This window comes from Microcoleus sp. D2_18a_B4 (assembly GCF_036702475.1).
GTDB lineage: Bacteria > Cyanobacteriota > Cyanobacteriia > Cyanobacteriales > Microcoleaceae > Microcoleus.
Genome location: NZ_JAUBTL010000001.1, coordinates 121,374 through 179,044, shown reverse-complemented (window position 1 = coordinate 179,044; position 57,671 = coordinate 121,374). Strand labels below are relative to the sequence as shown.

The window sequence follows — 57,671 nt, the reverse complement described above, 5'->3', positions numbered from 1 at the left end:
AGAAAATCAACCAGCTCTAAATTCGGGTCTTTCTGCTCTTGCTGCTTGCCGAAAGTTTGCTTCCAAACGCCTTCGAGTTGGTCAGCAACTTGAGTTATTTCTTCTTGAGAAAAGTCTGTGCGACTCTTCACTAAATCCACAAAAGTCTGGCGGTTAACATTCTTCAGAACGTCGCTTCCCGCAAGAGATTTGATATCTGCATCGCCCAGCAACTTTTCAAATTGACCGCGAATTTCCTTAACATCTAATTTCGGTAACTGCAAAGAACCCACATAATCTTGCAGTGTTTCGCGAATGCTATCGGGGTCTACCGCCGAACTCAATTCACGGCGGACAGCGGCCACCGATGCCTCTACAGTATTGACCATTTGGTCGCTGGCCATCTTGCCGCCGATCGCAGCACCAGCAGTACCCATGACGCCTTGAATGCCAGAAAAAGCAGTTTTTATCAAGGAACCGATCATAGAACCGACGGCGCTAGAACCGAGCCACACCAGCGTTAAAAAGTACGCAGCCCAGATGACCACACCAATAATTGCCGCTCCGTCTACGCTGGCAATTGAAGTTAGTTTGACTGCCAAAAAACAAGCCAAAAATAAAGCCAGGTTAACCGTGACTAAAATCCAACCCCCGACTAAACCTTCGATTTTCCGAACTTTCTTGCCTAAACTTTCGGACTCATCATCATCATCGTCATCGTCGGGTAAAGCCTCGTCCCAATTTGATATCTTGGCGGCGATCGAGAAATTTGTTAACAGGAATTGGAAGCCGAAAGCCATAATGACTCCGGCGATTAATGCCACGAAAAACTGAGGGCTTAAAAACATCAGCCCTCCGATATCGGGGTGGTCAAATGGCACATCTATTTCTACTGGCATTTGTACTGGCGTTTGTACTGGCATTTGTACTGGCATTTGGCCCCTATCGAGTTTTGGAGTGTACAGCGACATTAATAACTCGCTTTGAAACATAATTTACCTCCTTAATTTTTATGCCTAACTCGGCATAGCGAAAATTGCCCCCAACTTTTTTCTAGGGGTGTTTGTAATCTTTAGATGAGGTTTTGTTTGGGTTCGGCTTTATCTTACGGAAGCCCTTATTAGTGACATTGGGATGAGTGGTAAATCAGTTCTATAGTGATCTCATCCTTACTGCTTATTATGGCTCTGGAAGCTAAAAAATAAATCCGTCTAAAGTCAGAAATTACTTTTTAAGGGATTGGTAGCAGCAGAGTTCGCATAAAACTGGCAAGTTTGAGGCGGGGGCAATCCCCACCAATTATCAATAGTAGTAAAGTGCGATGTGATACACTCTACATATCGTAGAGTGCGCTACCGAGTTAGGATTCCGTTGGATTTTCAGGCTCAAAACGAGCGAGTAATTGCGATCGATCGAGATCCATACTCAGTCGCGTGATTTCCAGAGGTTCTAGTTGAATCAAAGGCTCGATTATTTGGGCTAATTCTTCATCAATTTCGCCAAATCTTACTTGTAATATACTCTCAAGAATCTCGCGTTTGCTTTGCTGAATACATTGCTAGATACCTTGCTGAATACCTTGCTCGATACCTTGCTGAATACCTGGCTCGATACCTTGCTGAGTTGCTTCTTCAAGTCGTTGTAAATAGAGTGGTGACAGTTCCATAATTAACTCCCGATTTTCTCGATATATAATAAATAGTAAAGTGATATTTAGCGCCCCCTACATATCGTAGAGCGCGCTGCTGAGTTAGGATTCCGGTTGGTTTTTCGACGCATCGAAACGAGCTAGTAATTCAGAGCGATCGAGCTGCCTAATTAGTCGCGTGCGATCGAGGGGTTCTAGCTGAATCAAAGGCTCGATTATTTGGACTAATTCTTCATCAATCTCGCCAAATTTTAGTTGTAGGAGACTCTCAACCATCAGGCGTTGAGCGCGCTGCATAGCTTGCTGCATACCTTGCTGAATACCTTGCTGAATACCTTGCTGGATACCTTGCTGGATACCTTGCTGGATACCGCGCTGAGTTGCATCTTCCAACCGTTGCAAGTAGAGGGGTGACAGTTCCATAATTAACTCCCGATCTTCTCGATCTATGTCTTGACGTACTTCTAATATCGTTCGCAAGTTGTACAACAATTCTAACGCATTCAACCGAAAGACATTATCTGAGGGTAACTCTCTCAATTCGGCAATAGCTTGCTTCTGCACGTTTCCCTTCCCTAAAACTCTCAGCCACAGGGTTTCTGGAGTCCGGGGGAGTTGGTGAATGGCAATAATCGCTGCTTTCAGAGACGCACCCATAAAATAAACTCCACTTACCCAATTTTCCGGTTCGGGAATCGCTCGAAATCCAGCTAATATCGTGTCGGAAACAGTCGGCGACAGTATCCAAAGTTGGGGCAAGTCTGCCTCTGCAATCCGGGTATTTTCTCTAACTGCCGCGCGTTCAAATTCGCCGTGGATATCGAAGAGTTTGCCCAGACAACTGCGAATTTCTCCGATTTGGACGGGGCTGCGGAAGGGTTCAAATACAGCGGGTTTTACTGCAATTTGACCCAAAATGCCGAGGGCGGTTGCTTCGACTTCCGGTTCTGCTTTCGGGGAAAATAAAACGTCAACCTGCCTTACTTCTCCAGCAACATCCCGGCTGGTTTCTACATTACCGAGAGGGGTTAATAGTTCTTTCAAATACTGTTTAGCAAATTGGTCGTGAATAAATCTGGTCATGCGATTTTAGATTTTAGAGTTGGAATTAGTTACTGGATATGGGTTTGGCGCTTGCCTCAAGTTGCATTGTTTTTTGAATCCGGTCATTAGAATGTAATTGCGCGTCATTCAACAAACATGATATCAGGTGCGCCGCAGCGTACCCTACGATTTTTTGCCGCAGCATTTACCCTCACAGTTGCGAATGCTGCGAATACAGCCGTACTCCTCGAAACGTTGACTGTGTTTGCGAACAGTAGGATAGGCCAGTAAATATAAGGGAATTCCGATTAGTTTGTAAAGCAATCGACCAGCAGCATGAACAATATCCCAAATTTCACTTAAATTAGGTTCTCGAACAAATTCTCCTATTTCATCTTTTAAGGCAACCCATTGAGATTGCACAGTAGGAGAGTGACAATTATCAAAGACTGCCATACCTTTTTCGTAGTTTTGCCAAATTTTATTCATATATTTAATCAAATCGGGCTTAGTTCTGATAATATCAGAAGTTGATCTAAAATTACACTCATCCGGTATTTTAAGGAAATCAGCCATGCGACTATCTCAAATGCTTTTTGTTACCCTGCGCGAAGACCCGGCAGAAGCAGAAATTCCTAGCCACAAACTATTACTCCGTGCCGGATACATCCGGCGCATCGGTAGCGGAATTTACGCTTATCTACCTTTAATGTGGCGAGTTCTCAAAAAAGTATCTCAAATTGTGCGCGAAGAAATGGACGCTACCGGCGCTCAAGAATGTCTCCTCCCGCAATTGCAACCGGCTGATTTGTGGCGAGAATCTGGTCGCTGGGACACCTACACTCAAGCTGAAGGTATTATGTTTGCCATGACAGACAGGCAGCAGCGAGAATTGGGACTGGGCCCAACTCACGAAGAAGTAATTACTACAATTGCTAAAGATATGATTCGTTCCTATCGGCAATTGCCTGTACATCTTTATCAAATCCAAACTAAGTTTCGCGATGAAATTCGCCCGCGTTTTGGGTTAATGCGCGGTCGCGAATTCATTATGAAAGATGGCTATTCTTTCCACACTAACGAAGAAAGTTTGAAAAAAACTTATCAGGATATGGCTCAAGCTTATAGCAATATGCTGCGCCGATCGGGCTTGCAATTCCGAGCAGTAGATGCTGATTCTGGAGCAATTGGCGGCTCTGGTTCTCAAGAGTTTATGGTGTTGGCCGAAGCGGGAGAAGATGAAGTTCTTTATACTGAAGATGGTCAGTATGCAGCTAATGTGGAAAAGGCTGTATCGATGCCTGCTGATGCCGAACCGTCGCCCTTTGCAACGTTTGAAAAGCGGGAAACGCCGGGAACTGAAACAATTGATAAACTTTGCAAATTTTTGAAATGTTCTCCGACGCAAGTTGTCAAAAATGTGCTTTACCAAGCTGTTTACGACAATGGGATCACAGTCTTGGTATTGGTAAGCATTCGTGGCGACCAAGATGTGAATCAGGTAAAGTTGCTGAATGAGTTGACGAAGTTAGCGGGCAATTATCAAGCTAAAACTGTTTTATTTTTGACTGTCCCCGATGCGGAAGCTCAGCGGAAATGGGCTGCTAAATCTTTACCTCTGGGTTATATGGCTCCCGATGTTGCTGATGATTATATCGCTGGGAGCAAGGAGGTAAACTCTAAGTTTTTGCGTTTGGTCGATCGCACCGCAGTTGACCTGACAAACTTTGTCACTGGTTCAAACGAATCAGGATACCACGTTGTCGGGGCTAATTGGGATAAAGAATTTCCGCTACCAGCAACGGTTGTAGGCGTCAGAACAGCCAAAAAGGGCGATCGGGCAGTGCACAACCCCGAACAAACCTTGCAAAGCGCCAGAGGCATCGAAGTCGGTCACATCTTCCAATTAGGAACCAAATACTCCCAAGCAATGGGCGCTACCTACACCAGCGAACAAGGCGAAGAAATGCCCTTTGTTATGGGCTGCTACGGCGTCGGCGTGTCGCGGCTAGCTCAATCGGCCGTAGAACAATCCTACGACAAAGACGGGATAATTTGGCCAGTGGCGATCGCCCCGTATCACGCCATCATTAGCATCCCCAATATTTCCGACGCCCAACAAGTAGAAGTCGCCGAAAAACTCTATGCAGAACTCAACCAATCTGGCATTGAAACCCTACTAGATGACCGCGACGAACGAGCCGGAGTTAAATTCAAAGATGCTGATTTAATCGGCATTCCCTATCGGATTGTTCCGGGCCGTTCGCTGAAAGCAGGAAAAGTTGAAGTTGTGGAAAGAGCCACTCACAAATCACATGAAATTCTCATTGATGAAGTAAATTCTACTTTAAAACAGTGGATTGAAGCCGCCATCAACTAAGCCTTTATAATTGGTAAGGTGCGCGCACCGCCCACCTACATTTAGGCTCGCAATGTGCCCGGTGTACACCCTACATTGCGAGCCTCTTGGGAGCATCACACTTTTTCAGCCCAGCTAGAAATTGGAGTTGGGAGGCAGGAGACAGGAGGCAGGAGGCAAAATGCAGGAGGAAAGAGGAAAAAAGAAGGAGCCACAAGAAGTGTTTTGGGAGCATCTCAATGAAAGCAGCAAAGCTCGAAATTGGAATTAGGAGTCAGGAGTCAGGAGCCAGGAGAAAAGAGTCAGAAGGAAGAAGAAAGAAGTGTTTTTGCAAATATGAGATGCTCCCAGTGTTTTTACAAATATGAGATGCTCTTCCCTCTTCCTTCTTCTCTCTTCCTTCTTCCTTCTTCTCTCTTCCTTCTTCCTTCTTCCTTCTTCCCTCTTCCCTCTTCCCTCTTCCTTCTTCCTGACATCCGTTACATCCGTTACAGAATCCGTTGCCGAACTTCCCTCTTCTTTGAGATGTGAAATTCCCTAAAACTTAAAACTCGGTATGAATCTGAACCTAAATCAGTTTCTGCGATTCCCTCAATCCCGAATTGGGCGGTACTTAGCTCAAGTAACTGTCGTTGCTGTCGCTTACGCCGTGGGAGCGAGGCTAGCAATTTCAATTCAAGGTGTTAGCCCCTTTGCGGCCTCGGTGTGGCCACCCGCAGGAATTGCACAAGCTGGACTTTTATTGTTTGGGAGAAAAGTCTGGCCTGCCATAGTTTTGGGTACATTTCTGCTAAATTTGGTTAACCCAAATGAACAGATATTCGCGGTTTGGCTGGGAGGAAACGCCGGGGCAATTCTGCAAGCTGTTTTTGCAGTAACTGCCCTGCGCTGGATGGGGTTTCGTCCATCTCTCGCTCGATTGAAAGATGTAGTTAATTTAATCTTGTTTGGCGGTCTAATTTCTACTCAAATCAGTTGCACGATTGGCGCGTTTTCCCTATATTTTGCGGGCAAAGTAGATTGGACAGAATATTTGTCGGTTCGATGGAATTGGTGGTTGGGAGACACAATGGGAGTTTTAATTTTAACTCCCTTAATCCTAATATTTTTTCGCCCTAAAGTAACCGCCGATCGTTTAAAAAGACAAACAGGCCACCAGCAAAGATATTTAATTTGGCGGGCAGTATGGTTATTATTATTAATTGGGGTGAGCTGGATTGTCTTTGTGTCGAAAAATGAAGCTTCTATTTCTAGTTATCCCCTGGAATATTTGCCGTTTCCTTTCATAATTTGGTCGGCGCTCCAATTCGGTCAACGAGCCGCTGTCCTAGCCTCGTTCATTGTCTCAAGCATCGCAATTATGGGCAGTTCTCAGGGAGGGGGGCCGTTCATAGCCAAAGCCGAAAATATCACTCAGGCTATCTTATTTTTGCAAGCTTTTATGGCTGTAGTTACAATTACCTCGCTGTTATTGGCAGCGACGGTAGCTGAACGCGCTGAGGCAGAAAATTCCCTGCGAGAAAGCGAAATTAAATATCGAGAATTGGTGGAAAATGCTAGCAGCATTATTATGAAATTGGATGCTGACGGCTATATTACTTTTTTTAACGAATTTGCCGAAATATTCTTTGGCTACACTCAGGAAGAAATCCTGGGTAAAAATGCAATGGGAACAATTCTTCCGCAGACAGACATCGAAGGGAATAACTTACAGTTGGTTTATCATGAAATTTTACAAAATCCCGATCGCTTTACCAGCTATGAAAATGAAAATATCCGGCGCAGTGGCGATCGCGTTTGGGTATCTTGGGCAAATAAACCGCTGGTTGGTTCAGCGGGAGAAATCCTGGGAATCCTCTGCATCGGCACAGATATCACCGCTCGCCGAAAAGCTGAAATAGCGCTGCAAAAGCTGAATGAAAAGCTGGAAATCCGAGTTGAAGAGCGGACAAATGCCCTGAAACAAAGCGAACTTCAGCTACAGAAACAGAAATCGGCATTAATTGATTTAGCCAAAAATAAAGCGCTGAATCAAGGCGACTTAACAAAAGCGCTTCAACAAATAACTGAAACTGCTAGCCGTACTCTGGAAGTTGCCCGATCGAGCGTCTGGCTGTACGATCGCACAAAATCCAAGATCGAGTGCCTGGATTTGTTCGATCGCGCTGTCAACCAGCACTCAGACGGTTTGGAATTAGCAGAAGCAGACTATCCTGTCTATTTCCAAGCACTGCGAGAAGAACGCGCAATTGCTGCCTTTGACGCCCAAAACGATTTTAGAACTAGAGAATTTGCGGAATCTTACCTAATTCCGTGCGGCATCACTTCCATGCTAGATACGCCGATTCAAATAGGCGGAGAAACAGCAGGAGTCCTCTGTTTAGAACACGTAGGAATGCCCCGCTATTGGACGATTGAAGAACAAAGTTTCGCTGTTTCTCTAGCAGACTCTGTAACTTTCGCAGTGGAAGCGCGAGAACGCCAGCGCGCTGAAGAAGCGCTGCGACAAGCTGAGGCAAAATACCGCAGCATTTTTGAAAATGCGATCGTCGGCATCTTTCAAACTACTCCCGATGGGGAATATCTCAGCGTGAACCCTGCTTTAATTCGTATTTACGGTTATAGTTCCTTTGAAGAGTTGAAGGCAAATTTAACTAATATTAACCGCCAGCTATATGTATGCCCCCAACGCCGAGCCGAAGTCATTAATTTAATGCGAAAAAACGGCAACGTATCAGATTTTGAATCTCAGGTTTACCGCCAAGATGGCAGTATAATTTGGATTGCGGAGAATGCTTATACTGTCTGCGACGGACATGGAAATTTGCTTTATTACGAAGGTACTGTTCAAGATATCACAACTCGCAAACAAGCTGAGGCAGCTTTGCGCTTAGAACAAGAAAAATCAGACCGTCTCCTGCTCAACGTTTTACCGCAAGCGATCGCCGATAGATTAAAACAAGACCAAAGCATCATCGCCGATACTTTTTCCGAAGTAACAGTATTGTTTGCAGATATAGTCGGTTTTACCCAAATTAGTTCCCAAATTTCTCCACCGGAATTAGTTTCCTTGCTTAACGATATTTTTTCCACCTTCGATCGCCTAGCAGAAAAGCACGGATTGGAGAAAATTAAGACCATTGGCGACGCTTACATGGTAGTAGGAGGATTGCCAATGCCCCGCAGCGATCATGCAGAGGCGATCGCACAAATGGCCCTTGATATGCAGCAGGCAATTATTGACTTCAGCAATACCCACAATCAAGATTTCAGCATCAGAATCGGCATCAACAGCGGCCCGGTTGTCGCCGGAGTAATCGGTATTAAAAAATTTATTTACGATTTATGGGGAGACACCGTTAACACCGCTTCCCGCATGGAATCCCACGGCTTGCCGGGGTGCATTCAAGTCACGTCTGCAATTTATGATATATTGCAGGACAAGTATGTATTTGAAAGTCGCGGCGCGATCGAAGTTAAAGGCAAAGGCGAGATGAACACTTATTTTCTTACAGGCATCAAGTTATAGCATCAGGAAGAATGAAGAAGGAAGAAGTAATATAAGAAGTCATGTTTCTGAATTAAGCATTTCCTAATCTTCGGGCGCGGTTGCTATAGTTAGTTAAAAATATAACACTCAGTATGATTCCCCAAAAAAATCAGTTTCTGCGATTTCCTCAATCTCGAACTTGGCAATACTTAGCACGAGTAGCTGCCATTGCTTTTGCTTACGCTGTGGGAGCAAAAATAGCTGTTTCAATCCCAGGCGTAAATACGTATAGTATTCCAGTGCCGTGTGGCTATCTAGGTAAAAGCTGCTGAAAGTAAAAATCGAGTATAAATACGGATGCAAGTTTCAGTATCTGCGTGTAATAATGAGGTTAACTAAAATTATTAAATTAAAGAGGAGTTCTACGATGTTTCAGAAATCTTTCCGTAACCTCATGGTGGCGGCTGCCCTATCGCTACCAGTAGTTTCATTAAACGTCCCGAGCGCTCTAGCCGACCAGCGAGATTTCACCATTGTAAACAGGAGCGGTCGTGTAATTCACGAACTTTACGTAGCACCTTCCGGTCACGATAACTGGGGGAAAGATATCCTAGGGGATGGGATCCTAAACAGCGGGAGACAAAGACTTATAACTTTTAAAAGCACTTCCTCAAACTGTCTCTATGACATCAGCGTTGTCTTCGCCGATGAAACAGAACAGGACGAGAGGCAGATAAATCTGTGCGAGATTGAGACCTATACTGTTCGGTAATAAACAATAAGTAAGCTCGGTTCAAATAGCCAGTTGGCGTAAGCCCGTGAGTTGAGCCACTCTCCGACCGTCGGTTCCCGTACTGGTGCGTTCCGCAGTTGCTCACTCAGCATTGGCGGCTACAAGCTGCTGGCGCAGTTCCTCAATTTCAGCCGAGGTTTCGCAACTGCGCGTGTTCGCCTCAGATCCTGACTGGATAGTCATTCCATAGATTCAGATTCACTGCTTCCTGCTTCAATTGGCTCCGGTAGGTATAACCTCGCCTCGCCAGCATCATACTCAAACAGTTCAGCATAACGCCCCCAATCTACGGCGGTGGCAAACTGTCGTTCGGCTTCTTCATGCGGATAGTATTCATCCAATAAATCGATGAAGAAATCGGCTCGCATTGCCCGATTGCGTTTTTCTCGTAGCGTCTGTACCATGCTGACCAACACTGGCACATTTTTCATTACTTGGGGTATAGCCGAGATACGCGCAAAATAGGACATGACGTAAAGTTTTGTAAATATAAGACAAAATGACTTGAAGTAGCAAAGCCTGAAATGTTTAGCAGTAAAAGATTGCCGCTTTTTGGGTCTGTACGAGGGCAGAGTATAATTACTACTCTGCTTTCTCAAACTTGGTTGAATAGTCAGCTTATTTAGGATGCTTTTGTGCTTGCAAGCTTCCTCGAAAGCTATGTAGGGACTTATTTGTTACGTTTCTTAATCTCGCATCCTATTTTGCGCGTATCTCGACTTTACCCCAATATTGCTCTCAATGGGATTGAGGAAATACAGCGAAATTAAGTATCGGGAATTAGTGGAAAATGCTAACAGCATTATTTTAAAAATAGATACGGAAGGAAATATTACTTTTTTTAACGAATTTGCACAGAATTTTTTTGGTTACGATGAAAAAGAGATTATTGGCAAAAACGCCGTGGGAACAATCATTCCCCAGAGAGATACAAGAGGAAATGACTTGGCAGCCAAGTTGAGAGATATTTTGGAAAACCCAGAACAATATACGCGGAATGAAAATGAAAGTATCCGGCGCAGCGGCGAGCGGGTTTGGGTATCCTGGGCAAATAAACCGCTGTTTGACGCGGCAGGAAAGTTCGCGGGAATGCTGGCAATCGGTACGGATATCACAGACCGCAGGCGGGCTGAAATGGCGCTTTACAAGCTGAATGAAGAGTTAGAATTTCGAGTGAAAGAACGAACTAATGCTCTGAATGATACTTTAAGTGCACTGCGAGTTCAACAGGAACAATCAGAACGCTTGTTGTTGAATATTTTGCCTGAAGAAATAGCAAATCGGTTGAAGCGAGGAGACAGTACGATCGCAGATACTTTTGCTGACGTTACTGTCTTGTTTGCGGACATAGTAGGCTTTACTCAGCTCAGTTCGCTAGTTTCTCCAACGCAATTAGTAGCCTTGCTGAATGACATCTTTTCGACATTTGACAACCTAGCAGAAAGGCACGGTTTGGAAAAAATTAAGACGATTGGCGACGCTTACATGGTAGTAGGAGGGCTGCCAATTCCTCGCCCGGATCACGCAGAAGCGATCGCAGAAATGGCGATCGATATGCTGCAGGCAATTACTGACTTTAGCAAGATCCACAATCAAGATTTCAGCATCAGAATCGGCATCAACACTGGCCCGGTTGTTGCCGGAGTTATTGGAATTAAAAAATTTATTTACGATTTGTGGGGAGACACCGTTAACACTGCTTCCCGCATGGAATCTCACGGCAAGCCAGGGAGTATTCAGGTAACAGAAACAACTTATCAGGAATTGCGAGAAAAGTATTTCTTTGAAAACCGCGGCGCGATCGAAGTTAAAGGCAAAGGCCAGATGACTACTTATTTACTGCAAGGCAGAAAATTGCTCTAGTAAAGGTTTTTCTCTAAAAGTAAGGGCGATCGCACTCTCAAGCGTGCGATCGCCCTTACTTTTACACTAGCCAAGTTTTTTAAAGCTTGTACAGGTTAATTCCAGCTTCCTTCGCCATGATTTCCAAACCCTTGTGTTGCAAGGTTTTAATTGCCTTTGTAGAAAGGTGCAATCTTACCCAGCGCTTCTCCTGCGGCCACCAAACCCGCTTCCACTGCAAATTTGCGTCTTGCAATTTGTGAGTGCGGTGGTGCGAGTGAGAAACTGCAAAACCGTTATTAGCCTTCTTCCCCGTTAGCTGACATTTCCGTGACATACTTCCCTCCAGATTACCGTTTTTTGCGTGCAGCATTTCATTATACCCGAAGGAAGAAGGAAGAAGGAAGAAGGAAGAAGGAAGAAGGCTTGACTTATCCCTTTACCAATAGAAATAAACTCTTGCTCCCCCCCTTAGCAAGGGCAGGGCGGTTTCATTCTCACCAAAATCAGGCTTTTGTAGGGGCGGTGCCCCCGTGCCCGCCCCCACCCACAGACGATTTCACAGGCGTTTGGGACATGGGGGCAACCACGGGGGGATTGCCCCTACAAGAGAATGAAACAGCCCCCCCTTAGCAAGGGGGGGGTTGGGGGGGTTATTACATGGCACGTTCAGTCAATTTTGTCAAGACTTGATTTGATCGCTCGACAAAATCCTTCATCCCTTCAGCATCGAAACCCTTCTGGGCCATCAAAGCCAAGTCGTAAACGTGGTGACAAATCATACTCGCCAACTGGGCCGACGGAGACTCGCCGCCGCCTTGAATAATCGCACCCTGACTCAAACTCGCCAGATTTTGAATCAGCGGGTGAGACGTATTCACCAGCAAAACGTGGTCTTCGGGGAATTCGGCCGCTTGCTGCCGCAAAAGCGCCGTCATATCCCGCATCCGGCGCAAAGCTTCCGGCAAAAGTACGATCGCAGGTGGCGTCGCCTCCGCAGAGTCAGACTTCAAAGCTTCTGTGCGAATGTTCACTTTCGGCTTGTTGAGAGCTTTTTGGAACATTTCTTGAACTTGTTCGCTGCGAGTTTTATTCGTCGCCGGATCGACAATTTCCGCTTCTTTCTCTTTGTCAATTAGCGTTTCGTCGATGTCGGAATCAACCCGCGAGAATTTGACATCTAAGTGTTCTCGTTCCAAGAAACTAATGAAGTGCGTGTCGATGAAAGAATCCATAAACAGCACTTCTAAACCTTGGCTTTTGTGCATTGCCACATAAGTTGCTTGAGACGCCGGATCTGTACAATAAAACACCCGATTTTCGTGGCGTTTTTGATTGCGTTCCAAATACTCTTTCAGAGTCGTGTAAGGCTGCGTCGAAGTAGAATTTTCCGACTTCGGAGTGACATCTTGCCACAAATCTCCTTCCTCAGTTTGCACCTGAACTTCGGGCGTTACAGTTTCTGGCTTCTCCGCTGTTGGTTCGTAGGTGCTGCGGTAGATTAAAATATCTTCGACTTGCTTTTTGAACTTGTCATCGTTGAGAGTTCCAAACTTGACAAAAGTGCCGATATCTTGCCAGCAGCGGATGTATTCGTCACGGTCGTCGCGGTAGAGCTCTTTCAGGCGATCGCCCACTTTTTTCGCAATATAATCAGCAATTCTCCTGACTGTGCGATTGCTTTGCAAAGAACTGCGAGAAACGTTCAGCGGAATATCGGTACTGTCAATAACTCCCCGCAGCGGCATCAAGAATTTCGGGATAATTTCTTCGCAGTGGTCGCTGACAAAAACCTGGTTGCAGAATAGCTTGATATTGCCTTGGGTAACATCGACATCCGGGCGCAGTTTTGGAAAGTAAAGAATGCCGTTGACAATAAAAGGATAATCTGTATTCAGGTGTACCCACAACAGAGGCTCGTCTTGGAACGGGTAAAGGTAGCGGTACAGTTCTAAATAATCTTCTTTTTGCAAATTGCTGGCTGATTCCCGCCAAATTGCTTTGTGCTTGTTGAGTTCCTCTCCCTCAAATTTGATGGGAACTGGCATGAAATCGCAGTAAGTTTTGATTAACTGCTTAATGCGGCTGGGTTCTACATATTCTTGTTCTTCATCTTGGAGGGTAAGAGTAATAGTAGTGCCGCGTTCGGTGCGGGAAGATTCTGATAGTTCAAAAGCGGGAGAACCGTCGCAAGACCAGTGTACTGCTTGGGAGCCTTCTTGGTAAGAAAGAGTATCAATGTCTACTTTCTTCGCCACCATGAAAGAAGAGTAGAAACCCAGACCGAAGTGACCGATAATTGCGTCCTCGCCGCTGCCTTGGTATTTTTCAATAAATTCTTCGGCGCTGGAGAAAGCGACTTGGTTGATGTATTTTTTTACCTCATCGGCGGTCATGCCGATGCCGTTATCGGAAATTGAGAGGGTTTTGTTTTCTGTGTCGATCGCTATGTTGATTTGCGGTTCGCCCATGTCGCCACTGTATTCGCCGGAACGAGAAACCATTTTGAGTTTGGCAATGGCATCGACGGCGTTAGAAATTAGTTCCCGCAAGAAGACTTCGTGGTCAGTGTATAGCGACTTCTTGATAATCGGGAAAATATTTTCGGTATGGATTGAAATTGTTCCCTGTTCTAAAACTGTCATAATTTTCCGCTAGGTATTTGTCGGTAATGAACCGTGATTAGTCATTGTCATTGGTCATTGGTCATTAGTTATTAATTGTTAGTCGAGCTTAATTTTCCTGTTATACGTTGTTAGCTGCTAACTACTAACTACTAACTACTAACTACTAACTACTAACTACTGACTACTGACTACTGACTACTGACTGAGGACTAATGACTATTTAATGATTTTCGGCTATCGTGCTACCTTCTGCAAAAGGGATTACCCTAAAAAGATGATTCGGTTTCCCTCACCATAATTGAGCGAGAAGCCAATGGCTTACATCATGGGGAGGAACGCGGCGGCGGTTTCAACCGCCCTCAATATGCTAGAATTAAATTGCAAGTAAGAACAACCATCTACGTGAAGAAGTGTTTTATTAAGGAGAAACCCCGCTCGTTATCTCGTCTCGGCATGACCGTAGCCTGGGTAAACAAGTAATGGTGAACATGGAGCGTACCTATCTGGCCTTGTGATGGACTCCGAAAGTAAAACAAAAGTAAGCGCAATTGCAATACCTCTGGTAATGGTAGTTGTTTTGAGCGTGTAGAGGTGATTTGTCAGCACCTGTAAGACCTCCATTATAGTCTTATGAATCCCCGTCTATGAAAGGGCTGGGGAGATGTCAAATAGTAGCTCACAAAGGCAACTGCAGGAGAAAGGTGCTGCCGGAACCCAATTCGCTGCGGGCGCTGAGGCTGCCGCGGTGTGCCCGGGCGATGGTTTGGGCGATCGCCAATCCCAGTCCCGAACCGCCGGTATGGCGCGATCGATCGCTGTTGACTCGGTAGAATCGATCGAATATTCGCTCTAAATCTGCCGCCGCTATCCCAATACCGGTATCTTGCACCTGAACAATCGCCTCCTGGTGGCTGCAATCTAAAATAACTGTTACTTTTCCCCCAGGCGGAGTGTATTGAATGGCATTAACAATTAAATTAGCAACTAAGCGATAAAGTTGGTCGGAATTGCCGACCACATTTAATTGCTGTTGCACTCGCACGGACGATGTGAGGGCTACCTTAGAAGCGATCGCCAAAGCTGCCAATTCCTCTACTAAATCGCTAACAAGGTCATTCAAACAACACAATTGAGGGCGATCGCGTATCGCTTGATTATCCATGCGAGCCAGTAGCAGCAAATCAGCCACTAACTGAGTCAATCTGCGGTTTTGGCGCTCTACAGTTCGCAAAATTTCCCGCGCTTCTTTTTCATCCAATTGAGGCATCAACAGTGCTGATTCTACTGTCGCCTGCGAAGCCGCTAAAGGTGTCCGTAATTCGTGAGCAGCATCCGCTGTAAACTGTTGAATTTGTCGGTAGGAAGCATAAATCGGTTTCATGGCTAATCCTGCCAGCCACCAACTAGAAAAGCCTACTAAAATTAATGCTGTCGGCAATCCCAACTTTAAAATTAATTTGACTGTACTGAGATAATCGTTGAAGTCTTCCAAGCTCCGCCCCACTTGAAAATATCCCCAATTTTCCTGAGTATTGGTGTGCAGCACTACAGAAATTTGGTGATAAATATTGCCTTGGCTGTCAGTGATTGTTTGCCAATGTTGTGAGTTAAAGGTCGGTGGCAATTCTTCGGGATAAGCGCCTGCTGTAGCAATCAAATTTCCTGAATTATCAAATAAACGGATATAGTAAAAGCTTTGGTTGATAGCGCTTAAAATATGGCGATCGGGCAACTGTTCTTTATCTTTAATGCCGTTAACTCCAATTACGCGGAGGTTTGGCAAAAGTTCATTGACTATTGGTTCTAAGCGTCCGGGCTGCTGCAATTTGGTTTCTAGGCTGTCGTGTAGCGTCCCAGCTACTGATTCTAATTCGCGGTCTATGGCTACCCAGTGAGCGTGGGCGATCGCCTCGTATACGCCCAATCCCAGCAAGCTTAAAATCAAACCCATTACTGCTGCATAGGAAAGGGCTAATTGCCAGCGAGTTCGGTTAAATAGTTTATTTTGATTCATTTTTATAACTTAAGCTGTCAGTCAAACAGTCCGCCAGGGAATGAATTCCCTGGCTAATAGTTAAAGTCCTCTAAAGAGGACTAAGGAATGAGAATTAAATAACTTAGAATTTTGATGGTTCTTGTGGGATGGGCGTCCCGCCCGCCCTTTCTGGACGGGCGGGACGCCCATCCCACAAACTTGTGTAAATTATTTAATTCGCGATCCTAAAGAACTCATTAGTCCTCTTTAGAGGACTTTAGCTTTGAGGCAGGGAATTCATTCCCTGGCGGACTATCGGTTTTACTTTAATTTTTCATCCGGTATCCGACGCCGTGTACAGTTTCAATTAAATTCGCGCAGCCAACTGATTCGAGTTTGCGCCGCAGCAAGCGCACTTGAGCGGCTACTACATTGCTAAAAGTATCTGCACTTGCTTCCCATATCTGATTCCGAATTTGGTCGGTGGTGACAATTTGGTTCGGATGTTTCATAAAATATTCTAACAGTTGAAATTCTTTGTTTGTCAGCGAAATTATCTGGTTTTTGCCGTGGGTATCGAGATGACAAGCAGTGCGATTTCCGCAGTCGAGAACGAGATTTCCTACTTGTAGCTGTTGGGGCTGAATTTGGGGCGATCGCCTCTGCAATGCCCGCAACCTTGCTAACAGTTCCGCCATCCCGAACGGCTTGACTAAATAATCGTCAGCCCCGGCATCTAGTCCCGCAACTTTATCTTCCATTCGGTCTTTTGCTGTCAGCATCAAAACGGGCAGTGCGCTATGTTTGGCACGCAATCTCCGCAGCAGTTCCAATCCTGACAATCCTGGTAGCAACCAGTCAAAAATAGCGAGGGTGTATTGCGTCCACTGGCTGTCTAAATATTCCCAAGCTTCATTGCCATCTAGGGCCCAATCAACTATATATTTTTCCTGCTTTAAGGTTCGCTCGATCGCTTTCCCTAAATCGGGCTCATCTTCAACTAGCAAAACTCTCATAACTCTAATTTATAGCGGTAAATCCTTATACATTGTTAGCGATCGGCAGCATCTACCCCAACATCTAACCTCACATACTGAGATGAAATCAGCATGAAATTTTCTAATTTCGCAGAAAAAGATGATAGTTGACAATTATTGACAACAAGCTGGAAATGTCTTATACTCAAACGCAATCAAATTTTTGAGAATTTTTATCAATAAGTATGACAGATTTATCCGATCGTCCCCCCATGAAAAAGCCGGGGCGCTGGAGTCGTCGCCAACTGCTACAGCTAGGAATAGCTGGGGCTGGGGTAGCGGGCGGCGCGATCGCATTGCAAAATTTGACCCAAAAACGATCGGCATTGGCGAGAGTACCGCCAATGCCCGCAGATGCAGTCACCATCAGCAATATCAACCCCATGCAAATTGCGCGGGATTTTGATTACGGCACGGTGACGCGCGAAAACGGGCGCACGGTACGCGAATTTCGCCTAGAAGCTAATACTTCGATCGTCCAACTTAATAGCGCCGTCACTTTCAACACCTGGAACGTAAATAATCGCGTGCCGGGGCCAACATTGAGGGCAACTGAGGGCGATCGTATCCGCGTCATTTTTTATAACAAAGCGGGGGATTCTCATTCGCTGCACTTTCACGGCGTTCATACCAGCGAAATGGATGGCGTTAAACCAGTGAAACACGGTTCGGTATTTATTTATGAATTTGATGCCAATCCCTACGGAGTGCATCTTTATCACTGCCATATTGAGCCTGTAACTCGTCATATAGGTAAAGGACTCTATGGAATGTTCATCATCGATCCGCCAAAACCCCGCCCTCCCGCCGATGAAATCTTGTTAATCATGGGAGGATACGATGTAAACGACGACAAAAAAAACGAACTATACGCTTTTAACGGGTTGCCCAATTATTACATGAACAACCCGATCCCTATTTACCGAAATCAGCTAATCCGGCTTTACGTTCTCAACATGATTGAGTACGAAGCGGCAGTGACTTTTCACCTGCACGCCAACTTTTTTGACGTATATCGCACAGGAATGACTTTGACTCCCAGTGAAAGAACCGATGTAATCACAATGGGAGTAGCTGAAAGACATATCTTAGAATTTACCTACGGCTACGCTGGAAAATTTATGTTTCATCCCCATCAAGATGCGATCGCCGAAGCAGGCTGCATGGGGGTATTTGAAGTCATCACTTAAACCAATCGCGCTCCCCGATTACAGCGATTAAAGTTAAGAAAGTCTTAAATTATCTACCCAATTTTCTCGCAAATAGGTAGAATGAATAGCTCGCAAATAATTGAGAATCTTTCTTAATAACTTGTGACTCCAAATGCACATCACGTAAAAATTAGCAACAGCCATGTTATCAACTTTTCGTTTATTACTCACATCTTGCACCATTCTTAAGAACAGGCAAGATGCCTGTTCCACAAACAATGACTTTTCTTGTGGGGTGGGCGTCCCCAAGAACAGGCAAGATGCCTGTTCCACAAACAATGACTTTTCTTGTGGGGTGGGCGTCTCGCCCGCCCGTAGCAGGGTTGTTGCAAATGTTGCAAGATATCGTTTATTACCTACAGCCGCTGCTACAGCCATCCTCGTTGCTCTGACCGGTTGCGCTTCCACCCCCACAACCAGCAACACCGACAGCACAGTCTCACCCGTTGCCACAGCCAGTCCCGCCTCCACAAGCGGTCACAGCGGGACTCACAGCGGCAAAGGTGGCATCAACATCAATACTGCCATTCTTTCAGAGTTAGATAAACTCGAAGCCAAGTTAGGAGTACCGGCACTTTCTAACAAAATTCAAGCCAGCCGCCCTTACGGAAAAGTCGAAGAATTGGTCTCTAAAAATGTCATTACTCAAGCCCAATTCGACCAAATCAAAGACTTGGTAACTATTGAAACTGTGGTGCTGACAGGCGAGCCCAAAGATGTAGACTACATGACTAAACTCGGCTTGATGAAAGGGCATCTTTTCGTAGCCCAAGAACTCTTGGATCAAGGCAAACCCGACCAAGCCGAACCGCACATCGGGCATCCAGTCGAAGAAATTTATGCCGATGTGGAAGATCAGCTAAACGAGCGTAAAATTCCCGAATTTAAGACTACTTTAATTAAATTGCAGGATTTAGTTAAAGCAGGTGCAAAAGATCCGGCTCAAGTGAATGCGGAATTTGACACCTCAATGCAAGCTGTTGACGGAGCAATTGCCGCCCTTCCCGAAGCGCAGCGAAAAGATCCGAAATTCGTGCTGCAAGTGATTAACGGCTTGCTGGATACAGCTAATTCCGAATACGGAGCGGCAGTTGCTAACGGCAAAATTTCCGCAATTATTGAATATCAAGATTCGCGGGGTTTTGTCATGTACGCGGAAAGCCTGTACAAAGATATTGCCGAGCAAGTGGCTAAAACCAGCCCGGAAATTGACAAAGCAATTGTTGCCAACATGACTGAACTTAAGGCAAATTGGCCCACTGCGATCGCACCCGCCGCCCCCGTAAAAACCACCGAACAAGTCAACCAGCTAGTTAAAAAAATCGAAAGCGACAGCCAAAAAGTTCTCAAACCCGCCTCTTAAAAACATTACTCTCATCAAGAGCGGTAATTGGTAAATAACCTGCCAATTACCTCGCTCCTTAACCAGTCCCATTCCCACCATAAAAAAATGAATTTTGGCGAAGCATTGCCCACCTTTGTAATTACTCTCCGCGAAGGAGTCGAAGCCGCCTTAGTTGTCGGAATTGTTCTCGCTTGCCTCAAAAAATCAGGCCAAAGTTATTTAAGTCCTTGGGTTTTCGGCGGAGTTGGCGTTGGAATTATTGCCAGCGCTTTGATAGGTGTACTGTTCGGCTGGACTATTCAAATTTTGTCCGCATCCAATCAGCCTTTTGCACCGATTATGGAATCGCTGCTAGAGGCCACCTTTGGGGTTATAGCGATCGCAATGCTGAGCTGGATGCTGATTTGGATGACCAAGCAAGCGCGATTTATGAAAGCCGAAGTCGAAGGCGCTGTGAGTGCCGCCTTAACGCAAAACTCTCATGCCGGTTGGGGCGTATTTAGTTTAGTTTTTATTGCCGTTTTGCGCGAAGGGTTTGAAACTGTTTTGTTTGTCGTCGCCAAGTTTCAACAAGGCATTATTCCGGCGATCGGCGCTTTGGCGGGCATTCTCTCAGCCACCGGACTTGGTGTCCTGCTGTTTAAATGGGGAGTCAAAATTAATATCCGCCTGTTTTTCAAATATATGGGCGTTTTATTGCTCTTCATTGTAGCGGGTTTAGTGGTATCTACTTTGGGATTATTTGACAGCGCGGTGAATATTTTATCGCAAGCAAATCGCGAGTCAGCAGCGCTGTGTTTCTATTACGAAAGATTTACTAAAATCCACTCTTGCATTCTCGGCCCAATGGTCTGGAATACCTCAAAACTGCTTCCAGAAGACAAGTTTCCCGGTTTGCTGTTGAGTGCGTTGTTTGGCTACACGGAGAAGCTTTATGTGGTGCAGGCGATCGCTTATTTCGTCTTTTTAATTACCGTGGGCGGCATCTACTTCCAAAGTCTGGCAGGTCGAGTTTTTTTCCCGTTTAAGAAAACTCAGGTAACGAAATAGGAAATTAAGTGCGATCGAAACGCGATCGGCTTTGTAGTCGAAAAGCAGGAGGCAGTTGTTTGTTGCTCATCACTAATGCGCCCATAAGTTAGAGCGCATTAGGAAATCGGGAGCATCTCAATGAAAGCAGCCAAGCTCGAAATTGGAATTAGGAGTCAGGAGTCAGGAGCCAGGAGAAAAGAGTCAGAAGGAAGAAGAAAGAAGTGTTTTTGCAAATCTGAGATGCTCCCAGGAAATCAGCCATCTATTGATTGAAGGTAAAACGACCGTCAACTTTTTCTCCCTTAATATCCGCTATCACTTTCACTGGATATTGTCCGGCTTCTGTACCTGGAAAAATCCCGTAGTAATGTTTGCCCTCAGCGTCGTATTTGAGTTCCATAGTTTGTAGTTTTCCATTCGCTAACTGCACTTGAGCGATGACTTTGGCGTCGGTAACTGGTTCGCGTTTGTCCCCTTTTTTCAAATAAAGATCTAAGTGAGTTCCGGTTGCTTGTTTCTGAGTTATAAACTCTAAGTAATAAGCTCCAGACTCGACAACTTGACCTCCTTGAGATGTTTTCGTATGCTCTGTTTTAGCTGTTGCTGCCGGGGAAGCATTTGGAGGTGAAGGCTCAGTTTGAGAGGCTGCTGGATTGGATGTCGGGCTGTTATTTGGATCGCTGGCTTTCTCGCCTTGACTGCAAGCTCCCAAAAACAGCAATCCAACACTACCTAGAACAATTAAATTTGACTTAAGCGATTTCATTTGTTTGACTCCTTGCTGACTGACAATAATTGGAAAATATCACACATTAACTACCTTGCCGTCTTCAATAACTGGCTGAGGTTGTTGAGGTCGTAAAAAATGCCCAAATTGAGCATACAAAGCTGGCAAAACTAACAGAGTTAAGGCTGTAGAAGTAAATAACCCTCCTAAAACTACGACTGACAGCGGTTGCAAAATTTCCTTTCCCGCCCCACCTTCAAAGACTAAAGGTGCTAAACCCAAAGCTGAAGTTAAAGCAGTCATCAGGATGGCGTTGAGCCGTTCCATCGAGCCTTTAATAATTGCTTCCTTAAAAGGCATTCCCTCGGCAAATTTAGTGTTGTAGTTGTCTACTAAAAGCAAGCCGTTACGGGTAGCAACGCCGAATAATGTGACAAAGCCAACCAGGGAAGCTACAGAGATGATGCCGCCCGTCAAAGCTACCGCAATTACTCCTCCTACTAATCCGATCGGCAAATTAATCATAATCATAGCAGTTGAAGGAATTGACTTGACGGACAAGTACATCAATACTGTAATTACCAAAAAGGCGATCGCACTAAATATCATAATATTTTGCGAAGCTCTTTGTTCTGCTTCAAATTGACCGCCGTACTGGATAAAATAGCCAAAAGGCAACTGCACCTCTCGTTTTACTTTAGCTTGAATTTCATTCACAACCGATCGCAAATCCCTATTTTTAGCATTAGCCGCTGCCACAATCAACCGGGAAACATTCTCGCGGTTAATCGTATTTGGCCCCGTACCGTATTTAACAGTCGCAACTTGGGCGAGGGGAATCTTGTTGCCGCTGGGAGTATCAACCAACAAATTCTGAATAGTTTCTAGGTTGTTTCTGGCTTCAGGCTGCAACCAAACAACTAAGTCAAAAGTTTGCTGCACCTCCAAAACTTGAGAAACAACTTTGCCGTTTAAAGCTGTCTCAATTATTTCAGAAAGCTCTCCGATTTTCAAACCGTATCTACCCGCAGCTTGACGGTTAAACTTAATTTGAATTTGTGGCACTGGCACCTGCGGTTCGAGTTGCAAATCCACAATTCCCTCAACGGTTTTCATTTGCTCTTCAACTTGGGCACCGATGCGGCGAAGTTGATCCAAATCCGGGCCAAAGATTTTGACAGCAATCTGACTTCTGACACCAGATAAAACCTCATCCATTCGGTGAGAAATAAAACCCCCGATATTTGGTGCAACTCCCGGCAATTTAGCAAATTCCTGCCGCAGCGACTCCAAAGTTTGCGGCCTGTTTTTCATCCCAGTCTCGCTCAAACCGATATCAATGTGAGCTAAATTGACTCCCGCAGCATCCGCATCTCCGGGAGCTCGGCCCGATCGCACTTGCACATATTGAAACCTGCTATCATCCTTAAGAGCATCTTCAATAGCAAAAGCTGCGCTATCTGTTGTCTCCAAAGACACCCCCGGATAAAGCATAATAGTATTCACCAAAGTTTGCTCCTGAAACTCCGGCAAAAACACCCGTCCAAAGGATGGCAAAATAATTAATGTAGCCACCATGCTAGCAGCCGCTAAAGCTAAAATAATCCTCGAATAGCGCATTGACAAATTTATCGAAAAATGATATATGCGCTTGCAAAATCTCGGCAGCCAAGGTTCCGCAGCACTCATGCGTTTGGTAGGCAACAAGATAGCGCAAAGGGCCGGAGATATTAACAGCGATTCCAGACTAGAAATCACAACAACTACCAAATAAGTAATCCCCATCGGCGTAAAAATTCGACCTTCTACACCGGGCAAAGTAAAAATTGGAGAAAAAACAACAATCCCAATAACAGTCGCTCCAATTAACGAATCGCGCACCTCCTGACTGCCATCAAAAATCACATCCATCACCGGGCGCGGATGAAGACAAGACGTATTTTCTCTCAAGTTGCGGTAGGTATTTTCGGCATAGACGATCGCATCGTCGATCGCAGTGCCGATCGCCACCGACAAACCCCCCAAAGTCATCGTATTTAATCCCAGCCCCAGCCAATACATCGCCAGCAGCGCCAACAGCCAAGTCAGAAAGAAATCCAGCAAAACAACCGCCAGAGTGCGCCAATTCATCAAAAACGGGATGAGAATAAGGGTGACAATGATACTGCCTTCAATTAAAGCCGATCGCACATTCTCCACCGAGGAATTGATATACTCTTCCTGTCGAAAAGTCACAGTAACTTTAATATCTTTGGGCAGAGCTTCCTGCACCTCAGCCATTGCTGCCTCAACCGCTTTCGTTACCGTCGGAGTATCAGCAACTGGCTGTCTGTTTACCATCACAATCACAGCTTTTTTGCCGTTAAAACTGCCATCGCCCCGCTTGATTGCAGCACCAATCTTGACATCAGCCACATCACTAATTCTGACGGGCGTTCCGTGGCGAGAGTCGATCGCCGATTGCTGCAAATCTTCCACAGACTCAATCCGCCCCACCCCCCGGATTAAAGTTTCTCGATCCGGCGTAATTAAATACCCCCCCGGCGCGTTAACATTCGCAGCCGCCGCCGCTTCAGCTACTTGCTGCAACGACACATTAAAAGCTTTTAACTTGGCAGGTTCTACTAATACTTGATACTGCCTTTCTTCGCCGCCGTATGCCACCACTTGAGCAACGCCAGTCACAGCTAGAAGGCGATTTGTGACTTGCCAATCAACCAGACGGCGCACTTCCATCAAAGGAGTAGTTTCCGAGGTAAAAGCATAGGTAATAACAGTGCCGACAGGAGAAGTTGTGGGAGAAATTTGCGGTGTTTCTACCCCAGCCGGGAGTTTGCTTTGAGCTTGCTGCAACCGTTCTGTTATCAACTGGCGCGCTTGATAAATTTCAGTTCCCCAATCAAAGATTACCTTAACCGAAGAAAGGCCGACAGCGGAAGACGATCGCACTGCTGTTACCCCAGGAGTTCCGTTAATTGCACTTTCGATCGGTAGTGTTACCAAAGACTCGATTTCTTCCGGCGCGAGCCCCGGTGCTTCCGTCTGAATTTCCACCTGCGGGGGTGCAAAAGGAGGGAAGACATCAAGGGACATTTGGGGGATGATATACAATGTCCAAAGACTAACAATAATGGTGGCGATAACGACTAGCCAGCGGCGGTTAATTACCCATCTAAGAATAGTGCTGAACATTTTATGATTTTATAGAGGCGATGACTACCAGCCACCGTTGGGCGATCGACGTTAAATAGCCATTCAATTTACGTTGACACCCAAAAATGAAATTAGGATGAAATCTTTTAACTTCCAACCTTGATTAATAAGTCATCTAAAATTTCAAATCTCAAATGATATAACCTGTCTTGCTATTTTTGACAATGCACCTTACAATACTTATTATGCAAGCACCAAAACACTACTCGCACGCCCCAATCACCGAAGCCTTGATTGATATACAAGTTAAACTCCCACCAGAAGTTAAACTTGACAATTTGGCGCAGGTGTACTCCAGCATTCAGGCTGAGTATCCTCAGCGTGAAGAGGTGTTACTTTTTCAGGGACAAATGATGGCAGGTGCTAGTGTTGGGGCAACACCAAGCCAATCTCCTATTGGCTATAGAGCCTCCCGCAACGACCAAAAACAAATTCTTCAACTGCGTTTAGATGCTTTCGCATTCAGTCGGCTTGCCCCTTACGACTGTTGGGAAAATTTTCGGGATGAAGCAAAACGACTGTGGAATATCTATCAGTCGCTGATACATCCAGAAGCAATTGTTCGTTTAGCACTCAGGTATATTAACAGGCTAGATATTCCTTTACCGATTGGCGATATCAAAGAGTATTTGAGGACATTTCCGGAAGTTTCCCCTGACTTGCCGCAAGGATTAAGTGGCTACTTTCTGCAGCTACAAATTCCCCAAGAAGACTTGGGAACAATGCTGGTGATCAATCAAGCAATAGTTCCACCTCCCACACCGGCTTTTGTTTCTATAATATTGGACTTAGATCTATTTATGGAAGGAGATATTCCTTCTAATGAAATAGATATTTGGCACATTTTAGAACAAATGCACGAACACAAAAACATAGCTTTTGAAGCTTGTATTACAGAACGCACAAGGGAGTTGATTAACTGATGGCTACAATTACCCCCCTACGTCCTAATGGCGTATCACCATCCTCAAAATTGCTGGTGTTAGAGTCAAAAGCCACAGCTCATTTACAAAGTCCTGAAGGACAAAAACTTGCAGCATTAGTTGATAAAGTGTTGCAGAATTTAATTGTCAAACAATACTTACAAACTCTAGACAGCATTGGCGAAAGAGACTACAATCCAGTACCGCCAAAGCGATCGGAACGAGTAATGATGCGTGCTCAGTTCAAAGGGCGTAAAAAACCTCTGCCGTATATTTTCGATGAAGAATGAGCGTAGAGCCTTTCTGGGTGCAGGTCAATGAATCCACTCTCAGGCAAGGTGATTACCTGCCTGGGTGTCTCGTACCAATACCAGTTTTTGACCCAACAAATTTTGGCAAAAACAGTGAAATTCAAGACGTACAAATAGAAGTTAATGAACTCGATTTAATTGTTCTCACCCAAAGCTGCGATCTGGATAATAAAAAAGTAGCTCAGGTAGTGCTGTGTGCAATTTACCATATTTCAGAATTTGAGGAAAATAACGAAGCATTTAAGAAAAAAGGAAAATGGAATGAAGTTTTAAGAGGGAGAACCGAAGGTTTGCACCTGCTGGCATCACCAACGAACCCAGATAATAACAAAGAAGCACTGGTTGTAAATTTTAGAGATATCCACACCTTGCCTTACGAATATGTGTTGAAACACGCTAGTAATTTAAACGATCGCTGGCGATTAAAATCTCCTTACCTAGAACACTTTTCTCAGGCATTTGCACGTTTATTTATGCGAGTTGGTTTACCATCGGCTATTCCGCCTTTTTAAGTCATTTTATGTAGGTTATAATTGCTAGATTAAACAAAATTCTTAGTTCAAGCTCTTGGCTTCTGTCTCCTGACTTTTAACGCGATGGTTGTCATCCCGCAGTGACAATTCATCTACTGTACTCGCGTTTAATGTCGGTGCAGAGACAGAAAAATTATTGTTTCCAGAATCCGCTGCTAATGCTGGCAATTTGCGCCGATTTCCCCACAACACGCCGGCTGTGAAAGTCAGGGATGCGATCGCAACTCCTCCCCCTATTCCCGCCCACCATAAAGACACGGGTAAATTATTAAAATTAACCTCTGTTACCTTTGGAGTTGCCTTTTTCTTTTCCTCGTCTTTTGAGGGCTTGCTGGGTCCCCGCAAAGATTGTGCGTAAAGTTGAGGTGCTCGCTGCGTTACTATCAAATCTCCCTCGAATAAGCCCCTCTTAACTTCAACTAAATCTCCGGCCGTTTGACCGAGTTCAATTTCAACAGCTTGATAAGCATTGCCATTTTGGACGTAAACGGTTTTTTTACCGCTAACCTCCACTACCGCCGCACTCGGAATTGCTAAAATATTTGTGGCAGTTTTGTCGGTTAAAATCTCCAACTCAGCAAACAGTCCGGGCTTTAATTCACCGTTAATATTATCTAGTTCTGCTTTCACGGGAACAACCCGCGTTTCTCCTGACACGGATGACCCAATTAAGGCGATTTTTCCATTGAAAGTGCGATCGGGTAAATTAGCGACTTTTACCCTGACTTCCTGACCCTGTTTTACTTGATTCAGGTCTTTTTCGTAAATATTGGCTGTGGCAAAAACGCGGCTGTCATTTAACAGACTCATCAACGGTTTTTCAGCGTTTACTGACTCTCCTGGGGTGATTTCGCGATCGGCTACCGTCCCCGAAATCGGAGCAACTACGGTAACGAGTCCTCGATCGTTGGCAACAGTTCCTAATTGTTGGAGTCGCGCTTGATACGCTGCGTCAGCCAAGCGAATGCGCGACTGAGCGACTTCGACGGCAGTTTTGGCGCGTTTGAGTTGGTTCTCGGCTTCTAGGACTTCCCGGCGGCTCTGAGCTCTGGTAAGTTGAGCTTTTGCTTCTGCTACTCTGCCTTGAGATTCCCGCAATTCGCGCATAGGGAGGTCTACTTCGGCTTGTTTAATTTCGGTTTGGGCTTTGATAACTTCTGGACGGCTTTTTGCCTTAGCAACAGCGGCTTGTGCTTCGGCGAAGTGGGCTTGCGATTCCAGCATTGTGCGCCGCGCGATCGCCCCTGATGCCACTAATTCTTTGTCGCGATCGAACTGTTCTTTGGCAACAGTTAATTCTGTTTCTGCCCGTGCTATTTCGGCTTGCGCTATTTCAACTTGACGCTGATAGTTTTCTTTAGCCGCTTGCACAACTGAACGCTTGTTTACTAATTCTTGTTCTTGTTGGTACTGCTTAGTTACCGCTGTCAATTGGGTTTGGGCTTGGGCGATTTCTGCTGCGGATATTTGACTTTGGCGATCGTAATTTTCTCGTGCTAGTTTTAGATCCCCTTCTGCTTGCTGCAAATCTGCCTCAGCTTCGGCACGTTTCGAGAGAGATTCAACCCGCAACTGTCCTAATTCTGAACTCGATAAAACCGCCACCGGTTGACCTTTTGATACTTTGTCCCCAGGCTTAACCAGCAACTCTACTACTTTCCCAGCAACAGGAGCCGTCACTTCTACTTTTTCGTTGGGTAAAGTTTCAATTTGTCCAGTGGTTTTGATGCCGATATCTAGTCGCTGGCGGGAGGCAGGGGAGACTTTAATACCTAATCGTTTTGCAGTTTCGGCATCGACAGAAATAGCAGCAGGAGTTTCAGTTGTTTCGCCGCTTTGGTGAAATTCATCTCCGTGGCCAGCGTGGGCAAAAACAGCGGCAGGAGAACTTAGCAAAATTAGGCTGAACAAACTTCCCGAAAAGCTGCTAATAATTGCCGGATATTGAGCATATTTGTGGAATATCATCGTTGGCAATGTCCTTGAAATCAGGTTGAGTGCCACAGGTTTAGCAGTTGGTATTTTGCCAAGGTAAGTAAGTGATACCCATTAAGTAAAGTTACTTATTAGCATTTTCCAAGAAGCGACTGCTAAGCAATGACCAAGAGCTAGAAATGCTCTACTCAACCTAGTATTTCAGGGTCAAATGAAATTAGGATGAAATTTCGCATCAGCAGCCCAGATACCCACCGGCTGCTAAAATACCCATATAAGTTGCGCCTAATGACAAGCGATTTGGCTGTAGATTTTTTGCCGGTTTTTTTATCTCTGCTGGCGCTGCAATTTCGTTGGTCAATGCGCTCACTAGCTCATCTACGGCTGCATTTGATTTATAAGTGGTGTTTAATTCCAAGCTATTCAATATCATAAACTACCCCCTCTATCTATCTAGCTTTTTGCTGACCTATCTATTACTTTAGAGGTATGGCTGAGCAATTGTCTACAGTATTCTTACGTAACTTTCTACTACTTTAGAGCTAGGGCGGCTCAATTATCTACAGTCTGTGTAGGTACTCTCAGGAAACTGAGGTGGAGTCAGACAAATGCTGACAGCCACATTCGAGCTACATTACTTGGTCTACCAAGGTGGTCGCCACTTTTTCATTTGCTCAGTTTCTTGCTTTTGTGAACCAAGTATGTTCTTAACTATTGAGCTACTGTGATTAATGTCACTCATTTTCGGGATTTGGGTCACGTTTTGTTGAGGTGAGCTAAATTACTGGGGAGCATCTCATATTTGTAAAAACACTTCTTCTGGCTCCTTCCTTCTGACTCTTTCCTCCTGGCTCCTGGCTCCTGTCTCCTGCCTCCTGCCTCCAATTTCTAGCGGAGGGGTGCTTTCATTGAGATGCTCCCAATTACTGTTTGTACCAAGCTTGGCGCCACTGCTTCATTTGCTCAATTTCTTGCTTTTGCGAAGTCAGAATTTCTTGAGACAATTTCTTCATTTCCGGGCGTTTTGACTTCTTCAAAGCATCTTGGGCCATCACTAAAGCTCCTTCGTGGTGAGGAATCATCGCATTGATAAATCGCAAGTCAAATTGGTCGTCAGCCGCCCCTAAATCCATGCTCATCATCATGTGGTGCATTTGTTCGGGAGTCATGGCCATCATGCGACCCATTGGAGCCTGATAAGCCATCGGGGTACTGCTGGCTTTGGGATACCAAGTTTTTCGCCACTCTTTCATTTGATTGATTTCGCGGTTTTGAGCAGCAATTATATCAGTGGCAAGTTTTTTCATTTCCGGGCGTTTGGATTGTTTAAGCACATCTTGAGCCATTTTTACAGCACCTTGATGGTGTACTGTCATGCCATCAATAAATCGCAAATCGTAGTCGGCATCAGCAGGGCCTAAATCCATTGACATATCGTGATTCATGCCATGATGCTCCATGCCACCCATGCCACCGCCTTGTGCCACGTTTTGCTTGTTGTTTGCTTCGGTTGCAGCCGTAACATTTGGGGCGGGAGTTTCACTGGAAGGGGCATTTGAACAAGCTGCAAGCACTCCGCTGGTTAAAGCGGCTGTGGCGGTCAACATCAGCGCTGCAAAGCCTGTTTTTAATGAAATTGGTTTCATCGATTTTATATCCTTAAAACTGCCATTTATCTTCAGCTTTCCACATATAAATGAAATTAGGATGAAATTTTTGCTGCGAACTTGTAAAGAATTATTGCTCTGCGGTCGATCGCACTCAAAGTTAAGATTTACAGAACTCACTTGAACCTAATTATGTAGGGTACACAGTGCGCGCCTTACCCCTAGGGGTAGCGTGTCAAACCAGTTTTTTCATAATTCCTGATTTATTTTGCAATTCCCCTTGACTCTCCTGTGGACTGGAGACTTTACAATGGAGTTAATTAATTGATTGAGCAGAGTAGTTTCTGCTGAGGTTCAAATTATGACTTTACAGCTACAAGTGCCTAAGATGGCTTGTTCTGCTTGCGCGACTACAATTACAAAAGCAGTCCAAGCCATTGACTCAGCCTCAACGGTTGAGGCGGATCTCAAGACAAAATTGGTCACGATTCAAACCGCTAAGTCAGAAAGTGAAGTTAGGAAAGCGATCGCATCGGCGGGCTATCCAACTCTTTAAAGACAAAGGGTAAATGTCTCATTGAGGATGGCATCTATGGATAATCTCACACTTAGATTGCGGGGCATGAGTTGTGCTTCTTGTGCTTCCTCTATCGAACAAGCAATTCAATCTGTTCCCGGCGTAATTGAGTGTCATGTCAATTTTGGGATGGAACAAGCAACCATCCAATACGACTCCAAGCAAACTAACTTAGAAACAATTCAATCGGCGGTTGATGATGCGGGATACCAAGCTTTGCCGCTTCAAGAAATGGCGGCGCCAGAGGATGATTCCGAACAAGCCGATCGCAAATCTGAATCTCAAACCTTGCAGCGGAAACTCTGGACAGCAGGTATCATAAGCATCCTGCTAGTGGTGGGAGCTATTCCAGCGATGACCGGCTTGCATCTGCCATTTATTCCCGCATGGCTGCACAATTTTTGGCTGCAATTAGTGCTGACATCCCCCGTACAATTCTGGTGCGGCAAATCGTTTTATGTGGGAGCTTGGAAATCCCTAAAACGGCGGGTGGCGACAATGGATACCCTGATTGCTTTGGGTACGAGTGCTGCTTACTTTTATTCTGTATTTGTGACAGTTTTTCCCGGTTTCTTCACGGCTCAAGGTTTGACTCCTAGCGTTTACTACGAAGTAGCCGCCAGCGTGATCGCCTTAATTTTGTTGGGGAAAACCCTAGAAAATCGGGCGAAGGGAGAGACTTCAGAGGCAATTCGGAAACTCATGGGTTTGCAAGCAAAAACGGCTCGGATAATTCGCAACGGGGAAGAGTTGGAAGTGCCGATCGCCCAAGTGGAAATTGGCGACATCGTGCAGGTGCGGCCGGGAGAGCAAATCCCCGTAGATGGAGATGTTATTGAAGGCTCTTCCACAGTAGACGAAGCAATGGTTACGGGAGAAAGTTTGCCCGTTAAAAAGCACCTTGGCGACGAAGTTATCGGAGCCACAATTAACAAAACTGGCAGTTTCAAGTTTCGGGCGACAAGAGTTGGCAAAGATACATTTTTAGCTCAAATTGTCAAGATGGTGCAGGACGCACAGGGTTCAAAAGCACCGATTCAAAAGTTAGCAGACCAAGTGACTGGTTGGTTTGTTCCCGCAGTAATTGCCGTCGCTTTAGCTACTTTTATTATCTGGTTTAACGCAACGGGAAACATCACTTTGGCGACCGTAACAATGGTGGAAGTGCTGATTATAGCCTGTCCCTGTGCTTTGGGTTTGGCGACTCCGACTGCTGTGATGGTTGGCACGGGGAAAGGTGCAGAAAACGGGATTTTAATTAAAGGAGCCGAGAGTTTAGAATTGGCTCACAAAATCCAAATTATCGTGTTAGATAAAACTGGAACTCTCACAGAAGGCAAGCCGACTGTAACTGATTTTGTGACAATTAAAGGAACGGCGAACAGCAATGAGTTAAAGTTGCTCCAATTGGCTGCGTCTGTAGAGCGAAATTCGGAGCATCCTTTGGGGGAAGCTGTTGTGAGGTATGCTCAATCTCAAGAGGTGAATTTGACGGATGTTAAGGATTTTGAGGCGATCGCGGGAAGTGGTGTGCGCGGGGTTGTAGGCGGAAAGTCGATCGCCCTGGGAACGCTGAGGTGGATGCAGGAACTCGGCTGCGATACTGAATATCTGGAACTGCGCGCGAGAGCTTTGGAAGCTGCGAGCAAAACGGTTGTTTGGATGGCTGTAGAGGGCAAAATAGAGGCAATTCTGGGCATTGCCGATGCCCTCAAACCATCGTCAGCGCAGGCGGTGAAAGCGCTTCAAAAACTCGGTTTGGAGGTGGCGATGCTGACTGGAGATAATCGCGCGACTGCGGAGTCGATCGCCCAATCCGTGGGCATTACTCGCGTTTTTGCCGAAGTTAGACCCGACCAAAAAGCAGCTCAAATTCAAGCCCTGCAAAGGGAAGGAAAAATTGTCGCGATGGTGGGAGACGGGATTAACGACGCGCCGGCTTTGGCCGCTTCAGACGTGGGAATTGCGATCGGCACCGGCACAGATGTGGCGATCGCAGCCAGCGACATTACCTTAATTTCAGGAGATTTGCAAGGCATAGTTACAGCAATTAAACTTTCCCGCGCCACCATGCGGAACATCCGCGAAAATCTGTTTTTTGCGTTTATTTACAACATCGCTGGAATCCCGATCGCGGCGGGCATTTTGTTCCCCATGTTTGGCTGGCTGCTAAATCCAATTATCGCCGGTGCAGCAATGGCTTTCAGTTCAGTCTCTGTAGTTACTAATGCTTTGCGATTGCGAAATTTTAAAGCCAAATCTAGTGCATAAATTTAGTCATCAGTCATTAGTCATTAGTCATCAGTCATCAGTCATTAGTCATCAGTCATTAGTCATCAGTCATTAGTCAACAGTCAACAGTCAACAGTCAACAATGACGGACGGTGCAACCGGAATCGATATCAGGCGTGGAATACGCACCCTCCCCCGATTTATCAACAAAAATCTCTTGTATAAACTAGGAGAAATTTAAAAAATGTTGAACCAACGCCAAATCTTAGGAAGCCTCGTAAGTTTAGGAATTATGCTCGGAATTGCATCGGGAGTTCGAGCTAATCAAATATCAACCAATCCTGCAAATTCAACCGCTAAATTTCGGCAGATCGAACAGCCGTTAAGTTTAAAAATAGGCGTAACAGCAGGCGGATTGACATTAATTGGTTTAGAATTATGGTGGTTTTTGTTCAGTAAAAAGCCAGCGAAAACCAAGTAAACTTTGCCGACGCGGTTTTTTCCAGCAAGAAATCGCTAAAATTGAGGAAGCTTAAAAAATTTGGAGTGAGCTAAATGCAACTACTACACACGATGCTCCGAGTCGGCAACCTGGAAGAGTCCCTCAAATTTTACACCGAGGTTCTGGGCATGAGATTGCTGCGGAAAAAGGACTATCCAGACGGTAAATTTACTCTGGCTTTTGTTGGCTACGGCGACGAATCAGACACTACAGTTTTGGAGTTAACATACAACTGGGGCGTCACAGAGTACAATTTGGGGGATGCTTACGGTCATATTGCGATCGGCGTTGACGACATTTACGGTACTTGCGAAGAAATTAAAGCTCGCGGTGGTAAAGTTAGTCGCGAACCCGGCCCGATGAAGCACGGTTCAACTGTCATCGCTTTTGTACAAGACCCAGATGGATATAAAGTTGAATTAATTCAACTGCAAAATCAAGGTAGCAACACCCAGAAAGTAGCAGCAACAACCGCATCCTAACTTTCTTAAGAGGGGGAAGGGGAAGGACAAACTATCTTCCCTCTTCCGTTTTCCTTTTGACAACTGTCAACTGTCAACTGTCAACTGTCAACTGTCAACTGTCAACTGAAACTTTTAACTGTCAACTGTCAACTGTCAACTGAAACTTTTAACTGTCAACTGTCAACTGTCAACTGTCAACTGTCAACTGTCAACTGTCAACTGTCAACTGAAACTTTTTATTCGATCGCACCGACGGTACAAACTGCTGCAAATAAATTTTTTGCCACAATATAGAAAAACTGCTCCCTATTTGGCTTAAGCTATCAAATTGAGGAATTAATTTAGATTCTCGGCGCTTGTCTACAGCAGCGATCGCCGAAAAGAATACAGCTAATACTAACAAAAATACCACCATCACACTAAAGAAAATAGTCCAATAAACTAGAAATTCGCTTGTGTAGCTGACCCCGAATATCCAGTTAATCACTAAATCCGATAAATACAAAAACAGCCCTACTGAAAACCCCACCGCGAACAAGAGCCACGTCCACCTAAACATATCTGTTGCAGTCTTGCTATTTTTGGACACAGAAAGTTCTAACTCTCTAATTTGGCTGTTAATATTTGATGTGACTTCATACAACGTATACTGCAAAGAATCTCTGATATAATTGAGTTCATGGTCGAGGTTTATGCACTGCTCGGAGGTACTTTTATCCAAGCTCAGGTTTTGGATTTTTTTGCGGTGCGCCGCCAGTTTATTGTCTAGAGTGTAATCCCATTTTTCCAGCCGATCTACCGTCAAATACAAAAGTTCCCTATTAGCATCTAACAAGCTCTGGCAATTTATGATTGATTTAACTAACTTGCTGAGATTGTTGATATGCTCTTCTAGAGTATGTTGGTATTCCCTTTGTTTAGCTGACAAGAAACTTGCGAGTTCGACATCCCGATCGCCGCACAGTGACAAAGCCTCACAATACAAGTCGTCAATTTCCATTTTACCGAAATACAGTGACGCTTTGTAGTCCTCGATTTCGGGAAGAGTCAGGGATTCTAAAGGCTGATATTTTACATTAAAATTATATAGGAGCGCTGTCAGAATCTGCGCCGATTTTCGCTCCAGCTTGTCTTTATAGGGTGCTAAAATAATAGTAGCGAAATTTTTGACTTTCGCTTCCGGGTGGTTCAGAAAATCAAATATTTTGGCAAGTATTGTGGAGAATTCCAAGTCATTAAAATTATTTTCCGCAACTTCCAAAAAGTTTGTTCCCGCTGCCTCGTTTTCGGCATTCAATTTGTACGGGCCCCTAAGTGCGATCGCCGCAAATATTCGATCGATCCAAAACAGATATTCCTCGCAATCCATTGGCAGGCTAGGCAGCAGCCAGCTAGGGCCGTACACCCAAAAATCGAGACAATTCTCATATTCCTTACCGCTGTCATTTCTGCTGCCGTCGCCCAAAGCAAATTTGTTGATGGCTAATAGTTGAATTTGCTCTTCTACAACCAGCCGCTCAATTTCCCCTGCATTGATTGTGAAATTGACAGCACCTTCATTGCCTTGCCCTTGCCCTGCTTCATCCAACCAAATTGACTTAATACTAACAGCCGCAGACCACCGAATTAAAGGAGTCGATCCCCCTTGCGCTTCCTGTTCTAACGCCCCCAGCAGATTTTTGCTAAAATTACTTGCTCTAGCCGTTATCTCACTTGATATCAGCCCCTCTCGCACCTTTCCAAATGCTTGAATTGCCAAAGCGCGAAACAGCAAATTCGGATGCGGTTTTCTGACGGATTCCGGTATATTTTCTCTGAATATTCCGCTGTTGGGTACGCCCAAAACTTCAGCAAAAGGCTCGATGCCGCACTGTTGCAGGATTTTTTCAACTATGTTTATTCTTTGCCAAGGTTGAGTATATTTAGTGAGAGTGAAAATTAGCGCTGTGCCGCTGCACCCCATTGACTCAGGGATGTTAGTGCGATCGAGTTTCCACACATTGCTCGTCATAATTTGTCGCCATGACAATTACTATATCTTGACGCTGTTGTTTTATCCTCTATTCAACTTTACATCTACTGCTGCTTTTTGTCAATATTAGTCCTGGACGCATAGGGAATTAGAAACCAGGTTTCACGAGAAAATTTCTCATAACTCAAGCCTAGATTTTCCCTATAAACCTGGTTGAGCAAGGCAAATTTGCGTCCCGAACTAAATATATTATTTTGCAATAATTGGTCAAATGTCCAAAGTTTAGGTTGTGCCACGAAACCCAACCTACTATAGTCATTTTTTTGTCGGAGCTTTTAAGATTTTGTCGCTCACCATTTGGTCAACGATTAAGTCGCTGATAATCTGAGCTCCGTGGGAGGTAAAGTGCAAGCCGTCATTATTTTTTACATAGCCTCGCTTACCCGATTTATTAGCAACTACTGGAACAAATTTTCCTCCTTGTCCAAATGTCTCCCAAGTAGAAATAAATTCTATTTTGGATGAAGATTTGCTGGCAGCTTTATAAATATTGTTCATGATGGGAAAAGCTTTGAGATACGAAGATTTGTTAGGCATCGATTGACCGACCCAATACACTTTTCTCACGGATGACGAATCAAGTAAATTGGCATATCTTTCAACTCTTTCTTGATAAGCTTTTTGCCATTCTTTGGTCATAATTCTCCAGGCTTTTCCTTGAGAATCAATGATATTTTGACGGTCATTGGTTCCAAACATAACTATCACTACATCCGGCTGGTAATTATTAAGAATTTGGCGAGTTCGGGCATACCAGTCATAATAATCTATCCGATTTAATCCGGTCGAGACCTTGTAGTCAATTTTCGTATCGGCGATATTGTATTTTTTCTTAAGAGTGTACTGGAGTTGAATTCCTAAGTCGAACATTACAGAATCTCCAATAAATAAAAATCTGCGATAAGGTCTGGTCAGCTTAGGTTTAGCTGGGGTTGGTTTTTTAGCTGGGGTTGGTTTTTTAGCATTAGCCGGCTTTGGGGGTTGAACGGCCGCTTTTGTTTCGGTTTTGACAGGAGGAAGTTCTGATTCTTTGGGGAGGCTATCGAAGTTAATATCTTTAATTTTGCTCCAAAAATCTTGTTCTGATTTTCGGAAACCTTCTATTTTTATCTGGCGCGCTGCTTCTTTGATTTCTGGACTGGCGAAAGGAGTTGAAGCAAAGCTTTTTAGAAATAATGATAAGTTTGAAAATATTAAAGTGAGAATGACAGAAGTAACAATCAGCAAAAATTCCCGGTCTTTCATATTTATTAAAAATTAAAGTAAATAAAAGGCGGCATGGTACTCGGCCCCAACATCAAGATAGTATACACGAGCAGTGAAACTAAGACAACCCGAAAGAAAATGTTTTTTAATGACAATACGGTTTGCAATAGTTTCGCGATGCGATCGCCCCAAAAGTTGATCGCGCCAATGACTGCAATTACTAAATACAATTGCCAAAAGTTAAATTGAAAAGTTGCGACTGCAGGATGGAAAATTCCTTCAAAAAAACTCATCGCAGTTTCCCAGTTGGGAGTGCCGAAAAATACCCAGCTACAAGTAACAAAAGTAAATGTTAGCAGCCAACTGCAAAATTTAGCAAATCTGGGAAAGGCATAGTCTAATTTAAAGTGGATAGCTTGGGGGATATCTTTACATAAATGGTTGACAATTAATCCTAAACCGTGAATTGCTCCCCAGAAAATAAAGTTTAAACCTGCGCCGTGCCACAATCCACCGATCGCCATTGTCATCAGTAAATTTACGTACTTCCTCAACTTACCGTATTTGTTGCCGCCAAAGGGAAAGTAAACGTAATCCCTCAGCCACTCAGAAAGACTGATGTGCCACCTTTTCCAAAATTCTTGCAGGCTGAGCGATCGGTATGGCATATTAAAGTTGGCAATGGGTTTAAAACCCAGCAAACACGAGATGCCGTTCGCTAAATCCGAGTAGCCGCTGAAATCTACGTAAATTAGACAGGAATAGGAAATTGCCGCCAGGATTAAATCGATGCTGCTGTATTGCTGGGGGACTTTGAATGGCAAGTCAGTGAAGTTAAACAAAAAGCTCGATAAAGTATATTTTTTGAAGAGTCCCGACAAAATCAAAACTATAACTTCTTCAATTTTATAGTCGTATTTTTCCGGTGAATTTAGCTGCCCGTAAAATTCGCGAGCTCGCGAGATTGGCCCGGAGGCAATTTGCGGAAAGTAGGTAATGTAGGCGGCATAGTCTACAAATTTCGGACAAGGGATTTTTTGCTGGTAGCAGTCGATTAAATGAGAAATCATTCTAAAAGTGTAGAACGACACGCCGACGGGGGCGATTATTTGCAAAACGGGAAAGTTGGCTGGAATTTGTAGCTGGTTCAGTACCTCAAATAAAGAAGTTACAAAGAAGTTGCAATATTTAAAGATGCCGAGATAGCCAATGTTGAAAATTAGACCGGAGATTAAAGCAATTTTTTTATACTTACTGTTGCCGAGAACCCGGAGAATGATATAATTGTAGACTGTAGAGAAAATGAGGAGCAAGAGAAAGTCAAAGCTCCAAAACGAATAAAATAATAAACTCGAAGCTAACAAGACAATTTTATACAAATCGACTTGGGGTTTCACCGAGACGATCAGGCTAAAAATAATTAGGAAAAATACTAAAAATTGGTAAGTGGGAAATAGCATATATCTCAGCCGATAAAAAATCTTGTTTCTGGCAATATTTTTATAAGTACAGCCACCCAACCTATCCCGGAGGGAACCGCCAGAGTCGGTCTGAACGCACCAAATTTCGGGGTGGATTGCGGACTGTAAGCTTTTGCAAGAGGTCAATTAGGTCATAACTTCCGCCCTAGTTAACCGCACTCATAAATTCATAATCCTGTTTAAAGATTATGATGGTTGTGAGACGATGTATTAACGGATAACAACAGGAATCCCCTTGATTGCGAGGAACCAACGTGCAGCCAACAGACCCTAGCAAATTTACAGATCAAGCCTGGGAAGCCATTGTCAAATCCCAGGATGTAGCCCGCCGCTTTGCCAATCAGCAGCTAGAGGTTGAACATTTAGCCATCGCCCTTCTCGAACAGCAAGCCCAGGCCAACAGCATTCTCAGCAAAGCTGGAGTCGATGCCCCCCGCTTGGCCCAGCAGTTAGATGCTTTTGCCAAACGACAGCCCAGAGTTGCCAACGCTGACCAACTATACCTCGGTCGCGGCTTAGAAGTGATGTTAGATGTTGCCGAGGCCACCAGGGCGACTTGGCAAGATAATTTTATCGCCGTTGAACATTTATTAATTGGTTTAGTAGAAGACGAACGAGTCGGGCGCAGGTTGCTGACAAAAGGCGACGGCCCGCCAGGTCGCCCCGGTTACGATCGCAAACCCCCAGCCGGTACACTCGATCGACCAAAACTCGAAGAAGCAATCAAATCTTTCCGCGCCACTGCTAAAGCCCAAGAAAAAAATTCCGAAACGGGGAAAGGCAGCCGCAGCAGCGCTAAAGCCCAAGATCAAGATGGCGAAGCTAACTCCGACGCCCTCAGCAAGTACGGCCGCGATTTGACAGAAGCCGCCAAAGCAGGCAAACTCGACCCAGTAATCGGCCGCGACGAGGAAATCCGCCGCGTGGTACAAGTTCTTTCCCGCCGCCAAAAAAACAATCCGGTGTTAATTGGCGATCCCGGAGTGGGAAAAACTGCGATCGCCGAAGGTTTAGCCCAACGAATTGTCAACGGCGACGTACCGGAATCTTTGAAAAATCGCCAGCTATTTAGCCTCGACATGGGCAGTTTAATTGCTGGGGCAAAATTCCGGGGCGAATTTGAAGAACGATTGCGGTCTGTTCTGCGGGAAGTCATCGATTCCGACGGGCAAATTGTCCTATTTATTGACGAATTGCACACCGTTGTAGGCACTGGTGGCGGCGGCAGTTCCGGTTCGGGAATGGATGCGGGAAATTTGTTAAAACCCATGTTGGCGAGAGGCGAATTGCGCTGCATCGGCGCTACAACTCTCGACGAATTCCGCAAGAATATTGAAAAAGATCCCGCCCTAGAACGCAGATTTCAACAAGTATTTGTCGGCGAGCCCAGCGTAGAAGATACTGTTTCGATTTTGCGCGGATTGAAAGACCGTTACGAACGCCACCACGGGGTAAAAATTACTGATTCGGCCCTGGTAGCTGCTGCAACTCTGTCTTTTCGCTATATTTCCGATCGCTTTTTGCCGGACAAGGCGATCGACCTCGTAGATGAAGCGGCCGCCCACTTGAAAATGGAGATTACCTCTAAACCTGTGGAATTGGAAGGCATTGACCGCCGGGTGATGCAGTTGGAAATGGAAAAATTGTCGATCGAAGGCGAAGGAAAAGGTGCTCTAGCCCCTGGGCTCGGCTTCCGCGTCGAACGCATCACATCTGAGATTGACATTTTAAAAGTCAAGCAGGAAAAATTGTCCTCTCAGTGGTTGGGCGAAAAGCAGTTGTTGGATGCAATCAATAAATTGAAAGCAGAAGAAGACCAACTGCGAGTCCAAATCGAACAAGCAGAAAGGGCTTACGATTTGAATAAGGCCGCACAGTTAAAGTACGGCAAGCTGGAAACTGCGGTGCGCGATCGCGAAGCGAAAGAAGCGGAACTTTTGAAACAGCAAGCTCAAGGTTCTTCCCTGCTGCGCGAAAAAGTTACTGAGGGCGATATTGCGGAAATTGTCGCTAAATGGACGGGCATTCCGGTTAATCGGTTGTTAGAATCAGAACGCCAAAAATTGCTGCAATTGGAAAAACACTTGCACCAAAAAGTTATCGGTCAAGAGGAAGCTGTAACAGCCGTGGCGGCGGCAATTCGGCGCGCTAGGGCGGGGATGAAAGATCCGGGGAGGCCGATCGGCTCTTTCTTGTTTATGGGCCCCACAGGCGTCGGAAAAACTGAGTTAGCGCGGGCGTTGGCGGAGTTTTTGTTTGACAGCGATGATGCGATCGTCCGCATCGATATGTCGGAATACATGGAGAAGCACAGCGTTTCTCGGTTGGTAGGAGCTCCTCCCGGATATGTCGGTTACGATGAAGGGGGACAACTTTCCGAAGCCGTGCGGAGACATCCTTATTCGGTAGTGCTGTTTGACGAAGTGGAAAAAGCGCACCCGGACGTATTTAACATTTTGCTGCAAGTGTTGGATGACGGCAGAATTACCGATTCTCAAGGTCGAGTGGTTGACTTTAGAAATACCGTAATTGTGATGACTAGCAATATCGGCAGCGATCACATTTTAGACGTGTTTACTAAGAAGGAAAAAACCGTCAAGAAACCTGCTAGTCGGAAGCAGGAAACGAAAGATTTGTCAAGTCAAAAGACAGATTATAAAGTGGCTGCAGACGGTACTGTTGAGGTGTCGGCCCAGCGAGTCGAGGTTGATAGTGTAAGTAAGAGTGAAAACAAGACTGAAAACAAGAGCGAAAATGAAAATTTATTGACTCAAGACCGGGAGACAGACCAAGAGTACGAACAGATGTTAAAACGGGTGATGACAGCGCTGCGATCGCACTTCCGGCCCGAATTTCTCAATCGGGTGGACGAGATAATTTTGTTCCACACTTTGAGCAAGATCGAATTGCGGCAAATTGTCACCATTCAAGTGAAGCGGATCGAGCGTTTGTTGGCAGAGCAAAAAATCACTTTGGAACTGTCGGATGCGGCGAAAAATCATATCACAGATGTTGGTTATGACCCGGTTTACGGCGCTCGTCCCTTGAAACGTGCCATCCAGCGGGAGCTAGAAAACCCGCTGGCTAACAAGATTCTGGAAAATGCGTTTGTGGAGGGTGATACAATTGCGATCGACTGCGAAAATAACTCTTTGCAATTTCGCAAAAAAGATTCTCGCCCAGCGCTGACAGGTAACAGTTTGTAGTTGCCGAATAGTAGGGAACAGGCAAGATGCCTGTTCCACAAACAATCCATTTTCTTGTGGAACAGGCATCCTGCCTGTTATTGAAAATTAGGAACAGGCATCCTGCCTGTTCCACAAACCATCCATTTTCTTGTGGAACAGGCATCCTGCCTGTTATTGAAAATTAGGAACAGGCAAGATGCCTGTTCCACAAACCATCAATTTTCTTGTGGAACAGGCATCCTACCTGTTATTGAAAATGGTGAAACCTGTTACTGGATGTTAAGAATTCGAGATGGTGCGGCTGCCGTAAGCATCCATGCTGTAGGCGGGAACGCGAACGCTGTAATCCATCTCTGTTGCTGTGATTGCTACAGCCAATTTTTCAAAAGACTCATCGTTCCAATTCCGCTCGTGGATAGGCTTTGACTGTTCGCCCAGGAAATATGCTTGAGTGCCAATTACTGAGGCTGCTACCCAACCGACGATTAAAAGAGCGATTACAATAGTCATTTTTACTTTTTCCTTAACTTTTGTTGCTTTATGTAAACTAATGTAACGAAAATTAGTAATCAACGTCAAGGTACTGTTATGTCGTGGCAACCGTCCGGCAGGTAGTAAATACCGCACCTTTGACGGAAGCGGGTGAGGGAGAGAAGGCGAGCATCTCACTTTTGCAGCCAAGCTAGAAATTGGAGTTGGGAGCCAGGAGCCAGGAGGAAAGAGGAAGAAGGAAGGAGCCAGAAGAAGTGTTTTTACAAATATGAGATGCTCCCGGAAGAAGGGGAGAGAGCGAGACTATGTAGGGTGGGAACTACCGCGCATCGGTAGCTAGCACAGTACCCGGATTGTGAACTGTATCCGAAATAGCAAAACAGATTGTTGAGAGTTTATAGTTAAGAAATTATAAGTTTTGCGTTAATAAATTACGATTAAAAGTCTGCCGCTCGCATGAGGAATAGCGGCCAAATTATGAGTTATGATTTATCAGTTTGGATTGGAACTAACAAATCCCAATTACCAAATTTTAAGTACAAATTACTAATTGCCAATCATCGCTACAAATCATGCCAAACTCAATGTTAAATGACGACCCCTTGTGGTTCAAAGACGCGATTATTTACGAAGTACCAGTTCGCGCTTTTGCCGACAGCAATGCAGACGGCATCGGCGACTTTAGAGGACTGACCGAAAAACTGGATTACCTGCAAAACTTGGGAGTAACAGCAATTTGGGTACTGCCATTTTTTCCCTCGCCACTCCGAGACGACGGCTACGATACATCTCACTATACTACCGTCAACCCGATTTACGGCACATTAGAGGACTTTAAAGACCTTTTAGAAGCAGCGCACCAGCGGGGAATTCGGGTCATTATTGAGTTAATTGTCAACCACACTTCCGATCAGCACGCTTGGTTTCAGCGAGCGCGCCGCGCCCCGAAAGGCAGTAACGAAAGAGATTTTTATGTGTGGAGCGACACGCCGGAAAAATATCAAGATGCTCGGATTATTTTCAAAGATTTTGAAACATCTAATTGGGCTTGGGATGCGGTAGCAAAAGCTTATTACTGGCACCGTTTTTATTCCCACCAACCCGATTTGAATTACGACAATCCGGCCGTCCGCCAAGCCATCTTAGATGTGGTAGATTTCTGGTTGGCGCTGGGAGTAGACGGACTGCGAATGGATGCGGTGCCTTACCTGTACGAGCGCGAAGGTACTAACTGCGAAAACCTGCCAGAAACTCACGTATTCTTGAAGCACTTGCGGAAGCACGTAGATGAGAAATTCCCGAACCGGATGCTGCTTGCTGAGGCGAATCAGTGGCCGGAGGATGCAGTTCAATATTACGCGGCCGGCGATGAATGTCACATGAACTTTCATTTTCCGCTGATGCCGCGTTTATTTATGGCTTTGTATATGGAAGATAGCTTCCCAATTAGCGACATTCTCCAGCAAACTCCGCAGATTCCCAATAACTGTCAGTGGGCATTATTTTTGCGGAATCACGATGAATTGACGCTGGAAATGGTGAGTGATGAAGACCGAGATTATATGTATCGGGTTTACGCTCAAGACACTCAGGCGAGAATTAATTTGGGCATCCGCCGCCGCTTGGCTCCTTTGATGGGAAATAACCGCCGCCGCATCGAGTTGATGAATGCTTTACTGCTGTCTCTTCCGGGTACGCCGGTGCTTTACTACGGCGATGAAATTGGCATGGGAGACAATATCTATTTGGGCGATCGCAACGGGGTGAGAACTCCGATGCAGTGGAGTGGCGATCGCAATGCCGGTTTCAGCCGTGCTAACCCGCAACGGCTTTACGCGCCGCCAATTGTTGACCCTGAATATCACTACGAATCTATTAACGTGGAAGCGCTGCGGGCGAATCCGAGTTCTCTTTGGTGGTGGATGAAACGCCTGATTGCAATTCGGCAGCGCTTCCAAGCATTCGGTCGCGGGACTTGCGAGTTTCTGTACCCGGAAAACCGCAAAGTTTTAGCTTTTGTACGCACTTATCAAGACGAACACATCCTCGTAGTGGCTAATTTGTCGCGCTTCGTCCAAACGGCTGAATTAGACCTTGCGCCCTTTAAAGGTGCTGTTCCGGTGGAGATTTTCGGCCGCACGGAGTTTCCTCCCGTTGGCGAGTTGCCTTACTTTTTGTGCTTGAGTCCTCACACGTTTTACTGGTTTACTCTTACTGTTAAACACGAAGATTTTTCGTCGCACGGTCATCCTACAGACTTGCCGAGTTTGGCGGTGATAGGCAATTGGAAAACAGCTTTTGCTACAAGTCAGTTAAGCGATATGCTGCTCAATATTTTGCCGGGATACCTGCGGCGCAATCGCTGGTTTAGCGGTACAGACAGGACAATTCAATCATTAGAAATAAGTGATGTTGTACCGGTTGAATGTAAAGATAGTGCGGGGGAGCAATCTCAAGTTTACATTCTGTTCTTGCAGTTGAATTATACTGAAGGTATGCCGGAAACTTACGTTTTGCCTTTAGGGTGGGAAGAGATTAAAGGCGATGTGGACGATCGGGCGATCGCGCGCCTGCAATTCCCAGAAAGCAACAAGGAAGTCGGGGTACTATTTGATGCTGCTGGGGACAAAGGTTTTCTGAGCGCGCTGCTGGGGACGATCGCCAATTCTCGCAGTTACAGAGGTGTTGCAGGTCAACTGCTAGGAATTGCCGACAGTGCATTCAAATCAGAAGAAGAGTTAGCGCAGCTCGAACCTCACCTGTTCAAAAAAGAACAAAGCAATACATCCGCAGGTTACGGCGACCGCTTCGTCCTGAAAATATTGCGAAAAATCGAGGAAGGAATTAACCCCGAATTAGAAATCGGACGCTTTTTAACAGAGCGCAACTCGATCCAACACTACGCTCCAATTGCCGGAGCATTGGAATATCACACACCAGCAAAACAAGTCCTTACAGTCGGAATCCTACAAAAATTAATCCCCGACAGCGTAGATGCTTGGTCTTATACATTAGACACACTGCGCGACTATTTCGAGCAAGTAATGACAGTAGAAGCAAAGCATTCCGGCGAGAATTTATCTACTGCCCCCGAAAATTATTTGCCGAACGCTTTGACCGGACAAACCCAGCGGCAGCAAAACTCGCTAGTAGCCGATTTATCCCTAGAAATTCCGGCATTAGCTCGCGAACTCATCGGCTCTTACTTAGCATCAGCCGAACTTTTAGGTCAGCGGACAGCCGAACTTCACCTCGCTTTAGCTGCTGACACAGAAAATCCCGCTTTTGCCCCAGAAAGCTTCACCTCCTTTTACCAGCGTTCCATCTATCAATACATGAGAAATGTGGCCGGAAGAACTTTGCTGGATCTGAAAAAACGGATGTCCAAACTGCCGCCAGAAATACAAAAATCGGCGCAAAAGCTGCTCAACCGCGAAGATTTGCTCATGGAACGTTTCAAGTCTATTTTGAACTTGAGAATCACGGCCGATAGAATTCGCTGTCACGGGGACTTTCATTTTGGGCAAGTTCTTTATACAGGCAAAGACTTCGTAATTATTGATTTCGGAGGAGAACGCGATCGGCCCTTAAGCGAGCGTCGGATGAAGAGGTCGCCCCTGCGAGATGTTGCAGGAATGCTGCAATCTTTGAGTTACGCTGTTACTTTGGCACTCCGCAATGAAGTAGAAAGTGGCATGATTCGCCCTGAAAATCTCCCGGAGATGCAGCAGTGGGCGAACGTTTGGCACCGCTGGGTCAGCCTCACTTTTGTTAAGAGCTATTTAGCAACAGCAGCCGATGCAGATTTCTTGCCCAAATCTATACCGGAACTACAAGTTTTGCTAGATGCTTACATTTTGGAAAAAGCGGTTGGCGAGCTAGCCTACGAACTTAATTACCGCTTGGATTGGGCGCACATTCCCCTTCAGCGGATTGTAGAATTGCTGAATTTATAAGGGCGGGTTTATCTATACTCGTTAGGGTGCGTGACTTTCTAGCCACTCAAGTGGCAGCCCGATTCTTGAGAGTCACGCACCTTACATCACGAAATCTGCTTTGATAACGATTTTCTCGGCGAAGAGAATTCGCTCCTATAAAAACAAAGTCCGTGCAACCCCAGACTAGAAGAAAGATGGTAAAAAACCGATTTCGTATTACTTAAAATAAAGAGCGGCTTGATACAAAACTTGTTCTTGATGCGTTAACAAAGTGCAGTCAGAAAGCGGGTAAGCCACACAAGTAACAGCGTAGCCAGCTTGCAATTCTGACGGCTTCAAAAACTTTTGTTCGCTTTGGTCAATTTCACCGCTTACCAGTTTGACAACGCAAGCAGAACACTCTCCTTGCTTGCATCCATTCGGCAAGCGGATGCCGGCATCTTCTGCCATATCTAAGATATACTGGTCGTCTGGTACTGCGATCGTGCGATCGAGCGCGAGAGCCTCATTCACCAACCGAACTTGATAAACTGCCATTTTTTCCTTCTTCCTCGCGAAAGGGCGGGTTTACGATGCTGTTAGTCCTACCAAATATTTCCGGTAAAACCCGCCCCTACAACTAGAAAGGGCGGATTTATATCGTGTATATCTAGACAAGTGCTTCTTGATAATCGAGATTTTCATCTAGATAAATAGCCCGAATATCCTCCGGCAAGTTGGATTCTAAACTTTGATATCCTTTTTGCAGCAAAGCCTTTACCTGAGCCGGCGAAATAGCTTCGCCTTCTGCTTGCAAATAAGCTGCAATTCGAGTTTCGCTCCAGCGGAAAGTCTGAGCCATCAACACCACTAAACGCGGCAGGGGCGCTAACAATTCTAAGGCTTGTTTGACGTAACACCACAGGGGAGGCGGAGCCGATTGCAAAGAGTAGTGAATCGACTCAACAGGGGGCAATTCAGCTTGATTGATGCAGACTGCGGTGACATTAATCAGCCAGTTTTGGAGACTGAGATTTTCGCCATCAGACTCTTGGATTTCGCGGCGCAAATCGAGGCCTCGGAGTTCGTGATAGATGTGCAGCCAAGTGTGGGCAAACAGGTAATCTCCTTGTACGGGCGATCGCACGGAATGGCGAATCAGGGAGTGTACAATTTGAGCGTAGCGGCAAAAAATCGCCGTGAAGAAGCGACCCTGATCGGGATGGTTTTGAAACAGAGTCAATAATTCCTGGTCGCTGTGATGGAACAGGGATTTGACCACAGGATGGTTGAGTTCTGAAAAATTAGGTGTTTGCACAATTGTTCTGTAACGGTTTTGGTAATAAATGCTGGTGCAGCCCGATTCTACAACAGGATATACATTTGAGGCAAGTGCTTTAAAATTATGTTGATACTTAAGTCAATTAATTATATAATATCGCCAAATGTTTATATTCCATGAAGGAGTCCACCAGCATGAGCAACTTGAAACAAGTTAGCATCTATACTCGCGGTATAACTACGGCGAGCGGTGCTGGCGGATATGGGGCCATCTTGGTGTATGAAAATCATCGCAAGGAACTATCAGGCGGATTTCAGTTAACTACAAACAATCGTATGGATATTCTTGCTGCAATTGAAGGTCTGAAAGCACTCAAAACAAGATGTAAAGTGACGCTATACAATAACAACGGCTACCTTGTAGATGCTATTGCCAACAATTGGGCGCTGCGCTGGCAAGCTAATAACTGGAAAAATAGCGAACACAAACCTACTGCTAACGTAGATTTGTGGGAGCAATTACTCCAATTCTGCTCGCAACATGAAGTTGAGTTTATTATAATTAAGCAATGTGCGGGCAACCAAGAATATCAACGCTGCAATTATATTTCCAGACAAGCAGCCAATCAACAAAACTTACCAGCAGATGAAGGCTATCAACGGTGAACCCCGCTAGGAAAACCATATCCTCCGCCTCCGGGAGTTTTAATGACAAACACATCCCCGGGCTGCATTTCCACAGTCGCCGTACTCCCCAAATCCTCAACTTTTCCCTCAACCGTTTCAACATAATTCCGCCCAACTTTCCCCGCTTCACCCCCATTCAAACCGCAAGGAGAAATCACCCGCCGCCCCGATAAAATTCCCGCCGTCATCGCCTCCCGAAACCGTACTCGCCGCACAACTCCATTACCGCCGCGATGAGATCCATTCCCCCCACTATTAGCCAGAATTTCAAAACTTTCTAACAACACCGGAAACCGCCATTCTAATACTTCTGGGTCAGTTAAACGCGAATTAGTCATGTGAGTTTGAACCGCATCAGTACCGTCAAAATCTGCACCAGCACCCGAACCGCCGCAAATAGTTTCATAATATTGATAGCGCTGATTTCCAAAGGTAAAATTATTCATAGTTCCCTGAGAAGCCGCCATCACTCCCAAAGCACAATACAAAGCATCGGTAATATTCTGCGATGTTTCCACATTTCCGGCAACTACCGCCGCTGGATAGCGAGGATTCAGCATACAGCCTTCGGGATTGATGATTTCGAGAGGTTTCAAACAGCCAGCATTTAGAGGGATATCGTCATCTACTAATGTGCGGAAAACATACAAAACAGCCGCTTTGCACACGGCTGCGGGAGCATTAAAATTGTTGGATTGTTGACTGGAAGTCCCAGTAAAATCTATTTTTGCACTGCGCGCAGATTTGTCAATTGTAATCGCTACCTTAATTTGTCCGCCACTATCCATCGGATAAGTAAACTCGCCATCTTGCAAAACATCAATTACCCTGCGTACCGACTCTTCCGCATTGTCTTGTACGAAGCCCATATAAGCTTGCACAGTCTCTAATCCATAATGTTCTACCATCTTAAGCAGCTCTTCTGCGCCGCGCTTGTTAGCAGCAATTTGTGCTTGCAAATCGGCTATATTTTGAGCGGAATTGCGAACAGGAAAATTCCCCGCTGTCAGAAGTTCTACTAATTCTTTTTCTCGAAAATTGCCCTCGCTTACTAACAGAAAATTGTCAAGCAATACGCCTTCTTCAGTTACTGTTGTACTGTTAGGAGGCATGGAACCGGGAGTAATGCCACCGATGTCGGCGTGGTGTCCCCGCGAGGCAACATAAAACAAAGGAAGGGAGGAATCACGATCAAATACTGGAGTAATAACGGTGATATCTGGTAAATGCGTGCCGCCGTTGTATGGATTGTTAGAAACATAAACATCGCCCGGTTGAATCGCATTTCCTTGTGCTAAAATTAAAGCTTCCACGCTTTCGCTCATCGAGCCCAGATGTACGGGAATGTGCGGCGCGTTGGCAACTAATTGCCCGTTTTTGTCGAAAATTGCACAGGAAAAGTCGAGACGTTCCTTGATGTTGACTGAGGAACTTGTGTTTTGCAATGTGACGCCCATTTGTTCCGCGATCGCCCGAAACAAATTATTAAAAATTTCCAGCAAAACCGGATCTGATTTAACCGCAGATAAACGCGAATGAACGCCGATATTATCTGGGTCGATCTGCGTGCATCTGCGGTTCAAAATTAAATCGTTATTTTCGGTGATTTCCCCTTCCCAGCCCGGTTCTATGATATTAGTTCCCGTAGCTTCAACAATCATAGCAGGGCCTTCTATGCAGTCGCCCGATCGCAAATCCTCTCTCTGATAAACAGGCGTTGCCCGCCACCCGCCAGCAACATAGGTTTGCACGGTTGAAATTGGTTGCACAGGCAAGATGCCCGTGCCAGAAGAGGGGGAAATTGTGGATGCTTCCGGCACATCCATTCTTTCTACAACTTCCACCGAAACCGCTTCCACAATCAGCGGTTTTTCTGGCATAATAAAACTGTAACGCTGTCGGTGGGCTGCTTCAAATTCAGCCTGCATCGCCTCAATATTGTCAGCAAAATTGACCGCCAAAACAGAGTCACTTCCCTGATATTTTAAGCGCAACTTGCTAACAACTAAAACCTCTGACTCATTCTCTGTGTTCTCTGCGCCTCTGCGGTTCAATTCCCTCTTTCCCTCAGCCTCCAATTCGGTTAAAATAGGATGCAAGTCAGCTAATAATTCTGTATTTAATAGTTGCTCGATCGCCCTTTCGCGAATAGCCCGCACATCAGCCAAACCCATACCGTAAGCCGACAACACACCCGCATAAGGGTGAATAAATACCCGTTTCATCCCCAAAGCCTCCGCGATCGCACAAGCGTGTTGGCCGCCCGCACCGCCGAAACAGCACAATGTATACTCCGAAACATCGTAACCGCGCTGAAGCGAGATTTTTTTGACAGCATTTGCCATCTTTTCCACCGCGATCGCCAAAAAACCCTCCGCCACCTCTTCGGCCGTCCTCTCGCCCCCAATTTCCCCCGCTAATTGCCCAAATTTTTGCTTTACTACGTCAGGGGCGATCGGCAAATCTCCATTCAATCCAAATACTTTCGGGAAAAAATCCGGTTGAATTTTCCCCAACATCACATTGCAATCAGTCACCGTCAAGGGGCCGCCTTTGCGATAGCAAGCGGGCCCAGGATTGGCCCCAGCAGACTCCGGCCCGACGCGGTAGCGAGCCCCGTCAAAAAAGACAATTGAACCGCCGCCGGCTGCTACAGTGTGAATTGCCATCACGGGCGATCGCAATCTCACCCCAGCAATTTCCGTCTCAAATTCGCGTTCGTATTCGCCGTTAAAATGGGCAACATCTGTCGAAGTTCCACCCATATCAAAGGTAATAATTTTATCAAAACCTGCCTTTTTGCTCGTTTGAACTGCACCGACAATTCCCCCAGCAGGCCCGGATAAAATACTGTTTTTTCCTTGAAATTGTGCGGCGTCCACTAAGCCGCCGTTCGATTGCATGAACATTAATTTGGGGGGCGGGCACGGGGAGGAGGATGAGGGCGGGCACGGGGAGGGCGGGCACGGGGAGGAAGAGGGCGGGCACGGGGGCACCGCCCCTACAGATAATTGACTGGTTACTTGTTCGACGTATCGACGTAAAATCGGAGATAAATAAGCATCGACAACCGCAGTATCTCCCCGCGAAACTAATTTCATCAGCGGGCTAACTTCGTGAGATACTGAAATTTGAGTAAAGCCAATTTCTTTCGCTATTTTAGCAACTTGTTTTTCGTGTTCCGAGTAGCGGTAGCCGTGCATGAATACGATCGCACAACTGCGAATTCCCTCATCGTATGCTTGCTGCAAAGACGGGATAAATTCGGGATTGACAGCAGTTAACTCCTCACCTTGAGCGCTGTAGCGTTCCGCAACTTCAATAACTCGATCGTACAGCATCTGGGGCAAAACAATGTGACGCGCGAAAATATTCGGGCGGTTTTGATAGCCAATTCTCAGCGCATCGCCGAAACCTTTAGTAATTAACAGAATTGTGCGATCGCCCTTTCGTTCCAGCAAAGCATTTGTCGCTACCGTCGTCCCCATTTTAATCGCTTCAATTTCGGCGGCGGGTATAGCTGCGTCGGCGGGAATTCTCAAAATATCGCGAATTCCTTGAACTGCGGCGTCGGTGTAGCGTTCTGGGTTTTCCGACAGCAGCTTGTGAATAACTAACTTACCGTCGGGACTCTGGGCGACAATATCGGTAAAAGTGCCACCGCGATCGATCCAAAATTGCCAGCGAGTGCGATCGGGAGAAGTAGGATTCATATCTCTTTTTTTTGAAATTTTTGCTTGATTAATTTACAAGTATTCAACAAACTTCTGTTCGAGTCAATTCATAAAACTCATAACTTCGGGTCATAAAAGTCATAATTTCTTGCCGCTCAAACTTGCAGGCGATCGATCGTGTTAATTATAGATGTCGAATGCCATTGACTAACCCCTGACAAACACCAGCCAGAAAATCCAAATCCAAAGTCTCAATCCTATCGCTTTCTCGATGATAATGCGGATTTCGCATATTAGCAGTATCAGTCACCATAATAGCCGGATAACCATTATCCCAAAAAGGAACATGATCGCTGCGGCGAGTATCCGGCACAATTAAACCTCGATTCGGCACCGGTAGCCACTCGCAGGGCTGACCAGATTTGCGAATTTTCCTACTCAAATTAATCAAATCGGGAACCGTCCGCAAAGTGCCAATTAAAGCAATAAAATTGCCACTATTTGGATAAAAATATTTCAAGCCAGCGGGATAGCTTTGAGAATTAGGATTATGGTTGCAATAACCCAACATTTCCAAAGAAATCATTAACCGAATTGACTCTTGCTGTTGCTTGTATTTAGCTGCATGATGACGGCTTCCCAAATAACCGTATTCTTCCATATCGAAGGCGACTAATTGCACTGGATATTTGAGCGGCGCAGATGCGATCTCCCTTGCGAGTTCCAGCAAAACAGCAACACCAGTAGCATTATCATCGGCCCCAGGCGATCCGGGTACAGTATCGTAATGAGCACCAATTACGATCGGCTTTTCTTGCTTCTTTTCTTGCTTCCCCCCCTTAGCAAGGGGGGGACTGAGGGGGGGTAAATCCAAGATAAAATTGTGATGAATTCGCCCGCGCACCGCAAAATCGTCAATTTCTACAGTTCCCCACTGTGCCAACTGTTCGCGGATGTATTGCTGAGCATAAAAATGCCCTTCGGATGCGAGGTATGGATTGCGATCGCGTACAATTTGAATCAGATGGCTGTGCAAGCGTTGTTTGAGATTCATGCGATCGGAGATACAATGAGTACACTAAGATTATATGGGATTGAATTATGATTGGAGAAGTCAGAATCGAAAATTATAAGTCCATTCAAAAGCTGAAACTAGAGTTAGGACGAGTAACTGTATTGATCGGTGAAAATGGCTGCGGCAAGAGCAATATCCTAGAGGCGATCGCCCTTGCTTCTGCGGCGGCAGATGATAAGCTGGATAACGAGTTTTTAGCATCTAGGGGCATCAGAGTTACAGAACCTCAATTTATGCGATCGGCTTTTGAAAGGGAAAATTTAGATAAAGATATCAGCATTGAGTTAAGAGCGAATAAGGGACAACCATTCAGTTGTATTTTACAAAATGATAATGCTCCTTATTCTCAGTGGCTTAGTAAAACCTTTTTGGGTAATACTGAAACCTCTCTCAAGAATGCTGTTAAGCAGGTGGTTCAAAAATATGGCGGTCGAAACAAATTGATATCTATTTTAGAAGAAAAAAATGAGCTTTCCGAAGACCTTTTTTTAAGCTTTCAAAAGGAGGCAGAATCATTTAGTGAACTACTTGACGTAAATCTATTCGTAATTTACTCTCCTGAAAATCCCGCGTTACGAACTTTTGAAAAAGAAGGGCAAATTCAACCGTTAGGCATTAAGGGCGAAGGCTTATTTAAACTTATAAATGTCTTGAGTGTAGACCAAAACCAAGGTAAACTCAATCAAATCAAAGAAAATCTGCGATTGATAGATTGGTTTAAAGATTTTGAAGTTTCTCAAAATTTAGCAGCAATGCAAACTTCTATCCAAATCCAAGATAGGTACTTAGATACTCATTTAAGTTATTTCGACCAAAGAAGCTCGAATGAAGGATTTTTATTTTTACTGTTTTACTTTACCTTGTTCGTCAGCGATCTCACACCTAAATTTTTCGCAATAGATAACATTGACGCTTCCCTCAACCCCAGATTGTGTCGCAGATTAATGCAAGAATTAGTCGAATTAGCAAAAAAACACGACAAACAAGTTATCTTTACAACCCACAATCCGGCAGTTTTGGACGGTTTGGATTTAGAGGATGACGAACAGCGACTGCTTGTGATTTCTCGCAACCAATTAGGTTATACTAAAGCCAGACGCATTCTGGGTCCCAAACCTGTAGAGGGCCAAGAACCAGTAGAATTATCCGAGGCATTTTTGAGAGGCTATATCGGCGGACTTCCTAAGAATTTTTAATATGATTAGTTTTGGATTGATTGCAGAGGGACTGACTGACCAAATTGTAATAGAAGATATTTTAGCTGGATATTTTAAGAGTGCATATATAGAGGTGACACCTCTTCAGCCAAAAAGAGATAAATCCAAAACCGGCGGCTGGACTCTAGTATTTGATTATTGTAGGTCAAAAAAATTTCAAGAAGCATTTCAATTTATTGACTATATCATTATTCAGATAGATACGGATGTTTCAGAAGATTATGGTGTAGCAAAACAAGATGAAAACGGTGAGTTTACTCCCCAGCAGTTAATTGCAAAAGTTATTGAAAAGTTTAGAAATGCGATCGGCGATAATTTTTACAGCAGATATCAACAACAAATTATATTTGCCATCTCCGTACATTCTATTGAGTGTTGGTTGCTGCCCCTGTATTATACAGACAAGAAGAAACAAGCTAAAGTTAAGAACTGCCTCGATACTTTAAACCTGCAACTTGCGAAAAAACATAAGTTTACGATCGACGCTAATGCTAAAAATCCTGAATATTATCGAGTAATTTCAGAACAATATCGCAAGCATAAAGTTTTGATGAAGCATTACGCAGAAAATCCCAGTTTAAAAACTTTTATAGAAGAGATTCAAAGCAGAGGCATTAAGAGTGGTGATGAAGAGGAGTGGTAATGAAACAGGTTATTATGTCATATAATAGAAACATAGTTATCGGAGATTACCATGCAAGCATACAAACTTAGAGGTAAAATCGATGCAACTGGCAACTTGGTAGTTGTGGAACCCGTGAATATGCCGCCGGGAGATGTAGAAATCATCGTCTTGCAGCTACCTGATACGGTTAAACAAGCCAGCGCGTCAGAAAATGCGATCGCACCTGAAGCACCTCAAAAAAAGTTTAAAACTAACGTGAAGGCATTTCAAGGTTTATTCGATCGAGATGCTGTACCTGAACCGCTGGATTTTGACGATCCAGACAAACAAGCAAAATGGGAATATTTAAAGGAAAAACATAACTTGTGAAAATCCTGATAGACACCAATATAATAGTAGATGTTGCGCTCGAACGAGAACCTTTATTTGCTGAGAGCGATCGCATTTTAACTTTTGTTGAAGAAGCACAAATTCAAGGCTATATTTCAGCATCAACTTTTAGCGACCTTTACTATATTATCCGCAGAGACAGAGGCCGCGATTGGACGCTGGATTTTTTGCGGCAGCTAGCCACATTTTGTCAAGTCGCAACAGTAGATAACTCAGTTATTTCAATGGCATTAACTTGCAACTTCAAGGATTTTGAAGATGCGATTCAGTACAGCACTGCTGTAATCAATCTAATTGATGCCATTGTCACCCGCAACCCGCGAGATTTTCCGGTTACTACTCCTAGGATTGTAACTCCAAATCAGTTAATTCAAGAATTAACCAATTCTCCCTAAATTTCTCAAAGCGCTAAACTTCTGATTCCAATTCGCTAACCCGCAACTGCACGGGTAATTCTACAGAATTCAACTCAGACGACTCTAATAATCCTGTTGCTTCAACTTCTGCACTCGCTTCACCGTGCCGCACTTTCTTCAATTTCTCACCCAAAGTATCCCGCTGATTAATCAAATAAATACTCACCAAAGTCAGCCCGACTCCCATCGATTGCAGCGGATTCAACACCTCGCCCAAGAACAAATTGCCGAATAGCAAAGCAAATACAGGCGTAAGAAAGGTAAGAGAACTTAAACTTGTTAAACTGCCACTCGAAGCAAAATAAAAGAATAAACCGTAGGCGATCGCACTTCCGAACACAGTAGAATAACCTAACGCCATCCAGCCGGAAAAATCGATATTCACAAACTGATCAGACTCAGTTGCAGCCGAAATTGCCAACAGCGGCAAACCGCCCAAAATCATGTGCCAACCAGTCGCCACCACCGGGTCAACATAACGGCAAACCCAGCGCACCAAAACCGTACCCACAGCCATCGACAAAGCAGCCAACAGCATCAACCATTCTCCACCCTGAAACAACTGTTCGATTCCCGCAGAAACCTCCCTGTTTTCAGGATGAAAAAGCCCCAAAATCCAGCCATCAGGCAACCCGATCAAACTAATTCCAGCAACGCCAATAACTAATCCCAACCAGCCCCAAAAACCAATTTTTTCTTGAAACAGCCACAAACATAAAATCGCCACAGCTAGCGGCTGAGAATCAATCATCACCGAACCCAAACCCGCACCGGTTCTCGCCAAACCTTCGGCTAAAAAGCCTTGAAACAAAGTAGCGTCAACCAAAGCAAACAGTGAAATCCACAGCCAAGCTTTCCAACCCTGCGGCTGCGGTTTTCCCATCAGCGCCGCCGCCAACAGCACCAACACGCCCGCAGGTACTAAACGCACGAATGCCACAAACAGTGGCGTTGTGTGCGGCATCACCCCCTTCATCGCTACCATTGCGGTTCCCCACAGGAAAAACGGCGCAATTAGCAACAGCGGGGCAAAAGGCAGTTTTGAATCGGTAAGTTTTAGCTGCATGGGGAGGGCTCCAGATAATTGATGAGATTGATTCTCGTGGGGATGATGTAGTTTTGTTAAGCAATTTTTACAATTATATATTGGTGTTGAGTTAAATGCGATCGCACAAATCTCGGTCATTATGAACAGGCAAGATGCCTGTTCCACAAAATCAAGGTGGAACAGGCATCTTGCCTGTTGCGAACACAGGCACAACATCTACCCCGATGAATAAGGCACACTATAAGAAGTTAGCTACAAAAATCCGTAACATTGCCTGTACACTGCCCATGATTTGGCCATTCAAGCCCCGCTACCGCAAACAAATCGCCCGTATCGAAATCACCGGAGCCATTGCCGGAGAAACCCGTAAACGAGTCCTAGAAGCTCTCAAAACCGTTGAAGAACGCAAATTTCCCGCCTTGCTGCTGCGGATAGACAGCCCCGGCGGCACTGTGGGCGATTCCCAGGAAATTTACAGCGCCCTCAAGCGTTTGCGCGAAAAAGTCAAAATTGTTGCCAGTTTTGGCAATATTTCAGCTTCTGGCGGAGTTTACATCGGCATGGGAGCCGAGCATATCGTTGCTAATCCCGGTACAATTACCGGCAGCATTGGCGTGATTATCCGGGGTAACAATCTAGAACGGCTGTTAGAAAAAGTAGGCGTTTCTTTTCAGGTGATTAAATCGGGGCCGTATAAAGATATCTTGGCATTCGATCGCGAATTGACCGATCCGGAACAGCAAATTCTGCAAGACTTGATCGACACCAGCTACCAGCAATTCGTGGAAACCGTTGCGGAAGCCCGAAACTTGGGTGTTGAGAAAGTGAAAAGTTTTGCCGACGGTCGCGTTTTTACTGGTCAGCAAGCCTTAGAATTGGGTTTGGTCGATCGACTGGGAACAGAAGAGGACGCTCGCCGCCTTGCCGCCGAACTCGCAGGCCTCGACCCGGAAAAAACCGAGTCTTGCACGCTAGAAAAACAAAAACCTTTCCTAAATCGTGTCTTGGGGAGTAGTCTGGATATATCCGGGCTTTCAGCTTACAATAATTTGCTGGAATTCGAGCTTTCTACTAGCGGTTTGCCGCTGTGGATGTATCGCCCGTGATTAAATAGTCAGTTGGCAGTGGACAGTAGTCAGTTGGCAGTGGTAATTGGTAATTAGTAATTAGTAATTGCAACTAGCAACTGACAACTAGCAACTGACAACTAACAACTGACAACTGACTACTGAACAACTGACTAATATGGAGGAATTTTGCGTGGATTGGCAAGTGCGGGGGATTCGTGGGGCTACTACTGCTAGCGAGAATTCGGTGGCAGCAATTCGAGAAGCGGTGAGAGAATTATTAGATGAATTAGAAGCAAAAAATGATATAAATCCAGATTTAATTATTAGTGCTACGTTTTCTGCTACTCGTGATTTAGATGCTGTGTTTCCGGCTGCGATCGCCCGCGAACGTCCTCACTGGTGTAATGTTCCTTTGTTGGACGTACAGCAAATGCACGTTGAGGGTGCTTTGGAACGCTGCATCCGG

The 57,671-nt window shown here is 45.2% G+C and carries 46 protein-coding genes and 2 pseudogenes (2 of these 48 cut by a window edge); 25 read left to right on the top strand and 23 right to left on the bottom strand.

The features are described from left to right. The 4 genes and pseudogenes from QUB04_RS00800 to QUB04_RS00785 form a co-directional block, all read right to left on the bottom strand. Positions 1–971: the 5' end (the start) of an MFS transporter gene (locus tag QUB04_RS00800; RefSeq protein ID WP_333279996.1), read on the bottom strand. It extends 2,200 nt beyond the left edge of the window; only the first 971 of its 3,171 coding nucleotides appear in the window; it begins with the start codon at positions 969–971; the stop codon falls past the left edge of the window. Positions 972–1,339: 368 nt separating this feature from the next. Further along, positions 1,340–1,663: pseudogene (locus tag QUB04_RS00795) on the bottom strand (hypothetical protein); the annotation flags it as partial. Positions 1,664–1,729: 66 nt separating this feature from the next. Next, on the bottom strand, positions 1,730–2,710 hold the full coding sequence (locus tag QUB04_RS00790) for a hypothetical protein (RefSeq protein ID WP_333279994.1): 981 nt from the start codon (positions 2,708–2,710) through the stop codon (positions 1,730–1,732). Positions 2,711–2,854: 144 nt separating this feature from the next. Then, positions 2,855–3,160 (bottom strand): hypothetical protein, encoded by a 306-nt coding sequence (locus QUB04_RS00785; protein WP_333279992.1) that lies wholly within the window; start codon positions 3,158–3,160, stop codon positions 2,855–2,857. An 85-nt stretch (positions 3,161–3,245) separates the two neighbouring features. On the opposite strand from QUB04_RS00785, the gene proS reads away from it, so the two are divergent. The 3 genes from proS (at position 3,246) to QUB04_RS00770 (ending at position 8,559) form a co-directional block, all read left to right on the top strand. Next, a complete protein-coding gene (proS, locus tag QUB04_RS00780) occupies positions 3,246–5,051 on the top strand; it encodes a proline--tRNA ligase (protein WP_333279990.1) in 1,806 nt (601 codons plus the stop codon). Positions 5,052–5,269: 218 nt separating this feature from the next. Continuing rightward, positions 5,270–5,398, top strand: a complete 129-nt coding sequence (locus QUB04_RS00775; RefSeq protein WP_333279988.1) for a hypothetical protein — start codon at positions 5,270–5,272, stop codon at positions 5,396–5,398. A 188-nt stretch (positions 5,399–5,586) separates the two neighbouring features. Continuing rightward, entirely contained in the window at positions 5,587–8,559 is a 2,973-nt protein-coding gene (locus QUB04_RS00770; RefSeq protein WP_333279986.1) for an adenylate/guanylate cyclase domain-containing protein, read from the top strand. Between the two features lie 933 nt (positions 8,560–9,492). Here the strand turns inward: QUB04_RS00770 and QUB04_RS00765 are convergent. Beyond that, positions 9,493–9,783, bottom strand: coding sequence for an AAA-associated domain-containing protein (locus QUB04_RS00765; protein WP_333279984.1), 291 nt, complete (start codon positions 9,781–9,783; stop codon positions 9,493–9,495). Positions 9,784–10,066: 283 nt separating this feature from the next. Here QUB04_RS00765 and QUB04_RS00760 point away from each other — a divergent pair. Then, positions 10,067–11,176 (top strand): annotated as a pseudogene (locus QUB04_RS00760) (adenylate/guanylate cyclase domain-containing protein); the annotation flags it as partial. A 79-nt stretch (positions 11,177–11,255) separates the two neighbouring features. Here QUB04_RS00760 and rpmB read toward each other — a convergent pair. Then, positions 11,256–11,492 carry a 50S ribosomal protein L28 gene (gene rpmB, locus QUB04_RS00755; protein WP_006634309.1) on the bottom strand — a complete coding sequence of 79 codons (237 nt, stop codon included), beginning with the start codon at positions 11,490–11,492 and terminating at the stop codon, positions 11,256–11,258. 23 nt (positions 11,493–11,515) lie between these two features. Between rpmB and QUB04_RS00750 the strand changes: the two genes are divergently transcribed. Beyond that, the gene (locus tag QUB04_RS00750) at positions 11,516–11,788 is read left to right on the top strand and encodes a hypothetical protein (protein WP_333279982.1); all 273 of its coding nucleotides are present in this window, start codon (positions 11,516–11,518) and stop codon (positions 11,786–11,788) included. 23 nt (positions 11,789–11,811) lie between these two features. Here the strand turns inward: QUB04_RS00750 and htpG are convergent, their stop codons facing one another. The 3 genes from htpG to rppA form a co-directional block, all read right to left on the bottom strand. Next, the gene (htpG, locus tag QUB04_RS00745) at positions 11,812–13,800 is read right to left on the bottom strand and encodes a molecular chaperone HtpG (RefSeq protein ID WP_333279980.1); all 1,989 of its coding nucleotides are present in this window, start codon (positions 13,798–13,800) and stop codon (positions 11,812–11,814) included. Between the two features lie 658 nt (positions 13,801–14,458). Continuing rightward, positions 14,459–15,796 (bottom strand): two-component system sensor histidine kinase RppB, encoded by a 1,338-nt coding sequence (gene rppB / locus QUB04_RS00740; protein ID WP_333279978.1) that lies wholly within the window; start codon positions 15,794–15,796, stop codon positions 14,459–14,461. A 287-nt stretch (positions 15,797–16,083) separates the two neighbouring features. Beyond that, positions 16,084–16,773: a two-component system response regulator RppA gene (gene rppA / locus QUB04_RS00735; RefSeq protein ID WP_333223872.1), complete on the bottom strand. Its 690-nt coding sequence runs from the start codon at positions 16,771–16,773 to the stop codon at positions 16,084–16,086. Between the two features lie 206 nt (positions 16,774–16,979). On the opposite strand from rppA, the gene QUB04_RS00730 reads away from it, so the two are divergent. The 4 genes from QUB04_RS00730 (at position 16,980) to QUB04_RS00715 (ending at position 20,655) form a co-directional block, all read left to right on the top strand. Then, positions 16,980–17,984, top strand: a complete 1,005-nt coding sequence (locus QUB04_RS00730; RefSeq protein WP_333279976.1) for a multicopper oxidase domain-containing protein — start codon at positions 16,980–16,982, stop codon at positions 17,982–17,984. 163 nt (positions 17,985–18,147) lie between these two features. Then, positions 18,148–19,368: a helix-hairpin-helix domain-containing protein gene (locus QUB04_RS00725; RefSeq protein WP_333279974.1), complete on the top strand. Its 1,221-nt coding sequence runs from the start codon at positions 18,148–18,150 to the stop codon at positions 19,366–19,368. A gap of 87 nt (positions 19,369–19,455) precedes the next feature. Next, positions 19,456–20,400 (top strand): FTR1 family protein, encoded by a 945-nt coding sequence (locus tag QUB04_RS00720; protein ID WP_333279972.1) that lies wholly within the window; start codon positions 19,456–19,458, stop codon positions 20,398–20,400. A 120-nt stretch (positions 20,401–20,520) separates the two neighbouring features. Continuing rightward, on the top strand, positions 20,521–20,655 hold the full coding sequence (locus QUB04_RS00715) for a hypothetical protein (protein WP_333279970.1): 135 nt from the start codon (positions 20,521–20,523) through the stop codon (positions 20,653–20,655). Here QUB04_RS00715 and QUB04_RS00710 read toward each other — a convergent pair. Together QUB04_RS00710 and QUB04_RS00705 are read right to left on the bottom strand one after the other, a co-directional pair. Next, positions 20,645–21,148 carry a hypothetical protein gene (locus tag QUB04_RS00710; protein WP_333141998.1) on the bottom strand — a complete coding sequence of 168 codons (504 nt, stop codon included), beginning with the start codon at positions 21,146–21,148 and terminating at the stop codon, positions 20,645–20,647. The genes QUB04_RS00715 and QUB04_RS00710 overlap by 11 nt on opposite strands. Positions 21,149–21,187: 39 nt before the next feature. Beyond that, the gene (locus QUB04_RS00705; RefSeq protein WP_333279968.1) at positions 21,188–24,301 is read right to left on the bottom strand and encodes an efflux RND transporter permease subunit; all 3,114 of its coding nucleotides are present in this window, start codon (positions 24,299–24,301) and stop codon (positions 21,188–21,190) included. 206 nt (positions 24,302–24,507) lie between these two features. On the opposite strand from QUB04_RS00705, the gene QUB04_RS00700 reads away from it, so the two are divergent. From QUB04_RS00700 to QUB04_RS00690, 3 genes are read left to right on the top strand one after another with little or no spacing between them, the layout of a single operon-like run. Next, positions 24,508–25,245 (top strand): TIGR04255 family protein, encoded by a 738-nt coding sequence (locus tag QUB04_RS00700; protein WP_333279966.1) that lies wholly within the window; start codon positions 24,508–24,510, stop codon positions 25,243–25,245. Further along, positions 25,245–25,535, top strand: coding sequence for a hypothetical protein (locus tag QUB04_RS00695; RefSeq protein WP_333279964.1), 291 nt, complete (start codon positions 25,245–25,247; stop codon positions 25,533–25,535). The genes QUB04_RS00700 and QUB04_RS00695 overlap by 1 nt, the downstream gene beginning before the upstream one ends. Further along, a complete protein-coding gene (locus QUB04_RS00690; protein ID WP_333279962.1) occupies positions 25,532–26,068 on the top strand; it encodes a hypothetical protein in 537 nt (178 codons plus the stop codon). Before QUB04_RS00695 ends, QUB04_RS00690 begins: the two co-directional genes overlap by 4 nt. A 42-nt stretch (positions 26,069–26,110) precedes the next feature. Here the strand turns inward: QUB04_RS00690 and QUB04_RS00685 are convergent, their stop codons facing one another. The 3 genes from QUB04_RS00685 to QUB04_RS00675 all read right to left on the bottom strand — a co-directional run bounded on the left by QUB04_RS00685 (position 26,111) and on the right by QUB04_RS00675 (position 29,670). Continuing rightward, a complete protein-coding gene (locus QUB04_RS00685) occupies positions 26,111–28,057 on the bottom strand; it encodes an efflux RND transporter periplasmic adaptor subunit (RefSeq protein ID WP_333279960.1) in 1,947 nt (648 codons plus the stop codon). A gap of 202 nt (positions 28,058–28,259) precedes the next feature. Then, entirely contained in the window at positions 28,260–28,457 is a 198-nt protein-coding gene (locus QUB04_RS00680; protein WP_333141992.1) for a hypothetical protein, read from the bottom strand. Between the two features lie 490 nt (positions 28,458–28,947). Then, positions 28,948–29,670: a DUF305 domain-containing protein gene (locus tag QUB04_RS00675; RefSeq protein ID WP_333279957.1), complete on the bottom strand. Its 723-nt coding sequence runs from the start codon at positions 29,668–29,670 to the stop codon at positions 28,948–28,950. A 322-nt stretch (positions 29,671–29,992) separates the two neighbouring features. On the opposite strand from QUB04_RS00675, the gene QUB04_RS00670 reads away from it, so the two are divergent. The 4 genes from QUB04_RS00670 to gloA all read left to right on the top strand — a co-directional run bounded on the left by QUB04_RS00670 (position 29,993) and on the right by gloA (position 33,424). Further along, entirely contained in the window at positions 29,993–30,187 is a 195-nt protein-coding gene (locus tag QUB04_RS00670; RefSeq protein ID WP_333279955.1) for a heavy-metal-associated domain-containing protein, read from the top strand. A 36-nt stretch (positions 30,188–30,223) separates the two neighbouring features. Next, entirely contained in the window at positions 30,224–32,479 is a 2,256-nt protein-coding gene (locus QUB04_RS00665) for a heavy metal translocating P-type ATPase (RefSeq protein WP_333279953.1), read from the top strand. 205 nt (positions 32,480–32,684) lie between these two features. Next, positions 32,685–32,921, top strand: coding sequence for a hypothetical protein (locus QUB04_RS00660; protein ID WP_333279951.1), 237 nt, complete (start codon positions 32,685–32,687; stop codon positions 32,919–32,921). A gap of 74 nt (positions 32,922–32,995) precedes the next feature. Next, the gene (gene gloA, locus QUB04_RS00655) at positions 32,996–33,424 is read left to right on the top strand and encodes a lactoylglutathione lyase (protein ID WP_333279949.1); all 429 of its coding nucleotides are present in this window, start codon (positions 32,996–32,998) and stop codon (positions 33,422–33,424) included. 190 nt (positions 33,425–33,614) lie between these two features. On the opposite strand, the gene QUB04_RS00650 is transcribed toward gloA, so the two are convergent. From QUB04_RS00650 to QUB04_RS00640, 3 genes are all read right to left on the bottom strand, one after another. Continuing rightward, on the bottom strand, positions 33,615–35,417 hold the full coding sequence (locus tag QUB04_RS00650) for a hypothetical protein (protein ID WP_333279947.1): 1,803 nt from the start codon (positions 35,415–35,417) through the stop codon (positions 33,615–33,617). A 276-nt stretch (positions 35,418–35,693) separates the two neighbouring features. After that, positions 35,694–36,683, bottom strand: coding sequence for a DUF459 domain-containing protein (locus QUB04_RS00645; RefSeq protein WP_333279946.1), 990 nt, complete (start codon positions 36,681–36,683; stop codon positions 35,694–35,696). 5 nt (positions 36,684–36,688) lie between these two features. Beyond that, the gene (locus tag QUB04_RS00640; RefSeq protein ID WP_333279945.1) at positions 36,689–38,104 is read right to left on the bottom strand and encodes an MBOAT family O-acyltransferase; all 1,416 of its coding nucleotides are present in this window, start codon (positions 38,102–38,104) and stop codon (positions 36,689–36,691) included. Between the two features lie 275 nt (positions 38,105–38,379). On the opposite strand from QUB04_RS00640, the gene QUB04_RS00635 reads away from it, so the two are divergent. Further along, positions 38,380–41,331 carry an AAA family ATPase gene (locus QUB04_RS00635; protein ID WP_333279943.1) on the top strand — a complete coding sequence of 984 codons (2,952 nt, stop codon included), beginning with the start codon at positions 38,380–38,382 and terminating at the stop codon, positions 41,329–41,331. A 261-nt stretch (positions 41,332–41,592) separates the two neighbouring features. Here the strand turns inward: QUB04_RS00635 and QUB04_RS00630 are convergent, their stop codons facing one another. Continuing rightward, a complete protein-coding gene (locus QUB04_RS00630) occupies positions 41,593–41,823 on the bottom strand; it encodes a photosystem II protein, Psb35-related (RefSeq protein WP_333052866.1) in 231 nt (76 codons plus the stop codon). A gap of 566 nt (positions 41,824–42,389) precedes the next feature. Between QUB04_RS00630 and treS the strand changes: the two genes are divergently transcribed. Further along, complete coding sequence (gene treS, locus QUB04_RS00625; protein ID WP_333279942.1) at positions 42,390–45,761, top strand: maltose alpha-D-glucosyltransferase; 3,372 nt, start codon at positions 42,390–42,392, stop codon at positions 45,759–45,761. Positions 45,762–45,959: 198 nt separating this feature from the next. On the opposite strand, the gene QUB04_RS00620 is transcribed toward treS, so the two are convergent. Both QUB04_RS00620 and QUB04_RS00615 read right to left on the bottom strand, forming a co-directional pair. Further along, the gene (locus QUB04_RS00620) at positions 45,960–46,280 is read right to left on the bottom strand and encodes a 2Fe-2S iron-sulfur cluster-binding protein (RefSeq protein WP_333279940.1); all 321 of its coding nucleotides are present in this window, start codon (positions 46,278–46,280) and stop codon (positions 45,960–45,962) included. 112 nt (positions 46,281–46,392) lie between these two features. Further along, complete coding sequence (locus tag QUB04_RS00615; RefSeq protein ID WP_333155212.1) at positions 46,393–47,040, bottom strand: sigma-70 family RNA polymerase sigma factor; 648 nt, start codon at positions 47,038–47,040, stop codon at positions 46,393–46,395. Between the two features lie 158 nt (positions 47,041–47,198). Here QUB04_RS00615 and QUB04_RS00610 point away from each other — a divergent pair, with 158 nt between their 5' ends. Continuing rightward, complete coding sequence (locus QUB04_RS00610) at positions 47,199–47,669, top strand: RNase H family protein (protein ID WP_333279938.1); 471 nt, start codon at positions 47,199–47,201, stop codon at positions 47,667–47,669. Here QUB04_RS00610 and QUB04_RS00605 read toward each other — a convergent pair. Together QUB04_RS00605 and QUB04_RS00600 are read right to left on the bottom strand one after the other, a co-directional pair. Next, complete coding sequence (locus QUB04_RS00605) at positions 47,660–51,403, bottom strand: hydantoinase B/oxoprolinase family protein (RefSeq protein WP_333279936.1); 3,744 nt, start codon at positions 51,401–51,403, stop codon at positions 47,660–47,662. The two genes, QUB04_RS00610 and QUB04_RS00605, sit on opposite strands and share 10 nt — an antisense overlap. Positions 51,404–51,548: 145 nt before the next feature. Continuing rightward, a complete protein-coding gene (locus QUB04_RS00600) occupies positions 51,549–52,418 on the bottom strand; it encodes a M20/M25/M40 family metallo-hydrolase (RefSeq protein ID WP_333279933.1) in 870 nt (289 codons plus the stop codon). A gap of 47 nt (positions 52,419–52,465) precedes the next feature. Between QUB04_RS00600 and QUB04_RS00595 the strand changes: the two genes are divergently transcribed. The 4 genes from QUB04_RS00595 to QUB04_RS00580 are packed head-to-tail and all read left to right on the top strand — an operon-like array spanning position 52,466 to position 55,066. Beyond that, entirely contained in the window at positions 52,466–53,635 is a 1,170-nt protein-coding gene (locus QUB04_RS00595; protein ID WP_333279930.1) for an AAA family ATPase, read from the top strand. A gap of 1 nt (position 53,636) precedes the next feature. Then, entirely contained in the window at positions 53,637–54,299 is a 663-nt protein-coding gene (locus QUB04_RS00590) for a phage tail protein (RefSeq protein WP_333279928.1), read from the top strand. Positions 54,300–54,350: 51 nt separating this feature from the next. Further along, positions 54,351–54,650 (top strand): hypothetical protein, encoded by a 300-nt coding sequence (locus tag QUB04_RS00585; RefSeq protein ID WP_333033220.1) that lies wholly within the window; start codon positions 54,351–54,353, stop codon positions 54,648–54,650. Then, the gene (locus tag QUB04_RS00580; RefSeq protein ID WP_333279926.1) at positions 54,647–55,066 is read left to right on the top strand and encodes a PIN domain-containing protein; all 420 of its coding nucleotides are present in this window, start codon (positions 54,647–54,649) and stop codon (positions 55,064–55,066) included. The genes QUB04_RS00585 and QUB04_RS00580 overlap by 4 nt, the downstream gene beginning before the upstream one ends. 13 nt (positions 55,067–55,079) lie before the next feature. On the opposite strand, the gene QUB04_RS00575 is transcribed toward QUB04_RS00580, so the two are convergent. Continuing rightward, a complete protein-coding gene (locus tag QUB04_RS00575) occupies positions 55,080–56,153 on the bottom strand; it encodes a DMT family transporter (RefSeq protein ID WP_333279924.1) in 1,074 nt (357 codons plus the stop codon). A 269-nt stretch (positions 56,154–56,422) separates the two neighbouring features. Between QUB04_RS00575 and sppA the strand changes: the two genes are divergently transcribed. Both sppA and aroH read left to right on the top strand, forming a co-directional pair. After that, positions 56,423–57,241 (top strand): signal peptide peptidase SppA, encoded by an 819-nt coding sequence (gene sppA, locus QUB04_RS00570; protein WP_333037394.1) that lies wholly within the window; start codon positions 56,423–56,425, stop codon positions 57,239–57,241. A 139-nt stretch (positions 57,242–57,380) separates the two neighbouring features. Next, positions 57,381–57,671, top strand: the 5' portion of a protein-coding gene (gene aroH / locus QUB04_RS00565; protein ID WP_333279922.1) for a chorismate mutase. Its footprint extends 117 nt past the window's final position; 291 of the gene's 408 nt are visible here — the first part of the coding sequence; it begins with the start codon at positions 57,381–57,383; the stop codon falls past the right edge of the window.

Excerpts from the sequence above, each read along its gene's own strand:
- QUB04_RS00605 (WP_333279936.1), bottom strand. The coding sequence starts at position 51,403 with ATGAATCCTACTTCTCCCGATCGCACTCGCTGGCAATTTTGGATCGAT.
- QUB04_RS00630 (WP_333052866.1), bottom strand. The coding sequence starts at position 41,823 with ATGACTATTGTAATCGCTCTTTTAATCGTCGGTTGGGTAGCAGCCTCA.
- QUB04_RS00725 (WP_333279974.1), top strand. The coding sequence starts at position 18,148 with ATGTTATCAACTTTTCGTTTATTACTCACATCTTGCACCATTCTTAAG.
- QUB04_RS00685 (WP_333279960.1), bottom strand. The coding sequence starts at position 28,057 with ATGATATTCCACAAATATGCTCAATATCCGGCAATTATTAGCAGCTTT.
- QUB04_RS00595 (WP_333279930.1), top strand. The coding sequence starts at position 52,466 with ATGATTGGAGAAGTCAGAATCGAAAATTATAAGTCCATTCAAAAGCTG.
- QUB04_RS00730 (WP_333279976.1), top strand. The coding sequence starts at position 16,980 with ATGACAGATTTATCCGATCGTCCCCCCATGAAAAAGCCGGGGCGCTGG.
- QUB04_RS00710 (WP_333141998.1), bottom strand. The coding sequence starts at position 21,148 with ATGAAATCGCTTAAGTCAAATTTAATTGTTCTAGGTAGTGTTGGATTG.
- sppA (WP_333037394.1), top strand. The coding sequence starts at position 56,423 with ATGATTTGGCCATTCAAGCCCCGCTACCGCAAACAAATCGCCCGTATC.
- rppA (WP_333223872.1), bottom strand. The coding sequence starts at position 16,773 with ATGAGAGTTTTGCTAGTTGAAGATGAGCCCGATTTAGGGAAAGCGATC.
- QUB04_RS00690 (WP_333279962.1), top strand. The coding sequence starts at position 25,532 with ATGAGCGTAGAGCCTTTCTGGGTGCAGGTCAATGAATCCACTCTCAGG.
- htpG (WP_333279980.1), bottom strand. The coding sequence starts at position 13,800 with ATGACAGTTTTAGAACAGGGAACAATTTCAATCCATACCGAAAATATT.
- QUB04_RS00660 (WP_333279951.1), top strand. The coding sequence starts at position 32,685 with ATGTTGAACCAACGCCAAATCTTAGGAAGCCTCGTAAGTTTAGGAATT.
- QUB04_RS00705 (WP_333279968.1), bottom strand. The coding sequence starts at position 24,301 with ATGTTCAGCACTATTCTTAGATGGGTAATTAACCGCCGCTGGCTAGTC.
- gloA (WP_333279949.1), top strand. The coding sequence starts at position 32,996 with ATGCAACTACTACACACGATGCTCCGAGTCGGCAACCTGGAAGAGTCC.
- QUB04_RS00640 (WP_333279945.1), bottom strand. The coding sequence starts at position 38,104 with ATGCTATTTCCCACTTACCAATTTTTAGTATTTTTCCTAATTATTTTT.
- QUB04_RS00645 (WP_333279946.1), bottom strand. The coding sequence starts at position 36,683 with ATGAAAGACCGGGAATTTTTGCTGATTGTTACTTCTGTCATTCTCACT.
- rpmB (WP_006634309.1), bottom strand. The coding sequence starts at position 11,492 with ATGTCACGGAAATGTCAGCTAACGGGGAAGAAGGCTAATAACGGTTTT.
- rppB (WP_333279978.1), bottom strand. The coding sequence starts at position 15,796 with ATGAATCAAAATAAACTATTTAACCGAACTCGCTGGCAATTAGCCCTT.
- QUB04_RS00665 (WP_333279953.1), top strand. The coding sequence starts at position 30,224 with ATGGATAATCTCACACTTAGATTGCGGGGCATGAGTTGTGCTTCTTGT.
- QUB04_RS00790 (WP_333279994.1), bottom strand. The coding sequence starts at position 2,710 with ATGACCAGATTTATTCACGACCAATTTGCTAAACAGTATTTGAAAGAA.
- QUB04_RS00785 (WP_333279992.1), bottom strand. The coding sequence starts at position 3,160 with ATGAATAAAATTTGGCAAAACTACGAAAAAGGTATGGCAGTCTTTGAT.
- QUB04_RS00720 (WP_333279972.1), top strand. The coding sequence starts at position 19,456 with ATGAATTTTGGCGAAGCATTGCCCACCTTTGTAATTACTCTCCGCGAA.
- QUB04_RS00765 (WP_333279984.1), bottom strand. The coding sequence starts at position 9,783 with ATGTCCTATTTTGCGCGTATCTCGGCTATACCCCAAGTAATGAAAAAT.
- treS (WP_333279942.1), top strand. The coding sequence starts at position 42,390 with ATGTTAAATGACGACCCCTTGTGGTTCAAAGACGCGATTATTTACGAA.
- QUB04_RS00680 (WP_333141992.1), bottom strand. The coding sequence starts at position 28,457 with ATGATATTGAATAGCTTGGAATTAAACACCACTTATAAATCAAATGCA.
- QUB04_RS00575 (WP_333279924.1), bottom strand. The coding sequence starts at position 56,153 with ATGCAGCTAAAACTTACCGATTCAAAACTGCCTTTTGCCCCGCTGTTG.
- QUB04_RS00775 (WP_333279988.1), top strand. The coding sequence starts at position 5,270 with ATGAAAGCAGCAAAGCTCGAAATTGGAATTAGGAGTCAGGAGTCAGGA.
- QUB04_RS00675 (WP_333279957.1), bottom strand. The coding sequence starts at position 29,670 with ATGAAACCAATTTCATTAAAAACAGGCTTTGCAGCGCTGATGTTGACC.
- QUB04_RS00585 (WP_333033220.1), top strand. The coding sequence starts at position 54,351 with ATGCAAGCATACAAACTTAGAGGTAAAATCGATGCAACTGGCAACTTG.
- QUB04_RS00610 (WP_333279938.1), top strand. The coding sequence starts at position 47,199 with ATGAGCAACTTGAAACAAGTTAGCATCTATACTCGCGGTATAACTACG.
- QUB04_RS00650 (WP_333279947.1), bottom strand. The coding sequence starts at position 35,417 with ATGACGAGCAATGTGTGGAAACTCGATCGCACTAACATCCCTGAGTCA.
- QUB04_RS00715 (WP_333279970.1), top strand. The coding sequence starts at position 20,521 with ATGAAAGCAGCCAAGCTCGAAATTGGAATTAGGAGTCAGGAGTCAGGA.
- QUB04_RS00695 (WP_333279964.1), top strand. The coding sequence starts at position 25,245 with ATGGCTACAATTACCCCCCTACGTCCTAATGGCGTATCACCATCCTCA.
- QUB04_RS00770 (WP_333279986.1), top strand. The coding sequence starts at position 5,587 with ATGAATCTGAACCTAAATCAGTTTCTGCGATTCCCTCAATCCCGAATT.
- QUB04_RS00670 (WP_333279955.1), top strand. The coding sequence starts at position 29,993 with ATGACTTTACAGCTACAAGTGCCTAAGATGGCTTGTTCTGCTTGCGCG.
- proS (WP_333279990.1), top strand. The coding sequence starts at position 3,246 with ATGCGACTATCTCAAATGCTTTTTGTTACCCTGCGCGAAGACCCGGCA.
- QUB04_RS00590 (WP_333279928.1), top strand. The coding sequence starts at position 53,637 with ATGATTAGTTTTGGATTGATTGCAGAGGGACTGACTGACCAAATTGTA.
- QUB04_RS00700 (WP_333279966.1), top strand. The coding sequence starts at position 24,508 with ATGCAAGCACCAAAACACTACTCGCACGCCCCAATCACCGAAGCCTTG.
- QUB04_RS00600 (WP_333279933.1), bottom strand. The coding sequence starts at position 52,418 with ATGAATCTCAAACAACGCTTGCACAGCCATCTGATTCAAATTGTACGC.
- QUB04_RS00620 (WP_333279940.1), bottom strand. The coding sequence starts at position 46,280 with ATGGCAGTTTATCAAGTTCGGTTGGTGAATGAGGCTCTCGCGCTCGAT.